Origin of the sequence: Pseudomonas sp. ZY71 (genome assembly GCF_036542145.1) — a bacterium.
GTDB lineage: Bacteria > Pseudomonadota > Gammaproteobacteria > Pseudomonadales > Pseudomonadaceae > Aquipseudomonas > Aquipseudomonas koreensis_A.
Genome location: NZ_CP144274.1, coordinates 4,930,533 through 4,986,907, shown reverse-complemented (window position 1 = coordinate 4,986,907; position 56,375 = coordinate 4,930,533). Strand labels below are relative to the sequence as shown.

General features: G+C 59.9%; 49 protein-coding genes, 6 tRNA genes and 2 pseudogenes (2 of these 57 cut by a window edge). 36 read left to right on the top strand and 21 right to left on the bottom strand.

Annotated elements, in window-relative coordinates; all coding sequences use genetic code 11:
- Both VY732_RS22105 and VY732_RS22100 read left to right on the top strand, forming a co-directional pair.
- Positions 1 to 453: the 3' portion of a TlpA disulfide reductase family protein gene (locus tag VY732_RS22105; RefSeq protein WP_322844454.1), read on the top strand. The gene continues 15 nt to the left of window position 1, outside the view; 453 of the gene's 468 nt are visible here — the last part of the coding sequence; its start codon lies off the left edge, out of view; it ends in the stop codon at positions 451 to 453.
- A gap of 319 nt (positions 454 to 772) precedes the next feature.
- Positions 773 to 1,956 (top strand): IS3 family transposase gene (locus VY732_RS22100; RefSeq protein ID WP_331691757.1). Its coding sequence is split into 2 segments (ribosomal slippage): positions 773 to 1,037 and positions 1,037 to 1,956, totalling 1,185 coding nucleotides; the frame shifts between segments, so codons are not numbered across the junction.
- A gap of 137 nt (positions 1,957 to 2,093) precedes the next feature.
- On the opposite strand, the gene VY732_RS22095 is transcribed toward VY732_RS22100, so the two are convergent.
- Both VY732_RS22095 and VY732_RS22090 read right to left on the bottom strand, forming a co-directional pair.
- A complete protein-coding gene (locus tag VY732_RS22095; RefSeq protein WP_123453349.1) occupies positions 2,094 to 2,498 on the bottom strand; it encodes an META domain-containing protein in 405 nt (134 codons plus the stop codon).
- The gene (locus VY732_RS22090; RefSeq protein ID WP_331691756.1) at positions 2,498 to 2,932 is read right to left on the bottom strand and encodes a hypothetical protein; all 435 of its coding nucleotides are present in this window, start codon (positions 2,930 to 2,932) and stop codon (positions 2,498 to 2,500) included. Before VY732_RS22090 ends, VY732_RS22095 begins: the two co-directional genes overlap by 1 nt.
- A 133-nt stretch (positions 2,933 to 3,065) precedes the next feature.
- Between VY732_RS22090 and VY732_RS22085 the strand changes: the two genes are divergently transcribed.
- Positions 3,066 to 3,518: a hypothetical protein gene (locus VY732_RS22085; RefSeq protein ID WP_331691755.1), complete on the top strand. Its 453-nt coding sequence runs from the start codon at positions 3,066 to 3,068 to the stop codon at positions 3,516 to 3,518.
- Between the two features lie 12 nt (positions 3,519 to 3,530).
- Here VY732_RS22085 and VY732_RS22080 read toward each other — a convergent pair whose 3' ends face one another.
- Positions 3,531 to 4,520: a 2-hydroxyacid dehydrogenase gene (locus tag VY732_RS22080; protein ID WP_123594398.1), complete on the bottom strand. Its 990-nt coding sequence runs from the start codon at positions 4,518 to 4,520 to the stop codon at positions 3,531 to 3,533.
- 82 nt (positions 4,521 to 4,602) lie between these two features.
- Positions 4,603 to 7,356 carry a response regulator gene (locus tag VY732_RS22075; RefSeq protein ID WP_331695886.1) on the bottom strand — a complete coding sequence of 918 codons (2,754 nt, stop codon included), beginning with the start codon at positions 7,354 to 7,356 and terminating at the stop codon, positions 4,603 to 4,605.
- Between the two features lie 219 nt (positions 7,357 to 7,575).
- Here VY732_RS22075 and VY732_RS22070 point away from each other — a divergent pair, with 219 nt between their 5' ends.
- The 7 genes from VY732_RS22070 (at position 7,576) to VY732_RS22040 (ending at position 16,310) form a co-directional block, all read left to right on the top strand.
- Positions 7,576 to 8,298: a response regulator transcription factor gene (locus VY732_RS22070; protein ID WP_331691754.1), complete on the top strand. Its 723-nt coding sequence runs from the start codon at positions 7,576 to 7,578 to the stop codon at positions 8,296 to 8,298.
- Entirely contained in the window at positions 8,285 to 9,709 is a 1,425-nt protein-coding gene (locus VY732_RS22065; protein ID WP_331691753.1) for a sensor histidine kinase, read from the top strand. Before VY732_RS22070 ends, VY732_RS22065 begins: the two co-directional genes overlap by 14 nt.
- A gap of 449 nt (positions 9,710 to 10,158) precedes the next feature.
- A complete protein-coding gene (gene cysM / locus VY732_RS22060) occupies positions 10,159 to 11,061 on the top strand; it encodes a cysteine synthase CysM (protein WP_331695885.1) in 903 nt (300 codons plus the stop codon).
- Complete coding sequence (gene rlmD / locus VY732_RS22055) at positions 11,061 to 12,437, top strand: 23S rRNA (uracil(1939)-C(5))-methyltransferase RlmD (protein ID WP_331691752.1); 1,377 nt, start codon at positions 11,061 to 11,063, stop codon at positions 12,435 to 12,437. Before cysM ends, rlmD begins: the two co-directional genes overlap by 1 nt.
- 101 nt (positions 12,438 to 12,538) lie before the next feature.
- Complete coding sequence (gene relA / locus VY732_RS22050) at positions 12,539 to 14,782, top strand: GTP diphosphokinase (RefSeq protein WP_077574114.1); 2,244 nt, start codon at positions 12,539 to 12,541, stop codon at positions 14,780 to 14,782.
- A gap of 126 nt (positions 14,783 to 14,908) precedes the next feature.
- On the top strand, positions 14,909 to 15,742 hold the full coding sequence (gene mazG / locus VY732_RS22045; RefSeq protein WP_077574146.1) for a nucleoside triphosphate pyrophosphohydrolase: 834 nt from the start codon (positions 14,909 to 14,911) through the stop codon (positions 15,740 to 15,742).
- A gap of 25 nt (positions 15,743 to 15,767) precedes the next feature.
- Positions 15,768 to 16,310: a DUF2058 domain-containing protein gene (locus VY732_RS22040; RefSeq protein ID WP_016987455.1), complete on the top strand. Its 543-nt coding sequence runs from the start codon at positions 15,768 to 15,770 to the stop codon at positions 16,308 to 16,310.
- A 70-nt stretch (positions 16,311 to 16,380) separates the two neighbouring features.
- Here VY732_RS22040 and VY732_RS22035 read toward each other — a convergent pair whose 3' ends face one another.
- The 6 genes from VY732_RS22035 to VY732_RS22010 form a co-directional block, all read right to left on the bottom strand.
- Positions 16,381 to 16,569 carry a hypothetical protein gene (locus tag VY732_RS22035; protein ID WP_077574113.1) on the bottom strand — a complete coding sequence of 63 codons (189 nt, stop codon included), beginning with the start codon at positions 16,567 to 16,569 and terminating at the stop codon, positions 16,381 to 16,383.
- 391 nt (positions 16,570 to 16,960) lie between these two features.
- Complete coding sequence (gene fabB, locus VY732_RS22030) at positions 16,961 to 18,181, bottom strand: beta-ketoacyl-ACP synthase I (protein ID WP_331691751.1); 1,221 nt, start codon at positions 18,179 to 18,181, stop codon at positions 16,961 to 16,963.
- 11 nt (positions 18,182 to 18,192) lie between these two features.
- Entirely contained in the window at positions 18,193 to 18,708 is a 516-nt protein-coding gene (gene fabA, locus VY732_RS22025; protein WP_003227150.1) for a 3-hydroxyacyl-[acyl-carrier-protein] dehydratase FabA, read from the bottom strand.
- A gap of 247 nt (positions 18,709 to 18,955) precedes the next feature.
- Positions 18,956 to 20,860: an ATP-binding protein gene (locus tag VY732_RS22020; protein ID WP_331691750.1), complete on the bottom strand. Its 1,905-nt coding sequence runs from the start codon at positions 20,858 to 20,860 to the stop codon at positions 18,956 to 18,958.
- A complete protein-coding gene (locus VY732_RS22015) occupies positions 20,857 to 21,789 on the bottom strand; it encodes an ABC transporter substrate-binding protein (protein WP_077574111.1) in 933 nt (310 codons plus the stop codon). Before VY732_RS22015 ends, VY732_RS22020 begins: the two co-directional genes overlap by 4 nt.
- A gap of 1 nt (position 21,790) precedes the next feature.
- Positions 21,791 to 23,914 (bottom strand): TonB-dependent receptor plug domain-containing protein, encoded by a 2,124-nt coding sequence (locus VY732_RS22010; RefSeq protein WP_331691749.1) that lies wholly within the window; start codon positions 23,912 to 23,914, stop codon positions 21,791 to 21,793.
- A gap of 196 nt (positions 23,915 to 24,110) precedes the next feature.
- Between VY732_RS22010 and VY732_RS22005 the strand changes: the two genes are divergently transcribed.
- The 9 genes from VY732_RS22005 (at position 24,111) to VY732_RS21965 (ending at position 32,283) form a co-directional block, all read left to right on the top strand.
- Entirely contained in the window at positions 24,111 to 25,136 is a 1,026-nt protein-coding gene (locus VY732_RS22005; protein ID WP_077574109.1) for an NAD(P)H-dependent glycerol-3-phosphate dehydrogenase, read from the top strand.
- A 33-nt stretch (positions 25,137 to 25,169) separates the two neighbouring features.
- A complete protein-coding gene (locus VY732_RS22000; RefSeq protein WP_008087808.1) occupies positions 25,170 to 25,517 on the top strand; it encodes a DUF4389 domain-containing protein in 348 nt (115 codons plus the stop codon).
- Entirely contained in the window at positions 25,514 to 25,966 is a 453-nt protein-coding gene (gene sixA, locus VY732_RS21995) for a phosphohistidine phosphatase SixA (RefSeq protein WP_007917466.1), read from the top strand. The genes VY732_RS22000 and sixA overlap by 4 nt, the downstream gene beginning before the upstream one ends.
- Before the next feature lie 210 nt (positions 25,967 to 26,176).
- Positions 26,177 to 27,832 carry an AMP-binding protein gene (locus VY732_RS21990; RefSeq protein WP_331691747.1) on the top strand — a complete coding sequence of 552 codons (1,656 nt, stop codon included), beginning with the start codon at positions 26,177 to 26,179 and terminating at the stop codon, positions 27,830 to 27,832.
- A 31-nt stretch (positions 27,833 to 27,863) separates the two neighbouring features.
- Positions 27,864 to 28,307 carry a hotdog fold thioesterase gene (locus tag VY732_RS21985; protein ID WP_077574107.1) on the top strand — a complete coding sequence of 148 codons (444 nt, stop codon included), beginning with the start codon at positions 27,864 to 27,866 and terminating at the stop codon, positions 28,305 to 28,307.
- A 275-nt stretch (positions 28,308 to 28,582) separates the two neighbouring features.
- Positions 28,583 to 29,389 (top strand): alpha/beta fold hydrolase, encoded by an 807-nt coding sequence (locus VY732_RS21980; RefSeq protein ID WP_137218864.1) that lies wholly within the window; start codon positions 28,583 to 28,585, stop codon positions 29,387 to 29,389.
- Positions 29,386 to 30,240 carry an alpha/beta hydrolase gene (locus VY732_RS21975; protein ID WP_077574105.1) on the top strand — a complete coding sequence of 285 codons (855 nt, stop codon included), beginning with the start codon at positions 29,386 to 29,388 and terminating at the stop codon, positions 30,238 to 30,240. The genes VY732_RS21980 and VY732_RS21975 overlap by 4 nt, the downstream gene beginning before the upstream one ends.
- Before the next feature lie 115 nt (positions 30,241 to 30,355).
- Entirely contained in the window at positions 30,356 to 31,162 is an 807-nt protein-coding gene (locus tag VY732_RS21970; protein WP_077574104.1) for a DUF4892 domain-containing protein, read from the top strand.
- A 68-nt stretch (positions 31,163 to 31,230) separates the two neighbouring features.
- A complete protein-coding gene (locus VY732_RS21965) occupies positions 31,231 to 32,283 on the top strand; it encodes an AI-2E family transporter (protein WP_212621291.1) in 1,053 nt (350 codons plus the stop codon).
- Between the two features lie 1,030 nt (positions 32,284 to 33,313).
- On the opposite strand, the gene xopAW is transcribed toward VY732_RS21965, so the two are convergent.
- From xopAW to VY732_RS21950, 3 genes are all read right to left on the bottom strand, one after another.
- Positions 33,314 to 34,165 carry a XopAW family type III secretion system calcium-binding effector gene (gene xopAW / locus VY732_RS21960; protein WP_331691746.1) on the bottom strand — a complete coding sequence of 284 codons (852 nt, stop codon included), beginning with the start codon at positions 34,163 to 34,165 and terminating at the stop codon, positions 33,314 to 33,316.
- A gap of 233 nt (positions 34,166 to 34,398) precedes the next feature.
- Positions 34,399 to 35,448: a sensor histidine kinase gene (locus VY732_RS21955; RefSeq protein WP_331691745.1), complete on the bottom strand. Its 1,050-nt coding sequence runs from the start codon at positions 35,446 to 35,448 to the stop codon at positions 34,399 to 34,401.
- Entirely contained in the window at positions 35,448 to 36,197 is a 750-nt protein-coding gene (locus VY732_RS21950; protein ID WP_442968549.1) for a response regulator, read from the bottom strand. Before VY732_RS21950 ends, VY732_RS21955 begins: the two co-directional genes overlap by 1 nt.
- Positions 36,198 to 36,493: 296 nt before the next feature.
- On the opposite strand from VY732_RS21950, the gene pyrF reads away from it, so the two are divergent.
- On the top strand, positions 36,494 to 37,192 hold the full coding sequence (pyrF, locus tag VY732_RS21945; protein ID WP_162483045.1) for an orotidine-5'-phosphate decarboxylase: 699 nt from the start codon (positions 36,494 to 36,496) through the stop codon (positions 37,190 to 37,192).
- 125 nt (positions 37,193 to 37,317) lie between these two features.
- Here the strand turns inward: pyrF and VY732_RS21940 are convergent.
- Positions 37,318 to 38,321: pseudogene (locus VY732_RS21940) on the bottom strand (NADP-dependent oxidoreductase).
- A 238-nt stretch (positions 38,322 to 38,559) separates the two neighbouring features.
- Between VY732_RS21940 and VY732_RS21935 the strand changes: the two are divergent.
- From VY732_RS21935 to VY732_RS30035, 4 genes and pseudogenes are all read left to right on the top strand, one after another.
- Positions 38,560 to 39,321, top strand: a complete 762-nt coding sequence (locus VY732_RS21935) for an SDR family oxidoreductase (RefSeq protein ID WP_016983635.1) — start codon at positions 38,560 to 38,562, stop codon at positions 39,319 to 39,321.
- 192 nt (positions 39,322 to 39,513) lie between these two features.
- Positions 39,514 to 40,914: an aminotransferase-like domain-containing protein gene (locus VY732_RS21930; protein WP_137218862.1), complete on the top strand. Its 1,401-nt coding sequence runs from the start codon at positions 39,514 to 39,516 to the stop codon at positions 40,912 to 40,914.
- A gap of 58 nt (positions 40,915 to 40,972) precedes the next feature.
- A pseudogene (locus VY732_RS30040) lies at positions 40,973 to 42,082 on the top strand (methyl-accepting chemotaxis protein); the annotation flags it as partial.
- A 27-nt stretch (positions 42,083 to 42,109) separates the two neighbouring features.
- Complete coding sequence (locus tag VY732_RS30035; RefSeq protein WP_419789279.1) at positions 42,110 to 42,991, top strand: methyl-accepting chemotaxis protein; 882 nt, start codon at positions 42,110 to 42,112, stop codon at positions 42,989 to 42,991.
- Positions 42,992 to 43,943: 952 nt separating this feature from the next.
- Here the strand turns inward: VY732_RS30035 and VY732_RS21920 are convergent.
- Positions 43,944 to 44,702 (bottom strand): hypothetical protein, encoded by a 759-nt coding sequence (locus tag VY732_RS21920; RefSeq protein WP_177412574.1) that lies wholly within the window; start codon positions 44,700 to 44,702, stop codon positions 43,944 to 43,946.
- Positions 44,703 to 45,086: 384 nt separating this feature from the next.
- On the opposite strand from VY732_RS21920, the gene VY732_RS21915 reads away from it, so the two are divergent.
- From VY732_RS21915 to VY732_RS21890, 6 genes are all read left to right on the top strand, one after another.
- A tRNA-Glu gene (locus tag VY732_RS21915) sits at positions 45,087 to 45,162 on the top strand.
- Positions 45,163 to 45,164: 2 nt separating this feature from the next.
- Positions 45,165 to 45,240 (top strand) — tRNA-Gly (locus VY732_RS21910).
- Between the two features lie 104 nt (positions 45,241 to 45,344).
- Positions 45,345 to 45,420, top strand: a tRNA-Glu gene (locus VY732_RS21905).
- A 3-nt stretch (positions 45,421 to 45,423) separates the two neighbouring features.
- Positions 45,424 to 45,499 (top strand) — tRNA-Gly (locus VY732_RS21900).
- Between the two features lie 57 nt (positions 45,500 to 45,556).
- Positions 45,557 to 45,632: transfer RNA gene (locus VY732_RS21895), tRNA-Glu, on the top strand.
- Between the two features lie 2 nt (positions 45,633 to 45,634).
- Positions 45,635 to 45,710: transfer RNA gene (locus VY732_RS21890), tRNA-Gly, on the top strand.
- Between the two features lie 128 nt (positions 45,711 to 45,838).
- On the opposite strand, the gene VY732_RS21885 is transcribed toward VY732_RS21890, so the two are convergent.
- The 3 genes from VY732_RS21885 to VY732_RS21875 form a co-directional block, all read right to left on the bottom strand.
- Positions 45,839 to 46,477, bottom strand: a complete 639-nt coding sequence (locus VY732_RS21885) for a LysE family translocator (protein ID WP_137218860.1) — start codon at positions 46,475 to 46,477, stop codon at positions 45,839 to 45,841.
- A 1-nt stretch (position 46,478) separates the two neighbouring features.
- Positions 46,479 to 47,249, bottom strand: coding sequence for a 2OG-Fe(II) oxygenase (locus VY732_RS21880; RefSeq protein WP_007908184.1), 771 nt, complete (start codon positions 47,247 to 47,249; stop codon positions 46,479 to 46,481).
- Between the two features lie 89 nt (positions 47,250 to 47,338).
- Entirely contained in the window at positions 47,339 to 47,965 is a 627-nt protein-coding gene (locus VY732_RS21875; protein WP_123594410.1) for an alanyl-tRNA editing protein, read from the bottom strand.
- A gap of 90 nt (positions 47,966 to 48,055) precedes the next feature.
- On the opposite strand from VY732_RS21875, the gene VY732_RS21870 reads away from it, so the two are divergent.
- Positions 48,056 to 49,054: a LysR family transcriptional regulator gene (locus VY732_RS21870; protein WP_077574093.1), complete on the top strand. Its 999-nt coding sequence runs from the start codon at positions 48,056 to 48,058 to the stop codon at positions 49,052 to 49,054.
- 62 nt (positions 49,055 to 49,116) lie between these two features.
- Here VY732_RS21870 and VY732_RS21865 read toward each other — a convergent pair whose 3' ends face one another.
- Positions 49,117 to 49,524, bottom strand: a complete 408-nt coding sequence (locus tag VY732_RS21865) for a PA2817 family protein (protein WP_039760212.1) — start codon at positions 49,522 to 49,524, stop codon at positions 49,117 to 49,119.
- 74 nt (positions 49,525 to 49,598) lie between these two features.
- Entirely contained in the window at positions 49,599 to 52,046 is a 2,448-nt protein-coding gene (locus VY732_RS21860) for an acyl-CoA dehydrogenase (RefSeq protein WP_331691742.1), read from the bottom strand.
- Between the two features lie 248 nt (positions 52,047 to 52,294).
- On the opposite strand from VY732_RS21860, the gene VY732_RS21855 reads away from it, so the two are divergent.
- The 4 genes from VY732_RS21855 (at position 52,295) to VY732_RS21840 (ending at position 55,453) form a co-directional block, all read left to right on the top strand.
- A complete protein-coding gene (locus VY732_RS21855; protein ID WP_077574091.1) occupies positions 52,295 to 52,954 on the top strand; it encodes a transglutaminase-like domain-containing protein in 660 nt (219 codons plus the stop codon).
- 43 nt (positions 52,955 to 52,997) lie between these two features.
- The gene (locus VY732_RS21850; protein WP_077574090.1) at positions 52,998 to 53,621 is read left to right on the top strand and encodes a glutathione S-transferase family protein; all 624 of its coding nucleotides are present in this window, start codon (positions 52,998 to 53,000) and stop codon (positions 53,619 to 53,621) included.
- Positions 53,622 to 53,744: 123 nt separating this feature from the next.
- Positions 53,745 to 54,677 carry an ABC transporter ATP-binding protein gene (locus tag VY732_RS21845; protein ID WP_077574089.1) on the top strand — a complete coding sequence of 311 codons (933 nt, stop codon included), beginning with the start codon at positions 53,745 to 53,747 and terminating at the stop codon, positions 54,675 to 54,677.
- A complete protein-coding gene (locus tag VY732_RS21840; RefSeq protein WP_008087860.1) occupies positions 54,674 to 55,453 on the top strand; it encodes an ABC transporter permease in 780 nt (259 codons plus the stop codon). The genes VY732_RS21845 and VY732_RS21840 overlap by 4 nt, the downstream gene beginning before the upstream one ends.
- Positions 55,454 to 55,595: 142 nt before the next feature.
- Here the strand turns inward: VY732_RS21840 and VY732_RS21835 are convergent, their stop codons facing one another.
- On the bottom strand, positions 55,596 to 56,114 hold the full coding sequence (locus VY732_RS21835) for a DUF2062 domain-containing protein (RefSeq protein ID WP_007908202.1): 519 nt from the start codon (positions 56,112 to 56,114) through the stop codon (positions 55,596 to 55,598).
- Between the two features lie 136 nt (positions 56,115 to 56,250).
- Here VY732_RS21835 and VY732_RS21830 point away from each other — a divergent pair, with 136 nt between their 5' ends.
- Positions 56,251 to 56,375, top strand: partial view of a DNA internalization-related competence protein ComEC/Rec2 gene (locus tag VY732_RS21830; protein WP_331691741.1) — the start only. It continues 2,110 nt past the right edge of the window; only the first 125 of its 2,235 coding nucleotides appear in the window; the start codon lies at positions 56,251 to 56,253; its stop codon lies off the right edge, out of view.

Genomic DNA, 56,375 nt, shown 5'->3' with positions numbered 1-56,375 from the left:
GCAGCGGCATTGACGGTAATCGGGGCGTTGATGCTGGGGGGCTGCGGCAATGATTACGGTATCGACCAGAACGGTCAGAAGGTCGCGTCGGAGCGTCTGGACAAACAATGGGTAGTGCTGAACTACTGGGCCGAATGGTGCGGCCCGTGCCGGACTGAAATCCCGGAACTCAACCATTTGGCTGATGAGCTCAAGAGCAAGAACGTTGGGGTGTTCGGGGTCAACTTCGACAATGTGCAGGGCGTGGAACTGAAAGACGCCAGCGAGAAGCTCGGCATCAAGTTCACCGTGCTAGCGCAGGATCCGGCGGAGTTGTTCGAGTTGCCACGCAGTGAGGCACTGCCGGTGACGTACATCATCGACAACAAGGGCAAGGTGCGTGAGCAGTTGATGGGGGAGCAGACGGCGGCGGGGGTGATGGCCAAGCTTGAGGCGTTGCAAGCGACCCAGTAACGTCAAAAGCCCCTCACCCCAGCCCTCTCCCGGAGGGAGAGGGGGCCGACCGAGGTGTCTGGCGAGTTACATCGACCTGAGAGATCGAGTCAATTGTAGATTCGCCAAAGCAAGATCAGGTCGATTATGGGGTCGCCAAAGCAAAATCCGGTCGATTGTGGATTCGGCATAGGCCTTTGAGGTCGGCGTAGCTCCCCAATATCCCCCCATCAGTTCCCTCTCCCCCTGGGAGAGGGCTAGGGTGAGGGCATTGGCTGCAGTGGTCTAATTTCCCCGGACACCCCGATAGGTGGAAAATACATCTATCGAGGAGTTATTCATGACTAAAAAACGCAGGGCATTCGACGACAGCTTCAAGCTGCAAGTCGTGAAGATGATCAAGGATCAGGGACTGACCGTTGTGCAGGTTTGCCAAGATCTGAACATTGGTGAGACAGCCGTTCGACGCTGGGTGCAGCAATACGAGGCAGAGCAACTGGGGCAGGCCGGAATCGGCAAGCCATTGACGGCGGAACAGCAGCGCATCCGGCAATTGGAACAAGAAAATCGGCAGCTCAAGATGGATAACGACATCTTAAAAAAGGCTACCGCCTTCTTTGCCCGCGAGCTGAAGTAAGGTATCGACTGGTTCGGCAGCTGCAACAGAAGGCTTACTCAGTGGCACATGTCTGTCGGTTGCTGAGCATTAGTCGTTCAGGCTTCTATGAGTCTCAGAAGCGTGCCGATGCGCCTGTGCGGCAGAGTTGTCCTGTTCTTGTGCAACTCAAGGCGTCTTTCGCCGAGAGTGGAGGCTGCTACGGCAGCCGCCCTTTGCGCGACGCTTTGCGCGGTAAAGGCATGCTTGTCGGGCTGTATAAAATCCGTCGATTGATGCGGGCTAACGGACTGCGTTCAGCCTGGAAGCGCAAGTTTGTACACACAACCGATAGTAATCATGACCTGCCGATTGCAGAGAATGTACTGAACAGAAAATTTGATCCAGTAGCGCCAAACAAGGCCTGGGTAGCCGACATCACCTATATCCGCACCCGCAGTGGCTGGTTGTATCTGGCCGTAGTATTGGACTTGTTCTCGCGCAAGATAGTGGGCTGGTCGATGGCTCCGAACATGCCGGCAGAGCTGGTGTGCACCGCGATGCAACTGGCTATCGCGCAGCGTCAACCGCCACCAGGCTTGATTGCCCACTCAGATCGGGGCAGTCAATACGCAAGTGCAACTTACAGAGAGTTACTGGCAAGAAACGACATGCAGCAGAGCATGAGCCGTAAAGGTAATTGCTGGGACAATGCGGTGATGGAACGCTTCTTCCTGAGTTTGAAAATGGAGCGGGTATGGCGACGTGACTACGCCAACCATGCTGAAGCGATCCGCGACATCACCGAGTACATCGTTGGGTTTTATAACAACGAACGGCTGCACTCGAAACTGGGATATCTGCCACCGACCGTCTATGAGCGGGCGATGGCGTCAGAACCACCTATCGAGGTGTCCGGAATTAGTTGACCACTGCAGGCCGACTCACCGACCTAAAAGACCCAGTCGATTATGGATTCGATGAAGACCTTTCAGGTCGGCGTAGCTCCCCAATATCCCCCAATCAGTCCCCTCTCCCTCTGGGAGAGGGTTAGGGTGAGGGCTTTTTAGCCTTCTTCCAGCCACCAACGCAACGGCTTACCTTCAGCCGGCCAGAAGCGCATCTGCTCGATCGGCGAGATGTCCCAGCGCTCGACATGTTCCAGCGCCTGCAGAAAGCGTTGTTCCTGTTCCATCAGCGCTGGTGCACAGAGCTTGCGGGTCTTGCCGATCTTGCCGAAGGTCAGCTTGTCACCGTCCAGCGTATACGGCGCGAACCAATGGTTGCAGCCACCGTTGCCGTAAGCGCGGCCATCATCGCCCAGGGTCACGGTCAGATGGCTGTAATCCATCAACGGCCGCTCGCCGATCCACTCCAGAATGTAGCTGCGGTTCTGTTGCAGTTGCACAGGCTCTGCCGCGCAACCCACCAGACCCACACCGACCATAGCGGTCAGGGCAAAGCGTTTCATCACGCAGGCTCCTGGCATTTCGGGCACAGGTGCTTGTCGCCAAAGGCTTTCCAGCCCAACTCGGCGATGCGCGCGGTGGCAGCCGGTTTCTCGGCGGCTTTGCCGAGTTTGGCGTCCACGGCGAATTCGAAACTCAGCTCTTTGGCGCAGCTGTCGCAGTTGACCTGCCAGGTGTGAATCGCCAGTTCGCCGAATACCGGGCCCGTGGTCATCGCGGTCCATTGGCCGGGCGGATTGATCAGGTGGCGGACGGTTTCAACGGTCAGGCGCATGGACAAGTCATTGCTGCCTTTGAGGGTGACCAACAGCGCGTCACCGATGCGAATCGAGCCACCATTGCCGGTGACCTGATAGCGGCCCGGAACAAGGGCGCGGCATTCGGTGAGGGTGTGTTGCGGGTTCATCAGGGTGTAGCGGAAATCGTGTTCGACCATGGGTCCTCCAAATATGCGCGACATGCTAGCACGGGCTTGATTGCAGAATGATGCGCGCGTGTGACCTTCGATCAGGTTCAATTGAGGCGACGCTCATGGCAAACTGCCGGCCTCGACTCTGAAGGAACGGAACATGGCGCTGATCGAATGTTATGAATGCAAGAAGAGCATCAGCTCCGAAGCCAACGCGTGCATTCATTGTGGGGCTCCAATGGCGGAGCAAGCAGTACACGCGCAGACCGCAGCCGCGCCAGTACAGGCTGCAACAATCTCGTTTGGCAGCCTGCCGCGTAACAAGGCTGTGCCCGAAGTCAGTGCTCCAGCGCCTGAACCGCAACCTTTACCGAAAGTCATGCCGGCCGCCGCGCGGCGTCGGCGCCAGCAGCCAACCGAGCAAACGGTTAACGAGCTGGCCAATGCCGACGGCAGTCGCCCGGTGGAAGGTTGGCTGAAGATCATGATCTTCCTGTTGCCGATGTTTTTCGTCTGGTTCCTGCTGCGCAACGGCCACTCGATGAAACAGCGCTTTTTTGGCTTCGCCTGGCTGGCGTTGCTGATTCTGGCGTCCTCGCTTTCACCTAAGTAAGCTGAAAAGCGCTCAGCCCTCGACCTGGTTCTGTGGCGTTCCCGCCGCCCAGGTCGCGATGTTGTGCAGGGTGGTTGCGGCAATCGCCCCCAGTGCTTCACGGGTCAAAAAGGCCTGATGCGCAGTAATGATCACGTTGGGAAAGGTCAGCAAGCGCGCCAGCACATCGTCCTGCAAGGGCAGGTCGGAACGATCCTCGAAAAACAGTTGCGCCTCTTCTTCATAGACATCCAGCCCCAGATAGCCGAGCTGGCCGTCCTTCAATGCATCGATCAGTGCCGGGGTGTCCACCAGTCCACCGCGACCGGTATTGATCAGCATGGCGCCGGCCTGCATGTGCGCCAGTGAATCGCGGTTGATCAGGTGTTTGCTCTGCTCGTTGAGCGGGCAGTGCAGGCTGATGATCCGCGACTGCGCGAGCAGTTCCGGCAGGCTCAGATAACGCGCACCCAACGCCAGAACATCCGGGTTCGGAAAGGGGTCGTAGGCGAGCAGCTCACAACCGAAGCCGTGCATGATTTTCGCGAAGGTCGCGCCGATCTGGCCGGTGCCGACAATTCCCACCGTTTTGCCGACCAGATCGAAACCGGTTAATCCATGCAGGCTGAAATCGCCTTCACGGGTGCGGTTGTAGGCGCGGTGCAGACGGCGGTTGAGGGCGAGGATCAGCGCCACGGCGTGTTCGGCCACCGCATGTGGCGAGTAGGCCGGCACGCGCACCACGGCCAGTCCGAGACGTTTCGCTGCGGCCAGATCGACATGGTTGTAACCCGCCGATCGCAGGGCAATCAGGCGTGTGCCGCCAGCGGCCAGACGCTCGAGCACCGGCGCGCTGAGGTCATCATTGATGAAGGCGCAGACCACTTCATGTTTGTCGGCCAGGGCCGCCGTATCGAGGCTGAGCCTTGCCGGTTGAAAGTGCAGCTCGATACCCGCCGGGCAATCGGCGGCGAGGAAGCTGTCGCGGTCATAGGTCTGGCTACTGAAAACGAGCGTGCGCATGAAATCCTCCTTGAGCATCGACACGGATTGAATCACCCGAACCCACTTTAGCGCTGCCGGTGTCGGCCGGCATTGCCGTGGATCAGGCGCTGATCTTCGCTTGCGCCGCCAGCCGGTTGATCGCGCGCTCCAGTTCTTCCAGCGCTGCTACGGCCTTCGGGTCGTCCTGCTTGAGCAGGGTTTCGCTGCGCTGACAGGCCGCGCGCAATTGCGGTACGCCGCAATAACGGGTGGCACCGTGCAGGCGATGGACGCGTTCGATCAAGGCGTTCTGGTCGCGGTTTTCGCACGCCGTACGAATGGCTTCGCGGTCGGCTTCCAGTGAGGCGAGCAGCATGGCCAGCATGTCCGCCGCCAGATCTGCCTTGCCGGCGGCCAGACGCAAACCTTCCTCGTGATCGAGCACTGGCAGTTCATTGTTGCCCGCCGTACTGTCGCTGATGCGCTCCGGTCCTTGATTGCGCAAGGCCAGGCCGGTCCATTTCAGCACCACTTGCGCCAGTTGCCGCTCGCTGATCGGTTTGGTCAGGTAGTCGTCCATGCCGCTTTGCAGCAGCGCGCGTTTTTCGTTGGCCATGGCGTGGGCGGTGAGCGCGACAATCGGCAGCGGCGTGCAATGCCGCTCGCTTTCCCACTGGCGAATGGTTTCGGTGCTTTGGCGGCCGTCCATGCCCGGCATCTGCACGTCCATCAGCACCAGATCGAAGGACTCGCTCTGCACCGCTTTGACCGCCGCGTAGCCGCTTTCCACCGCCAGTACCTTGGCGCCCATGTCTTCGAGCAAGGTTTGCACCAGCAGCAGGTTGGCCGGGTTGTCGTCGACACAGAGCACTTTCGGTGCCCGGCTCGACAGCGGTTCGCCCGGCTCATTGCGCGGCTGGCGCGGGTTGACCAGATCGGCCAAGGCGCGGCGCAATTTGCGTGTGCAGGCCGGTTTCGCTTGCAGTTGACTGTGTGGATTGGGCACCGACAAATGGAACAGCGTCTGTTCGGTGGTCGGGCACAGCACCAGCACTTTGCAGCCGAGGTGTTCGAGGTCCCAGATGTGCTGATTCAAACGCTCGGGCAGCATGTCGTTGCTGGTGATACCGATGACTGCCAGATCAATCGCCTGATCGGTCTGGTGGGCACCGGTGACACCATTGGTCAAGGTTTCGAGGGTGTTGAATGGCGTGACATCGAGGCCACAGTCTTCCAGTTGATGCTGCAAGGCCTGCCGCGCCAGTTCGTGACTCTCCAGCACCGCGACGCGGCGCCCGAGCAACGGCGCAGCCGGCAAGTCTTCGGCATCGTCGCGGGTCTTGGGCAGGCTCAGGCTGATCCAGAATTCCGAGCCTTCGCCCGGGGTACTGTCGACGCCGATTTCGCCGCCCATCTGTTCGATCAAGCGTTTGGAAATCACCAGCCCCAGACCGGTGCCACCCGGTTGCCGCGACAGCGAGTTGTCGGCCTGACTGAACGCCTGGAACAACGCGCGCACGTCCTGGTTCGACAAACCGATGCCGGTGTCCTGAATGCTGATACGCAGTTGCACGCTGTCTTCTTGTTCATCTTCAAGCATCGCTCGGGCGACGATGGTGCCTTCGCGGGTGAACTTGATCGCGTTACTCACCAGGTTGGTGAGGATCTGCTTCAGACGCAGCGGGTCACCGACCAGCGACAGCGGCGTGTCGCGATAGACCAGACTGACCAGCTCCAGCTGTTTGGCGTGCGCGGCCGGGGCGAGGATGGTCAGAGTGTCCTGCAGCAGGTCGCGCAGGTTGAACGGAATATGGTCGAGCACCAGTTTGCCGGCTTCGATTTTCGAGAAGTCGAGGATCTCGTTGATGATCCCCAGCAGGCTGTCGGCGGATTTTTCGATGGTGCCCAGATAGTCGAGCTGACGCGGGGTCAGTTCGCTTTTCTGCAACAGATGGGGGAAACCGAGAATGCCGTTGAGCGGCGTGCGGATCTCGTGACTCATGTTGGCGAGGAATTCGGATTTGATCCGACTGGCTTCCAGCGCCTCTTTGCGCGCCAGGTCCAGTTCAATGTTCTGGATCTCGATGGTTTCCAGGTTCTGGCGCACGTCTTCGGTGGCCTGATCGACACTGTGTTGCAGTTCTTCGCGGGCATTTTGCAGGGTGCCGGCCATGCGGTTGATGCCCGACGCCAGCTCATCCAGTTCCTGACTGCCGAGCGGCGGTAAACGCGTTTCCAGATGGCCGTCCTTGAGCTGCGCGACGGCTTGTTTGATCTGACTCAGCGGGCGGTTGATGGTGCGGCCCATGCGCAATGCCAAGAGCGCCGCGCCCGCCAGACCGGCGGCAATCAGCAGCAGGCTGGCAAACAAGCTGCGATAACCGCGCAGCAGCATGCCGTTGTGCGACAGTTCCAATTCGACCCAGCCGAGCAAACGCTCGGACTCTTGCGGGATCAGTTCGCCAGCGAGATTGCGATGCTTGCCGAATACCGGCATCAGATAACGCGTCGCGTCATTGCCGCTGCGCCGTTGCAAATGCGCGCTGTCGCCGCTCGGCGCCTGATTGAGCATGGTCGGGCCGGCGTGGGCCAGCGGTGAGCGGTCCGGGGCGAGGAAGGTCACCGCGCGCACATCCGGTTGTTCAAGGGACTGCGTGGCAATGCGCTCCAGCAGATCGCTGTTGCCGTGACCCATGGCGGGGGCCACCAGCGGCGCCAGTTGCTCGGCGATCATCTCGCCGCGCTGCATCAATTGGCTCTGCAAGTCGGACTGCTGCGTCCAGGTGAAATAACCACCCAGCACCAGCGCCATCAGGCTGGTCGGCAACAAGGTCAGCAACAACACGCGACCTTTGATTCCCAGTTTCTTGAGCACGCCTATCTCCTGCATCCCGCTGATCTGTTGACTCATGCGTGCATCCGGCACGCGGCATGGGCGCAGTGTAGCGATTTGCTCGCAGGCAATCTCCGGAAAAATGCTGTCAGGGTGGGTCAGGGCGCCGGTGCTCGTTTGTCAGAAAGGGCAGCCTTGTGTTGCCCGTTGCCCGGCAATCTTGAATAATCGCGCTCAACTGAGAATTACTTGCAGATACTCATGACTCCTGTTTCCGTCGGCCAGCCACGCATTCTTTCCATCGAAGACGACCCGGTTCTCGGCGCCTATGTTCACGAACATCTGGGCCGCAGCGGCTTTCAGGTGACCTGGTGCCAGAATGGCCAGGAGGGCCTGAGCATCGCCACACGCCAGCCGTTCGACGTGGTGCTGATGGATATCCTGTTGCCAGGCATGGACGGCTTGCAGGTGTTGACGCAATTGCGCCAGAGCCATTCGACGCCGGTGCTGCTGATGTCGGCCCTCGGTGCCGAGGCGGATCGCATCAGCGGTTTCCGTCTGGGCGCCGATGACTATTTACCCAAGCCGTTCAGCATGGCCGAGTTGCATGTGCGCATCGAAGCGATCCTGCGTCGGGTTGCGCTGGATCGGCGCCCGGCCGCGCCTGCGATGCTCGTAGCCGCCGGTACGCTGAGGTTCGATGACGAACAGTGCGATGTGTTTTTCCGCGAGCAACCCGCCGGGCTGACCCGCAGCGAATTCCGCTTGCTGGAAACCCTCAACCGCAATGATGAGGAAGTGCTGAGCAAAGCCTTCCTTTATCAGCACGTGTTGCAACGCGGCTACGCGGCGCACGATCGCAGCCTCGACATGCACATCAGTCAGATTCGCCGCAAACTCAAAGCCATCGGCTACACCGAGCGTGAAGTGCGTACCGTGTGGGGCAAGGGTTACGTTTTGAGCGCTGCTGATGAAACGCTCTGAACTGCCGGGTCGGCATTCGTTGTTCTGGAAACTGGCGTTTCTGCTGGTCGCATTTTGTCTGCTGATGATCTGGCTGAGCTGGTCGTGGGGTCGTTATATGGAGGAGCGCAACCAGTTCCTCTCCGACGAGGCACGCGGCACGCTCAGCCGTTATGCCGCGCAAGCGGAACAGGCGTGGCAGCACGGCGGCCGCAGCGGGGTCGATGACTGGTTGCAGAGCATGGAGTTGCGTGAAGCCAGCTGGGTCGGCGTCATCGGCGGCAACTTGCAGTCGCTGAGCAGCGATCCGCTGAATGAACAGGAAATCCAGCACCTGACGTTCTTGCGCGGTCTCGACTGGCCGATCCACAAACAGAACCGGCCGTGGCTGCGCATTCCTTTCCCCAAAGAGCCGTCTGCCGGCAGCCTGGTGATCGAATTGCCCGAACGATTTGTTCCGGGCAAGTACCGGGTGTTCTGGCGCGTCATCACCAACGGCGTGATTCCCGGGCTGTTCACGTTATTGCTGTGCGTCGGTCTGTACCGATTGTTGGTCGTGCCACTGAACAACCTGCGCGAACAGGCCAACGCCTGGCGCGCCGATCAATTGAATGTGCGGCTGTCGAGCGGCATCACCCAGCGCCCGGATGAACTTGGCGAGCTGGCGCGAGCGTTCGACTCGATGTCCGAGCGCCTGCAATCGACCGTGGCTCTGCAACAGCAATTGCTGCGTGATCTGTCCCACGAGTTGCGCACGCCGCTGAGCCGCTTGCGCGTGGCCAGCGAAAGTGAACAAGGCCTGGTGCAACTGCGCGAGCGCATCGGTCGCGAAGTCGACGGTATGCAAAGACTGGTCGAAGACACCTTGCAACTGGCCTGGCTCGATACCGACCGCACGCCGCTGCCCGAGGAAGCGATCCAGATTCAGGCCCTGTGGGAAATGCTCACGGACAACGCCTGTTATGAAAGCGGCTGGCCGAGCCTGCAATTGCAGTGTTCGGTCGAGGCGTCGTGCTGGGTGCGTGGCAACCTGAATACGCTGGCGCAGGCGCTGGAGAACATTCTGCGTAACGCGATTCGGCATTCGCCGGCGGGTGGGATCGTGCGGCTTGATGGGCGGCGCGATGGCGATTACTGGCATCTGTGGCTGGAAGATCAGGGCGGCGGGGTGGCGGAAGGGGATCTGGAGCGGATCTTCTCGCCGTTCACCCGGCTGGATGGCTCGCGGCCCGGAGACGGTGGATTCGGCTTGGGGCTGAGCATCGCGCGCAATGCCGTGCAGCGTCAGGGCGGAAGTATTTGGGCGGAGAACAGCGGGGCGGGGTTGCGGTTGAATTTGCGGTTGCTGGCGGATGACGGTGTTGCGCCGACTGACGCTATCGCGAGCAGGCTCACTCCCACATTGGAACTCGGTTCGCCGCAGATTGTGTGATCAACAGTTAATAGGGTCATCACTGCTGACACTATTCTGCGAATGACACTACTCCCTGTGGGAGCGAGCCTGCTCGCGAAGAGTCTCTGCGCATCACCACCAATGAAAATGGCTCAACACAAAAGTCGCACCACTGGTGCGACTTTTATCGCTTACTCCCATCCATAGGGAGTGTGTTTTACCCGCAGATTGTTTGAGCAATACAAGACAGTGTCAGCACTGCTGACATTATTAATAGAGCAACACGGGTCACTGTGGGAGCTGGCTTGCCAGCGATGAGGCCATTTGCATCACCGCAAAAAAAGATGACCCAGCGTAAAAGTCTCACCAGTGGTGAGACTATTGCTGCTTATTCCCATAAACCATAAGCACCGCACTTTGCGTGATATGGCCTGCGCAGGTTTGCCGGTATGATAGGCGCCCCCGCACGTCTGGATTGCGAATACGCCATGACCTTGCAGTACCCAACCATCGCCGATTGCGTCGGCAACACTCCGCTGGTGCGTTTGCAGCGCCTGCCCGGTGCCACCAGCAACACCCTTTTGCTCAAGCTCGAAGGGAATAACCCGGCGGGTTCGGTCAAGGACCGTCCGGCGTTGTCGATGATCACTCGCGCCGAGTTGCGCGGGCAGATCCACGCCGGCGATACGCTGATCGAAGCAACCTCGGGTAACACCGGGATCGCGCTGGCCATGGCCGCTGCGATCAAGGGTTACAAGATGATCCTGATCATGCCGGACAACTCCAGCGCCGAGCGCAAAGCGGCAATGACCGCGTACGGTGCCGAGCTGATTCTGGTCAGCCAGGAAGACGGCATGGAAGGCGCCCGCGATCTGGCGCAGCGTATGGAAGCCGAAGGCCGTGGCAAGGTGCTCGATCAGTTCGCCAACGGCGATAATCCTGAAGCGCACTACACCACCACCGGCCCGGAAATCTGGCGTCAGACCCAGGGCACCATCACCCATTTCGTCAGTTCGATGGGCACCACCGGTACCATCATGGGCGTGTCGCGCTACTTGAAAGAGCAGAGCGACAGCGTGCAGATCGTCGGTCTGCAGCCGATGGAAGGCTCGGCCATTCCCGGCATCCGCCGCTGGCCGCAGGAATACCTGCCGAAGATCTATCAGGCTGACCGCGTTGACCGCATCGTCGACATGGCGCAAAGCGAGGCCGAAGACGTCACCCGGCGTCTGGCCCGCGAGGAAGGCATCTTCTGCGGCGTGTCCTCAGGCGGTGCGGTGGCAGCGATGCTGCGCCTGTCCAAAGAAGTTGAAAACGCGGTGATCGTCGCGATCATCTGCGACCGTGGCGACCGTTATCTGTCGACCGGCATTTTCGACGCGCCCAACTGATGGCCAAGCACGAGAGAGGCCTGCGCTTCCAGCCCACGGGGGGCAGCAAGGCCGCGCAAATTCCGACCGGTAAAAAGCAGCGCTTGAGCATCGAGCGCCTGGCCAATGACGGTCGCGGTATCGCGTTTTTCGAAGGCAAAACCTGGTTCGTCCTCGGCGCGCTTGCCGGTGAAGAGGTCGAAGCGCGGGTGCTCGGCGCCCACGGCAAAGTGGTCGAGGCGCGCACCGAGCGCGTGTTCAAGGCCAGCGAATTGCGTCGCCCGGCACCGTGCCAGCACGCCGGCCGTTGCGGCGGTTGCAGCGTTCAACATTTGCCTCACAGCGAACAGCTTGCCCTGAAACAGCGCATGCTCGCCGAGCAATTGTCGCGCGTTGCCGGTGTCGAACCTGAAGAATGGGCAGCACCGCTGACCGGTCCCGAATTCGGCTATCGCCGTCGCGCCCGGATCGCGGTGCGCTGGGACATGAAGGCGAAGAAACTCGAAGTCGGTTTCCGTGCCGCTGGCAGTCAGGACATCGTCGCGATCAGCGAATGCCCGGTGCTGGTACAGCCCTTGCAACCGATCATGACCCGTTTGCCGGAGATGCTTCGTCGCTTGAGCAAACCGCAAGCGCTGGGTCACGTCGAGTTGTTCAGTGGTTCGTCGCTGGCGGTATTGCTGCGGCACATGGCGCCGTTGTCCGAAGCGGATCTGAACATCCTCAAGGACTTCTGCCAGTTCCATCAAGCGCAATTGTGGCTGCATGGCGAAGGCGAGCCGCAACCGGTCGATGCCAGTCAGTCGCTGGGCTATCGCCTGGAACAGTGGGATCTGGATCTGGCGTACCGGCCGGGCGACTTTATCCAGGTCAACGCCGGCGTCAACGAAGCGATGGTGGTGCAGGCGCTGGACTGGTTGAAACCTGGCAGCGACGAGCGCGTGCTGGATCTGTTCTGCGGCCTGGGTAACTTTGCTTTGCCGCTGGCCAAAGCCGTGCGCGAAGTGGTGGCAGTTGAAGGCGTGCAGACCATGGTCGATCGCGCCGAAGCCAACGCCGCTAGTAACAATTTGCATAACACAAAGTTTTTTCAAGCCGATTTATCCCAGCCTTTGACCGATGCCCAGTGGATCGGAAACGGCTTTTCTGCGGTACTCTTGGACCCACCGCGTGACGGTGCTTTCGAGGTGGTTCGCAAGCTGGCGACCCTGGGTGCCAAACGGTTGGTGTATGTGTCGTGCAACCCTGCAACTCTGGCGCGCGACACGGTCGAATTGATCAAGCAGGGCTACCGGTTAAAACGTGCCGGGATTCTCGATATGTTTCCTCAGACGGCACATGTCGAGGCCATGGCGTTATTTGAAGCGAGCCAGGATGGCTCGTCTGAATCCGTCTGATCTGTCCGCGCAGCGCTCGCTTTAGCCCCGCGAGCGCAAACGGACAATAAGGATCAGCGATTTGACGCATTGAATCTGCGTCGTAGGGAAGGTAAAGCAAGATGGTACAGGTGAGAGCACACCAGCCGATCAACACTGACGGCAGTATCAATCTCGAGGCTTGGCTCGATCACGCGGTCAGTGTCGATCTGGCACTGGATCGCGAAGCCTTGAAGGAAGCCTGCGAGTTCGCTCGCGAGGCCGAACAACAGTCCAATGCCAGGAAGAATCTGTGGGCCGAAGGCTCCGGCAGTTTCAGTACGGGCCTGGAAATCGCCGAGATTCTCGCCGACCTCAAGCTCGATCAGGATTCGCTGGTCGCAGCGGTCCTGTATCGCGGCGTGCGCGAAGGCCAGATCGAACTCGCGGCCGTCGGCCAGCGCTTCGGCCCGGTGGTGGCCAAACTGATCGACGGCGTGCAGCGCATGGCGGCCATCAGCGCCAGTCTCAGTCCGCGTCAGTCGATGGTCATGGGCACGCAAGGGCAGGTGGAAAACCTGCGCAAAATGCTCGTCGCCATGGTCGATGACGTTCGCGTTGCGCTGATCAAACTGGCCGAACGTACCTGCGCCATTCGCGCGGTGAAAACCGCCGACGACGAAAAGCGTAACCGTGTCGCTCGCGAAGTCTTCGACATCTATGCGCCGCTCGCGCACCGCCTCGGCATCGGCCATATCAAATGGGAACTGGAGGACTTGTCCTTCCGTTATCTCGAGCCGGATCAATACAAGCAGATCGCCAAGTTGCTCCACGAGCGACGGCTTGATCGCGAGCGTTTCATCGCCGACGTGATGACCCAGCTCAAGGATGAATTGCAGGCCACCGGCGTCGATGCCGACATCAGCGGCCGGGCCAAACACATCTATTCGATCTGGCGCAAAATGCAGCGCAAGGGTCTGGAATTCAGCCAGATCTACGACGTGCGTGCGGTGCGTGTGCTGGTCCCGGAAATGCGTGACTGCTACACCGCGCTGGGTATTGTCCACACCTTGTGGCGGCACATCCCGAAAGAATTCGACGACTACATCGCCAACCCGAAAGAGAACGGCTACCGCTCGTTGCACACGGCGGTAATCGGCCCTGAGGGTAAAGTACTCGAGGTGCAGATTCGTACGCACTCGATGCACGAAGAAGCCGAACTCGGCGTCTGCGCGCACTGGCGCTACAAGGGCACCGACGTCAAATCCGGCTCGAACCACTACGAAGAGAAAATCTCCTGGCTGCGTCAGGTGCTCGAGTGGCACGAAGAGCTGGGCGATATCGGTGGTCTGGCGGAACAGTTGCGTGTCGATATCGAGCCGGACCGGGTGTACATCTTCACTCCGGACGGTCACGCCATCGACTTGCCGAAAGGCGCGACGCCGCTGGACTTCGCCTACCGCGTGCACACCGAAATCGGTCACAACTGCCGTGGCGCGAAGATCAACGGGCGCATCGTGCCGCTCAACTACAGCCTGCAGACCGGTGAGCAGGTCGAGATCATTACCAGCAAGCACGGCACGCCGAGCCGCGACTGGCTGAACTCCAACCTCGGTTACGTCACCACCTCGCGGGCGCGGGCGAAGATCGTTCACTGGTTCAAATTGCAGGCGCGCGACCAGAACGTTGCCGCCGGTAAAACCCTGATCGAACGCGAACTGACGCGCCTCGGTCTGCCGGCGGTGGACTTCGACAAGCTGGCCGACAAGGCCAACATGAAAACCGCCGAAGACATGTTCGCCGCCCTCGGTGCTGGCGATTTGCGTCTGGCGCAACTGGTCAACCTCGCGCAGCAACTGGTCGAGCCGGAGCGCGGCAACGAACAGCTGGAACTGATTCCGCGCAAAGCCACCGGTTACAAACCGGGCAAGCGTGGCGACATTCAGATCCAGGGCGTCGGCAACCTGATGACGCAGATGGCCGGCTGCTGCCAGCCGCTGCCGGGCGATGCGATTGTCGGCTACATCACTCAGGGCCGTGGCGTGAGCATTCACCGTCAGGACTGTGCCTCGGTGCTGCAACTGGGCGGGCGCGAGCCAGAGCGGATCATCCAGGTCAGCTGGGGCCCGGTGCCGGTGCTCACCTATCCGGTCGACATCGTCATCCGCGCCTACGACCGCTCCGGTCTGCTGCGTGATGTCTCGCAGGTATTGCTCAACGAGCGCATCAACGTGCTGGCGGTCAACACCCGCTCGAACAAAGAGGACAACACCGCGTTGATGTCGCTGACCATCGAGATCCCGGGTCTGGATGCGCTGGGTCGCTTGCTCGGGCGGATTTCGCAGTTGCCGAATATCATCGAAACGCGGCGTAACCGTACGCCCTGAAGATGACCAATGTAGGAGTGAGCCTGCTCGCGATGAGGGAGTGTCAGTCAACATTAATGGTGGCTGATACACCGCGATCGCGAGCAGGCTCACTCCTACAGGATTTTGTGGTGAGACAGCTAAATGATGTACAGCCTTGAAGACCTGCTCCACCTCATGAGCCGTCTGCGCGATCCGCAGTACGGTTGCCCATGGGACATCAAGCAAACCTACGCGACCATCGTTCCGCACACCCTCGAAGAAGCCTACGAAGTCGCCGATGCCATCGAGCGCGGCGACTTTGATCACTTGCAGGGCGAGTTGGGCGATCTGCTGTTCCAGGTGGTGTATTACAGCCAGTTGGCCAAGGAAGAAGGGCGTTTCGAATTTGCCGGGGTGATCGACAGCATTACCCGCAAGCTGATCCGTCGTCATCCCCACGTGTTTCCGACTGGTGATCTGTACGCGCCGCTGGATGTTCCGCGCTTGAGCGAGGAACAGGTCAAGCAACGCTGGGAAGAGATTAAAGCCGAAGAGCGCGCCGAGAAATCCGCCGCGCCCGAGCAACTGTCACTGCTCGACGATGTGCCGGCGACGTTGCCGGCATTGTCGCGTTCGGCCAAGTTGCAGAAGCGCGCAGGCCAGGTCGGTTTCGACTGGCCAGACGCCTTGCCGGTGCTCGACAAGGTGCGCGAAGAGCTCGATGAAGTCCTCGAAGCCATGTCGGAAAACGATCCCGTTGCCGTGGCCGACGAGATCGGTGACCTGCTGTTTTCCGTGGTCAATCTGGCCCGGCATCTGAAGGTCGATCCGGAAACTGCACTGCGTGGCGCCAACGGCAAGTTTGAAAGACGTTTCCGATTTATCGAACAGGCATTGCGCGACACCCACCGTCCCATAGAAGATTGCACCCTCGAAGAGTTGGACGCCCTGTGGGGTGAAGCCAAACGTCAGGAAAAGAATGTGCCCGGCTGCGGCTGAGCAACTGCCCAAGTGAGTAAGTCCCATGAGTATTTCCCTTCGCGACCAGTTGCTCAAAGCAGGCCTGGTCAACCAAAAGCAGGCCAAGCAGGTCAGCAAGGACAAGCAGAAGCAGCAGCGTCTGGCGCATAAAGGCCAGATCGAACTGGATGACTCGCAGCAGCGCGCCGCCCAGGAAGCCATGGCCGAGAAGGTCAAGCGCGACCAGGAGCTGAACCGCCAGCAGAAAGAGAAAGCCGAGGCCAAGGCGCGTGCGGCGCAGGTCAAGCAGTTGATCGAAGTCTCGCGTCTGCCGAAGCTGACCACCGAGGACTACTACAACTTCGTCGACGACAAGAAGGTCAAGCGTATCTCGGTCAACACGCTGATGCGCAACAAGCTCAGCAGCGGTTCGCTGGCGATCGTCCACCATGCCGGCGGCTACGAAGTGATCCCGCGTGAAGCGGCCCTGAAGATCCAGGAGCGCGACCCGCAGCGCATCGTCCAGCTCAACGTGCAGACTGAAGAGGTCAGCACCGAGGACGATCCGTACGCGGCGTATCAGATCCCTGATGATCTGATGTGGTAAATCGATAAAGCTGTAACAACGACAAACCCCGCTCATGGCGGGGTTTGTCGTTTTCAATGCTGTGGTTGAATCAGGAGGAGCGGGTTTCGCGTTGTTGCTCTTGCACTTCGAGTTCGGCCTTGTAGTTGTGGGCATCGATCTCGTTGTGGAACATGCCAACCAGCAAGTCTTGTTGATGCACATCCCAGATGCGGATACCGGCGGCTACGCCTTCGTGGGACATGTGTGAATCGTCGCGTTCAGTTACTTTTACAGTCATCTGCTAGCTCCAAATCTCAAGTTATCTGCAGCAAGGCGTGTGCAGGACTCTGTTATAGAATTTGTTAGCCTGCTAAGTAAACGGCTGATTTGCGCAAGGTGTTGTTGCGTTTTTTGCAACAGTGCTGCAGCCCGCGAAATCCGCGACATTCGGTCGCAGGGCGGTAAGTTTCATGACAGAAGTTTCATTTTTAGAACACCGTAGCCCCCTGTAGGAGTGAGCCTGCTCGCGATGACGGAGTGTCAGTCACCGACGCTGTTGGCTGATCCACCGCTATCGCGAGCAGGCTCACTCCTACAGGGGATTTGTGTCGGCCATGAGTTTTCTACAGACGAAAAAAAACGCCCCGAACCAGTCGGGGCGTTTTCATGTGTGGCTCAAGCGGGGGGAATTACTTGCCTTCCCAGCGCTTCAGTACCAGCGTGGCGTTGGTGCCGCCGAAGCCGAAGCTGTTGCTCATCACGGTGTTGATGGTGGCGTTTTCGCGGGTCTTGGTCAGCACCGGCAGATCGGCCACTTCCGGGTCCAGCTCGTCGATGTTGGCGGAACCGGCAATGAAGTTGCCTTCCATCATCAGCATGCAGTAGATCGCTTCGTGAACGCCGGCGGCGCCCAGGGAGTGACCGGACAGGCTCTTGGTCGAGCTGATTGCTGGTGCCTTTTCGCCGAACACTTCACGCACACCCTTCATTTCCGCGACGTCGCCGACCGGAGTCGAGGTGCCGTGGGTGTTCAGGTAGTCGATCGGGGTATCAACGGTGGACATCGCCATCTGCATGCAGCGGATTGCGCCTTCGCCACTCGGGGCAACCATGTCGTAGCCGTCGGACGTTGCGCCGTAGCCAACGATTTCCGCGTAGATCTTGGCGCCACGGGCCAGAGCGTGCTCCAGCTCTTCAACCACGACCATGCCGCCACCGCCAGCGATGACGAAACCGTCACGGTCGGCGTCGTAGGCACGGGAAGCTTGTTCCGGGGTGTCGTTACGCTTGCTGGACAGAGCGCCCATGGCGTCGAACAGGAACGACTGGCTCCAGTGCTCTTCTTCACCGCCACCGGCGAAAACGATGTCCTGCTTGCCCATCTGGATCTGTTCCATGGCGGTACCGATGCAGTGAGCACTGGTGGCGCAGGCAGAAGCGATGGAGTAGTTCAGGCCCTTGATCTTGAATGGCGTGGCCAGGCAAGCGGAAACGGTGCTGCTCATGGTCCGCGTTACGCGGTATGGGCCAACGCGCTTCACGCCTTTCTCGCGCAGGATGTCCAGCGCTTCCATCTGGTTCAGCGTGGAAGCACCACCGGAGCCAGCCACCAGGCCGGTACGCGGGTTGGACACTTGCTCTTCGGTCAGGCCGGAGTCAGCAATGGCGTCTTTCATGGCCAGGTAGGCGTAAGCCGCTGCGTGGCCGACGAAGCGATAGATCTTGCGATCGATCAGTTCTTCAAGGTTGAGGTCAATGGAGCCGGAAACCTGGCTACGCAGACCCATTTCGGCATATTCCGGGTTGAACCGGATGCCAGGGCGGCTTGCACGCAGGTTAGCGGAGACGGTCTCTTTGTCATTGCCCAGGCACGAAACGATGCCCAGACCAGTGATAACGACGCGGCGCATGCGAATAACCCTTAGAAGTTGTCAGTGGAGGTGAACACGCCGACGCGAAGGCCTTCGGCGGTGTAGATTTCGCGACCGTCGACAGTCACCGAACCATCGGCAATGGCCAGGTTCAGCTTGCCCTTGAGGACGCGTTTGATATGAATGTTGTAGGTGACTTTCTTGGCGGTCGGCAGCACCTGACCGAAGAACTTCACTTCGCCCGAACCCAGCGCACGGCCACGGCCCGGCAGGCCTTGCCAGCCCAGGAAGAAACCGACCAGTTGCCACATGGCATCCAGACCCAGGCAGCCCGGCATTACCGGATCGCCTTCGAAGTGGCACGCGAAGAACCACAGGTCAGGGTTGATATCCAGTTCGGCGACCAATTCACCTTTGCCGTACTTGCCACCTTCTTCGCTGATCAGGGTGATGCGATCGACCATCAGCATGTTCGGGGCGGGCAGTTGCGCGTTACCTGGGCCGAACAGCTCACCGCGACTGCAGCGCAGCAGATCTTCCCGAGTAAAGGCGTTTTGTTTGGTCATGCGAGCTCCTCAATAATCCCATGCGGCAGGTGGGGCAAATCTTCCCGACCGTTCGAAGCGTTCATGCCTCGAACCGGCAGCCTACTCATAGACTATTGCGTTGTGGTGAAAGTCACAGCACCAAGGACATGAATGTACACTTGTGCACTGAAATTTTTATTCAAGCCCCTTTTGAGGCTCGTTCGGGTGCCTAAGACTGCCGCACTTTCGCTTTTCACGCCAGTCGCAGATGGTCGAAAGGCCCACACTACGACACCCAGCGCTGCAGAATCTGCTGCAGATCATTACGTTTGAACGGCTTCGCCAGATAATCGTTCATGCCCGCCGACAGACAGGTCTCGCGGTCGCCCTGCAAGGCGTTGGCGGTCAGCGCAATGATCGGCACCTCACTGCGTCCGGGCAGCAGCCGGATCTGCCGGGTAGCCTCGTAGCCATCGATGATCGGCAACCGGCAATCCATCAGAATCACTTCAAAGTCGCTGCCCTCGGCACTGCGCACGGCCTGCGCGCCATCGGTGGCGACACTGACAGTAAAGCCCAGACTGCGCAGCATCGCTTCGATAACTGTCTGGTTCACCGGATTGTCTTCGACCAGCAAGACATTGCGCCCTTCACCGTGCTCTTTGCCGTTAAGTGCACGCGGCGCGGCCAGTGGCGGCAGCGCCTGCTTATAGAGTGCCAGCGGAATTTCCAGGGTGAACACCGAACCGCGACCTTCCTCGCTCTGCGCGCGCAAGGTGCCGCCCATGCGTTCGGCCAGCGTACGGGCAATCGGCAGACCGAGACCGGTGCCGCCGTAACGCCGTGAAATCGAACTGTCGGCCTGCTGGAAGGCGTTGAACATCAACTCCAGACTTTCAGAAGAAATACCGATGCCGCTGTCGCGCACCGAGCAGGTGAACCACAGCAATTCGTGATCCAGCGACTGCCACTGCGCCTCGATGCTGACCCGACCTTGCTCGGTGAATTTCAGCGCATTGCCAACCAGGTTGACCAGAATCTGCCGGATCCGCGTCGGATCGCCCTGTACCTGCAAACCGCGCATGTCATCCGGGATGCGCAGATTCAGCGCCAGCCCTCGCTGCACCGCGCTGTGCTGGAACGACTGGGCGCAGGCGCCGATCAGTTCGGCGAGGTTGAACGGGATGTGCTCCAGTTCCAGCTCCGAACGCTCGATGCGCGAGAAGTCGAGAATATCGTTGATGACTTTCAGCAGGTGTTCGGTGGACTCCGAGGCGAGGGCGGCGTATTCGACCTGCTCCTCGGTCATCTCGGTGGTCTCCAGCAATTGCAACATGCCCAGCACACCGTTCATGGGCGTGCGCAGTTCGTGGCTCATCATCGCCAGAAAGTCGGATTTGGCGTTGTTGGCCTTCTCCGCCTCTTCACGGGTCTGGATCAGTTGCGCCATGGCTTGATGCTGCTCGCGGCTGGCCTGTTCCAGCGCCTGGGCGAGGTTGTTGATGTGCTGCGACAGCGCGCCCAGTTCGGTGTCATCGACGATCGGCAGCGGGGTTTTATAGTCGCCGTCCTGAATGGCCTTGACCGCATCACCGATATTGCGGATCGGCTGCGACAGGCTACCGGCCAGACGCCGCGCCAGGACAAAGGTAAACAGCAGGGCGAACAGCGCGAGAATCCCGGCCTTGAACAGGATTTCCTGCTGGCGCTGGCTGAAGGCATCGTTGGACAGGCCGACAATCACCCGGCCCAGATAGTCCTCGCTGGCTCCGCCATTGCTGACCTTGCCGTCCTGAAAGAAATCATTGTGCAGGGCGATTCGCTGCAAGCGTACCGGTGCCTGGAACACTTCGACCTGATGCGGTCGACCGTGCGCCGCCGCGGGTTGTTCGACGTACACCAGAATCCGGTTGGCGCTGTCCTGGACTTCGAGAAAACGTACGTTGGGCGTGGCCAGTGTGGCTTTGAGCAGGCTTTCCAGCACTTCGTTGTTGCCGGAAATCACCCCGTATTCGGTGGCGGGTGCCAGTTGGTTGGCGATCAGTTGGCCGGTGTGATTCAGCTCCTGGCGCAAATCCTGAATGCGCACGAAGGTGAAGAAGCTGATCAACAGCAGGGTCAGCAACAACGCCGGGCCGAGGCTGATCAACTGGGTGCGGGTATTGATGTCCCAACGGCGACGGAAACTCATGGGCGGTGTTCTCCTTCAGCCAGCGCGCTGGCGACAGACGCTTCATTCAGCGGCTCGATACCGAGTGAACGAGCGACCTGCGCATTACTTGAGACTTTAAAACGTGCGGGGTAGAGCGTCCGCGGCCAACTGGCCGAGGGTTGGTCGAGCAATTGATCGAGCATCGCCAGCCAGTCGTTCTGATCGCTGTACGTGCTGGCCAGGCTGCCGGCGCGGACGAAAGCAATGTTGGGACCGACCAGCGCGACTTGCCGTGAGTAGCTGCTGAGCAGCAGGTTCTTCGCGGTTTTCGGGTTGTACAGATCGGGATCGTCGAGCCCCAGCAGTACGTCGCTGTTTTTCAGCACGGTTTGCAAAGGGCGGCTGTCGTGGGTGTTGTCCCAGCGCTCGCTGACGATTTGCAGGTTCAGCGGCGCGGCGGCGAGATTCAGTTCCTTGAGGAGGAATTCGCTGTGCTCATCGAACAACACGCCGATCCGCCGGGCCTGGGGCAGAATGCGCCGGATCAACTGCAACTGGCGGCTCAGCGGCGGATCACTCCACAGCAAACTCAGGTGTGCCGGTTGCGTGCTGCCGAGACGCTGGCGAGCCTGCAAGCGACTGATGCGCAGCACCAGCGTCGCCGGGCCTTGGGTTTCTTGCAGACGCCAGTCGAGGCTCGGCAGATCGAGCAGAATCAGGCGCAGACTGGCGGGCAGTTTGCCCGGTGCCGGCAGACTGGCCAGTGGCTGGAAGCGCACGTTGTCGGTCGGGCGCAATTCGCTGAGCGCCTGGACGAACGCTTGCACGCCGGGGCTTTCCTCGGCGCCGGTCAACAGAATATCGGCAGCCTGCACCGCCACGCCGTGCAGCCAAGCGGTCAGAAACAGACACACCCCGGCCAGCCAGTGGCCAAAGGTTGGCATCTTCCGTGACGGCCCGTAGCGCATCCTAGAACTCCAGCTCGGCGCTGAAATACATCACTCGACGTTCGTCGTAGTTATTGTCGACGAAGGTGGTCGGCTCATGGTCTAGACGCTGTTGCAGCACGCCAGCCAGTTGTAACTGCGCTTTGCCCAGCGCGATGCGTTTGGCGATGCGCGTGTCGACCCGCTCGAAGCGGTAACCGTTGAGTGCATTGTCGCCGTAATAGAAGAGGGCGCTGTTCCAGCCGTGGCCCCAGTCGCGCAGCCAACCGGCCGAACCGCTGTTACGCGAAGTGAACTGCTGATCCAGTGGGTTACTCGCCTCGGCATCGACAAAGGCGTAGGTGAAGCGCAAGCGGTCGGCCAGGCTCACGCGCCAGTCGAGCTGGGTTTCCGTGCCGCGAAAACGCGAGCTGTTGGCGTTGCTGGCGATGTACTGGTTGTTACGCAGCGGCTCGCTGATCATCCCGGTGATCTCGTCGTAGAACAGCTTCACATCCACAGCCAGACCCAACTCGGCGAAATAGCCGTTGTAGCCCAGTTCCCGTGAACGCATGTGCTCCTGATCGAGATCGCCCGGCCCCCGCGTCTTGACGAAGTAGCGCGCCGAAGACTGGCCGTAGGCGGAAGGGTGCAGGTTGCTGACCTGATAGCTCCAGTTGACGTTGTTCTCGAACATGTCCGGCGAGCGGATTGCTTCCGAGTACACCGCACGCAGGCCATGGCGCGGGTTGATCAGGTAATTGACGGCAAATCGCGGGGTCAGCGAACTGCCGATCAGTTGCGTGTTTTCAAACATCGCACCGCCCTGCAACAACCAGTGTTCCGTGGCACGCCATTCCAGTTGGCCGAACGCGCGCCACGTGGTGTCGTCCAGCGTGCCATTGAAGTAGGTTTCGGAGTCGGCGCGGTCGTAACGATAGTTCATGCCGCTGACCAGGCGCAGGCTGTCGGACAGGCTGAGGGTGTCTTGCAATTCGAGGTCGTAGCGCGATTCCCGGGCGCTCTGGTCGATGTCGCCGCACAGGGTTCGGCTGGCGCCGTTACGCCATTGCTCGAGCACCTGATTGGCCAGGGCCATTTCCTGCGGCGTACCAGGCGCAGCGCCGGGGCCGGTGAACCGGGTGATGTTGCGCGCCAGACGTTCGGTGTAATTCGGGTTGAGCTGCCACAGTTGCGTCAGCTCGGGGCTGAATGACACCTCGGCATCGCAGGCGCGCCAGGTTTGCTGGCGATCCCAGTGTTGCGCAGAGCCTTGTATATAAAGGCTGTGTTCCGGGTTGATGTCGAGGTTCCAGCGCACCGAACCGGCGTAATCCTTGGCCACCACGTCGGAATTATTCCCGGCGGCGGTAATCCCGGAGAACACCGGGCGGTAGGTGTACGGTCGCTGGTTGGTCCCATCCTTGGCGTTGACCTGCCAGTCGAGGCTCTGGTTATCGCTGAGGGTGTGGCTGACCGCAAGACTGAAACGGTTCAAGCGGCGGCTGTCACGGTAATCGGCACCACTGCGATCGCTGTCGAAGCCATCGTCTTCCTGGCCAGACAACGACAGGCGCAAATCACCGCCATTCCAACCGGTGCCCTGGCTGGCATAAAAGTCATTGATGCCGCGCTGGCCACGGGTGTACTTCAGGCGTGTGCCGTGGCTGTCCGCCGGGTGGCGGGTGATGATGTTGACCACTGCCATCAACGCGTTGGCACCGTAACTGACGGTGTTGGGGCCGCGAAACACTTCGATGCGCTCGATGTCTTCCATGGCCACCGGAATATCGCTCCAGTCCACCGTAGACAAACCGGCGCGGTACACCGAGCGGCCGTCGATCAGCACTTGCATGCGCCGCGCTTCGCTGGCGTTGGTGCCGTGGTAATTGACCGCTGCCTGATTGCCATTGATGTTGCCGACCATCATCCCCGGTACCAGCCGCAGCAGTTCGCTGATGTCGCGGGCACCGCTGGCGTTGATCAGTTCGCTGTCGAGTACGGTCATGCTCCCCGGCACCTCCGCCGGCGTCTGTTTCAGGCGCGTGGCCGTCAGCACCTGCGGCAGCGCTTCGCTGTCGACAAACAGATCGTCCGCCTGCAAAACCGGGCTGAACAGCAGCGCCAGCAACAGAGACGAACGCGGAGGAAGAGAACCGACGGACACGACACAGCCTTGAAAGCAAAGAATTGGCGCGCATGTTAACCGAGGGCAGCGACTTTTCCAGTCACGTTGCAGGCATTTTCCTAGGTTTTATCGGTCTTCTTCCTACAAGTGTCGGTAATTGTTGCGGGGGCTGGCCGCGACCGGGTCGCCCCGTATAATGCCGGCATCGCCACTGGTATGGATTAACGGATTGCATATGACTGAACAGCGCCCGATTGCGGTCCTGGGAGGCGGAAGTTTTGGTACCGCCGTGGCCAATCTACTGGCCGAGAACGGCCATCAAGTCCGGCAGTGGATGCGTGACCCCGAGCAGGCCGAGGCCATCCGGGTCAATCGCGAAAACCCGCGTTACCTCAAAGGCATCAAGATTCTGCCGGGGGTGACCGCTGTCACCGACCTGCAGGAAACCCTCGACGCCTGTGATTTGTGCTTTGTCGCGCTGCCGTCCAGCGCGTTGCGCACAGTGCTCGCCGCCCACGCCGAGCGCCTGAGCGGCAAGATGCTGGTCAGCCTGACCAAAGGCATCGAAGCGCAGACCTTCAAACTGATGAGCCAGATTCTCGAAGAGATCGCCCCGAATGCGCGCATCGGCGTGTTGTCCGGGCCGAACCTGGCGCGGGAAATTGCCGAGCACGCACTGACGGCCACCGTGGTCGCCAGCGAAGACGAAGAGCTGTGCAAAGCCGTGCAAGCCGCGCTGCACGGTCGTACATTCCGCGTTTACGCCAGCGCCGACCGTTTCGGTGTCGAACTGGGCGGGGCGTTGAAGAACGTTTACGCAATCATCGCCGGCATGGCGGTGGCACTGGAGATGGGCGAGAACACCAAGAGCATGCTGATCACTCGCGCCCTCGCCGAGATGACGCGCTTTGCGGTGAATCAGGGCGCTAATCCCATGACCTTCCTCGGTCTGGCCGGTGTCGGCGATCTGATCGTGACTTGTTCGTCGCCGAAGAGTCGCAACTATCAGGTCGGTTTTGCGCTGGGTCAGGGCTTGAGCCTCGACGAAGCGGTGTCGCGCCTCGGTGAAGTCGCCGAAGGGGTCAACACCTTGAAGGTGCTCAAGGCCAAGTCGCAGGAAGTCGGCGTCTATATGCCGCTGGTCGCCGGGCTGCATGCGATCCTCTTTGAAGGACGCACGCTGGAGCAGGTGATCGGTCTACTGATGCGGGCCGAGCCGAAAACCGACGTCGATTTTATTTCCACCAGCGGTTTCAACTGAATCCAGCTTTTATCTACGGACAGGAAGCAAGCCATGAACGATCCGAAAACCGAAGCCAAGTACGAGTCCATCCTCCTGCGCGTGTTGTGGATGATCGTCTATGTGCTGGTCTGGCAAGTGGCGCAGTTCATCCTCGGCGCGGTGGTGCTGGTGCAATTGATCTATCGTTTGATCTATGGCGCCCCGAGCGCCAGCCTGATGAATTTCGGCGACAGCCTGAGCCAGTTTCTGGCGCAGATCGGCCGTTTCGGCAGTTTCCACAGCGACCAGAAACCGTGGCCGTTCGCCGACTGGCCAACGCCGCGTACCCCGGAAGGTGAAGCGCCGCACGCCGTTGCCCCGGCGCCACATCCGGTTCGAGATGAGGAACCCAAGCTATGAAACTCTGGGTATTGCGTCACGGTGAAGCCGTGCCTTATGGCTCGTGCCCCGACTCCGAACGGGAACTGACCGAGCACGGTCGCAAAGAGGCCTTGAGCAGCGCCGCCCGGTTGATCGGCCAGCCGCTGACGGCAATCTACGCCAGCCCTTATCTGCGTGCGCAGCAAACCGCGCAGATTGTTCGCGAAGCGCTGGGTTTCGAGCCGGAGATTCGCACGGTCGAGTGGCTGACGCCGGAGGTTGATCCGGACAAGGTTACCGATCAACTGGTGTCGGTGAGCAATGTGCTGCTGGTCAGCCACAACCCGTTGGTGGGCAATCTGCTGAGCTATCTGCAGCATGGCGCCGGGTATCCGCCGGAGAAAGTCAGTACTGCCGGGTTGGCTGAGCTGGAGAGCCCAGAGTTGCTGATCGGTTCGATGACCCTCAACAGCCTCAAACATCCCTGAAGTTGTAAACACCGACCCCTGTAGGAGCGAGCCTGCTCGCGATAGCGGTATATCAGTCGCTATTTATGTCGACTGACAACCCGCTATCGCGAGCAGGCGAAGGCCTACAGGTACCGCGTACACCATGAAATTATTTGTGTGAATTTTCCAACCAAGCACTTGCTTGGTTGACTACGCTTGCTCCAGACCCGAAAAACAGGAGCGAGTCGCATGTCTGCCGCCTTCCGTTTGCCGCTGGACGTGTTCTACGAACGTGAAGCCCGGCACCCGCGCCAGCGCTTCCTCGTGCAGCCCATTGGCGGCGGCCAGGTCGAAACCCTGAGCTGGGCCGACGTCGGCCATCAGGCTCGCTGCGCCGCGCACTGGTTGCGTGCTCGCGAGTTGCCGCAAGGCAGTCACATCGCCCTGATCTCGAAAAACTGCGCGCACTGGATCATCGCCGACCTGGCGATCTGGATGGCCGGGCACGTCTCCGTCCCGTTGTATCCCAACCTCACCGCCGACTCCGTCGCGCAAGTACTCAATCACTCGGAAAGCGTCCTGGCCTTCATTGGCAAACTCGACGATTGGCCGGGCATGGCCAAAGGCGTGCCGGCGGATCTGCCGACCATCAGCCTGCCACTGCACCCGCCCGGGGATTTCGATTTCAGCTGGGCGGACTTGCAGCGCAGCTCACCGATTCAGGACGATCCACGTCCGGCGGCCGAGCAACTGGCGACGATCATCTACACCTCCGGCACCACTGGCCTGCCCAAAGGGGTGATGCACAGTTTTGCCAATCTCGGTTTCGCTACCACGCGCGGCACCCAACTGTTCGGGCTTAACGAGAGCGACCGGCTGCTGTCGTACTTGCCGCTGTGCCACGTCGCCGAGCGCATGTTCGTTGAATTGGCGTCGATCTATACCGGGCAAACCGTGTTCTTTGCCGAGAGCCTCGAGACGTTCATTACCGATCTGCAGCGTGCAAGGCCAACCGCAATGTTCGGCGTGCCGCGCATCTGGACCAAATTTCAGATGGGCGTGTATAGCAAGATCCCGGCGCAGCGTCTGGAGTTTCTTCTCGGTCTGCCGTTCATTGGCAAACGTGTCGGGCACAACGTGCTGGCGGGGCTGGGGCTGGATGCCTTGCGTGTCGCGCTGTCCGGCGCCGCACCGGTGCCGCAGACATTGCTCGCCTGGTATCGGAAACTCGGCCTCGATGTGCTGGAGGTCTACGGCATGACCGAGGGCTGCGGTTATTCGCACATCTGCCTGCCGGGGCAATACAAGCAGGGCTGGATCGGCAAACCGTGCCCCGATGTCGAAGTGCGTATCGATGAGTCGGGCGAAGTGCAAGTGCGCAGTCAGGCAAACATGCTCGGCTATTTCAAGGAGCCGCAGAAGACCGCCGAGACCCTGACTGAGGACGGCTTTCTGCGCACCGGAGACAAGGGCGAGCAGGATGCTGAAGGGCGCCTGCGCCTGACTGGCCGACTCAAGGAAATCTTCAAGACCAGCAAGGGCAAATACGTTGCTCCGGCACCGATCGAAAATCGCCTGGCGGTGCATTCACGCATCGAGCAGGTGTGCGTGGTGGGTGACGGGTTAAGTGCGCCGTTGGGTTTGTGTGTGCTGTCGAGCGTCAATCAGGAGGAGGGCCGGGCGAGTCTGCATTCGAGTCTGGAAAAACTCCTGGAGGAGGTCAACGCCGTGCTCGACAAGCACGAACGCCTGCGCCGGTTGGTGGTGGTCAAGGACAGTTGGGCGGTGGAGAACGGCTTCCTCACGCCGACCTTGAAGATCAAACGCAACGTCATCGAAGACACCTATGGCGCGCGTTTCGAAGAATGGAGCGAGCGCAGCGAGGCGGTGCTGTGGCAGGATTGAGCGACCACTACAACAACAAAGGAAGTCTGCGATGAGCCTGTGGCGTACCACTCCGAACATCGAGCAGTTGAACGCAATCCAGAAGAACACCATCGGCGAAGTGCTGGACATCCGCTTCGAAGCGTTCGATGAAGAATCGCTGACCGCGAGCATGGTCATCGACCATCGCACCCACCAGCCCTACGGTTTGCTGCATGGCGGCGCGTCGGTGGTACTGGCGGAGTCCGTCGGTTCGATGGCCAGTTACCTGTGCATCGATGCCAGCAAGTTCTACTGCGTGGGGCTTGAGATCAACGCCAACCACTTGCGCGGCTTGCGCAGTGGCCGGGTGACGGCGGTGGCCAAGCCGATTCACATTGGCCGTACGACCCATGTGTGGGATATCCGTCTGACCAGCGATGAAGGCAAGGCCAGTTGTGTGTCGCGCCTGACCATGGCGGTTGTGCCGTTGGGTGAGCAGCCACCCTCACCCTAACCCTCTCCCAGAGGGAGAGGGGACTGACCGGGCTGGATGTTCGAGTTGCGCCGACCTGAGTTATCGAGCCGAACTCAGGTTTTGAAACTCATGCAAATCTGCTCCCTTTCCCCCTCGCCCCCTTGGGGGAGAGGGCTGGGGTGAGGGGGTAGCGATCCGACTGACTCACCATAGCCCTGAGCGGACTGTCATCATTCCTGGCAGTTACGGTCATTGCTGCCGGACTCGGTCTTGCGGACAATCAACGCACGTTTCCCGCTCATGGATTTGCCCGTATGTCGCAACCAATCTTTTTCGCCCACGCCAACGGGTTCCCCTCGGGCACCTATGGCAAGTTGTTCGCGGCGCTGGCGCCCGAGTATCGGGTTGCGCATCTGGAGCAGCATGCCCATGACCCGCGTTTCCCGGCAGATGACAACTGGTACAACCTCGTCGACGAGCTGATCCACCATTTGCAGCAGCAGGATCAACCGGTGTGGGGCGTCGGTCATTCTTTCGGCGGCGTGCTGCACCTGCATGCAGCTTTGCGTTGCCCGGAGCTGTATCGCGGCGTGGTGATGCTTGATTCGCCGGTGCTGACCCGCACCGATCAGTGGGTGATCCGTGCCGCCAAGCGTTTTGGCTTCATCGACAGACTGACCCCGGCCGGCCGCACCCTCGGCCGGCGTGAAGAATTCGCCGATCTCGACAGTGCGCGCAGCTACTTTGCCGGTAAAACACTGTTTCGCGGTTTCGATCCGGAATGCTTCGATGCCTACCTGCAACACGGTTTGCACCAGGTCGGTGACAAACTGCGTCTGCGCTTCGATCCGGCGACCGAAATCAGCATCTATCGCGGCGTGCCCCACACCAGCCCCGGTCGCACCCGACAATTGCAGGTGCCGCTGGCGGTGGTGCGCGGGCACACGAGTCGTGTGGTCATGCGTCATCACACCCGTTTCGTTTCGCGTCTGGCCCAAGGCGAGGCACTGAGCATGCCCGGTGGCCACATGTTTCCGCTTGAGCGACCGCAGGACACCGCACGGTTGTTGAAGAATCTGTTTACCCGTTGGCAAAACCGTCAGGACAAGGATTGCGCATGAGCCCGACTTTCGAAGAAGTGCGCCTGAGCCTGCCGCATATCGAACTGGCCGCGCATTTGTTCGGGCCCGAGGACGGTGTGCCGGTGATCGCGCTGCATGGCTGGCTCGACAACGCCAACAGCTTTGCCCGTTTGGCGCCGAAGCTCAAAGGCTTGCGCATCATCGCGTTGGACATGGCCGGGCACGGGCATTCCGGGCATCGGCCGAACGGTGCCGGGTATGCCCTGTGGGACTACGCCCATGACGTACTACAAGTCGCCGAGCAACTGGGCTGGAAGCGGTTCGGCCTGCTCGGGCATTCGATGGGCGCCATTGTCTCGATGGTGTTGGCGGGTTCGTTACCGGAACGCATCAGCCATCTGGCGCTGATTGACGGAGTGATTCCTCCTACAGATAAAGGCGAAAACGCCGCCGAACGTATGGGCATGGCCCTGCAAGCGCAACTGGATCTGCGCGAGAAACGCAAACCGGTCTACAACACCCTCGACCGCGCCATCGAAGCGCGGATGAAAGGTCTGGTGGCGGTCAGTCGTGAGGCGGCTGAACTGTTGGCTCAGCGCGGTCTGATGCCAGTGCCCGGCGGCTACACCTGGCGCACCGACAATCGCTTGACCCTGCCGTCGCCGCTGCGCCTGACCGAGGAACAGGCAATGGCTTTCGCGCTGCGGGTCAGTTGTCCTACGCATCTGGTGGTCGCGGCTGACGGTATGCTGGCGAAACATCCCGAGTTGCTGGAGCGTCTACCCTTTAGTCGGGAACAGTTGGCGGGCGGGCACCATTTGCACCTGAACGATGAAGCCGGGGCCGACCTTGTCGCAGACTGTTTCAATCGCTTCTTCGCCATTCCTTGACTTGCTGCGGGCAACTGTCGAGGCTGGTCGGGTTGAAATGGGAGACAACCACGATGGATTTCTACACCGCTGCGACCTCGAATTACCCAGTCATGCCGATCCGATGAGCCTGACTATGCGGTCACTCAGTCTGTTGGCACTGTGCTGTTTCAGTACCGTTTCGTTCGCCGCCGATGTGCCGGGCAGTCAGGATCTGCAGATCGTGCCGCGTCTGGCCGATGCACAGATCGTCGACTATCGCCCTCCGGTTGAACTGGAGCGGATCTATCCGCTGGGTTCGATCCGCAAGATCAGCGGGCAACTGCGTTTCGACGGCCAGGTCACCGCCCGTGGCCAGACCACTTCGGTGACCTACGAGTTGCCACCCGAACACTCCGCCAACGAAGCCTTTACCGCTGCTCGCGAAGCCCTGCAAAAACAGGACGCCGAATTGCTGTTCTGGTGCCAGGCACGGGATTGCGGCGAAAGCAGCCTGTGGGCCAACGAAGTGTTCGGTAACGCCAAACTGTATGGCGCCGACGAGCAACAGGCCTACCTGCTATTGAGGTTGGCCGCACCGCGGGACAACACGCTGGTGGCGCTTTACAGCATCACCCGCGGCAATCGCAAAGCCTATCTGCATGTCGAACAGTTCGAGGCGGTAGCACCGTTGGGTGAGCTGTTGCCGACCTCGGCGACCCTGTTGCGTCAACTGAAAAGCACCGGTGAGCTGGATTTTCCTGATCGCGTGGATGAGCCGGATGACACCTGGCTACGCCTGATTTCCCGTGGCCTTAATCTCGACACGACGTTGCGCGTTACGGTATCCGGGCCCAAGGCCGAGGCCTGGCGCCAGGCGCTGATCAATCAGGGCGTGCGGGCGGCACGCATGGAAACCGGCAGTGTCGAAGGCTCTGGCCTGCGCATCGATCTGTTGCGTTAAGCTGTTTCGGCGAGCACGCGCGGCGTGTTCGCCTACTCTTTGCCTGACTGACTTTTTCGAGACCTCACATGCTCAATAATGATCGCCTGCTGGTGCAGATCCTGCTGCTGGTGTTGTTTGGTGCCAGCCTGTGGGTGATGGCGCCGTTCTGGTCGGCGCTGTTCTGGGGCGCGGTACTGGCGTTTGCCAGCTGGCCGCTGATGCGCCTGTTGACCCGCTGGCTCAATGGCCGTGAGTCGCTGGCTGCAGGGATTCTGACGCTGGGCTGGATGTTGCTCGTGGCCGCGCCGCTGGTGTGGCTGGGGTTCAACGTGGGGGATCATGTGCGTGATGCCACGGCGTTCATCAAGGATGTGCAGGTCGATGGTCTGCCGGAAGCGCCGGTGTGGCTGGGGACTGTACCGTTTGCAGGCGAGCGCCTGGTCGGGCTGTGGAACAGCATCGATCAGCAGGGCGCCGCACTGATGGTGTCGATCAAACCTTATCTGGGACAGGTCGGTAACTGGCTGCTGGCGCGGAGTGCGCAGATCGGCGGCGGGATTCTCGAGCTGACGTTGAGCATTGTCTTTGTGTTCTTTTTCTACCGTGACGGGCCTCGGCTGGCGGCGTTTGTGCACAGTCTGCTGGAGCGCTTGATCGGGGATCGTGCCGGGTATTACATCGAGTTGGTGGCGGGTACGGTGCAGCGGGTGGTCAACGGGGTGATCGGCACGGCGGCGGCGCAGGCGGTTCTGGCGTTGATCGGGTTCTTGATTGCCGGGGTACCGGGGGCGTTGGTGCTGGGGATTGTCACCTTCCTGTTGAGTCTGATTCCGATGGGGCCGCCCTTGGTGTGGGTGCCGGCGACGGCCTGGCTGGCGTGGAAGGGTGAGTATGGGATGGCGGTGTTTCTCGGGATCTGGGGGACGTTCATCATCAGTGGCGTGGACAACGTGCTCAAGCCGTATCTGATCAGCCGCGGCGGGAATTTGCCGTTGGTGATTGTGTTGCTTGGGGTGTTTGGCGGGTTGATTGCGTTTGGGTTTATCGGGTTGTTTATCGGGCCTACGTTGTTGGCGGTGGCTTATAGTTTGTTGACGGATTGGAGCAAGAGTCAGGGGCGGGTTGAGGAGCGGCGCTAGCGGGTTTGGGTTTGGGTTTGGGTTTGGGTTTGGGGTTGGGTGAATATCCGTTGCTGCGGTAACGGCGGCTTAGGGTTCCGCCCTTACGGCGGGTCACTTTTTCCAGACGCCGAAAAAGTAACCAAAAAGGCTTGCTCCTGCGTGCGGCCCGCTCGCTGGGGCTCGGGGTTCCTTCGCTGCGGGATCGATCCGGGCGCAGCGCCTACGGTTTGCTTCGCTGCACCTCCTCTCGCTGTGTTTGGCTGCGCCAAACGGTCGCTGCGCTCCCACGCCCGGATCAATCCCTCCACTCAGCCTTCCGACGTCGCCCGTGGATCAAGATCAAGAGCTGCAGCCGAGCTAACGCTCATCCTGTGAGTGGTGAAAAGCACGGGTGTTCGGCTTTGGGTTTGTGGTGGATTTGCCCCTCACCCCAGCCCTCTCCCGAGGGAGAGGGAGCCGATTTGTGGGCTTTTCAAGTTCTGAGTTCAACTCGGTATTTCACGTCGCCGTATCTCTCGCAATCACCTCGGTCAGTCCCCTCTCCCTCCGGGAGAGGGTTAGGGTGAGGGGCTTTTGATCTGTTTCAGAATCTGAGTTCGACTCGGTATTTCACGTCGCTGTATCTCTCCCAAACACCTCAATCAGTCCCCTCTCCCTCCGGGAGAGGGTTAGGGTGAGGGGCTTTTGATCTGTTTCAGAATCTGAGTTCGACTCGGTATTTCATGTCGCTGTAGCTCTCCCAAACACCTCAATCAGTCCCCTCTCCCTCCGGGAGAGGGTTAGGGTGAGGGGCTTTTGATCTGTTTCAGAATCTGAGTTCGACTCGGTATTTCACGTCGCTGTATCTCTCCCAAACACCTCAATCAGTCCCCTCTCCCTCCGGGAGAGGGTTAGGGTGAGGGGCTTTTGATCTGTTTCAGAATCTGAGTTCGACTCGGTATTTCATGTCGCTGTAGCTCTCCCAAACACCTCAATCAGTCCCCTCTCCCTCCGGGAGAGGGTTAGGGTGAGGGGCTTTTGATTGTCCGCGGCAAATAATGTCGTCGACTCAAGTCGCCACATTCAAATACTTGCCCACTGACGCCGTCTTCTCCAGCGAGTACTGTTTGCTCAAATTGGCAATCATGCGGTTCAGCGCTTCAGTGGTGCTCTGGGTCGAAGCGGTCTGTTCTTCGTCAGGTCGTTCACGGCCAGCCTGTAACGCCGCTTTAAGCTCATCACTGCTCACGCCGCCACTGCTGTCGCTATCGAGCACCTTGAGCAGCGCGGCGCTGGTGTCGGTGCTGGTCGATGAGGTGCTGTTGCTGGTTTGTAATGCGCTGCTGAGTTCTGTCGCGGTCACGCTGCCGTCGCCATCGGCGTCGAGTCGGCTGAACAGTTCGTCGCTGCTGATTTGCGGGGGAGGTGGCGGTGGCGGGGTCAGGCTGGCGGTGAGTTCGTCCTGGCTGACGGTGCCGTCCTTGTTCTTGTCGAGGGCGGAGAAGAGTTCGTTGCTGTCGGCAGTGCTGCCGGCGCTGGTCAGGCCGCTGCTCAGTTCGTCGCTGCTGATGGCGCCGTCGCCATCGCTGTCGAGGGCGCTGATCAGGGCGTCGGCTAGGTCGGTGTCTGGTGCTTGATCGTGTGGTGGCGGGGGTGGCGCCATGGCGGTCATTTCTTCGGCGCTGAGGCTGCCGCTGTCATCGCTGTCCAGATCGCCGAACTGCTTGCTCAGGTTGACCAGCAGGCCGTCGTCGGATTTCTGCGACAGGGCACTTTTCAGTTCGTCCTGGTCCACCGCGCCGTCGCCGTTGCTGTCGAGTTTGGCGAACAGTTCTTTTTGCAGTTGCTGGCTGCGGGCGTTTTGCGTGGAGGTGCTGCTGGTGCTGGTATAGCTCGTGTAATTGCTGACGCTACCGATCATCGGACTCACTCCCTGGAATGGAAAACCGGTGGGTGTACCGGCTTATGCAGCGTCAGGGCGCAAGTTGTCGGGGGTATGTGGGGTTTGTACCGATGGGTACACAGACTGAAATTTCACCTCCACCCCCCTGTAGGAGTGAGCCTGCTCGCGATAGCGGTGTGTCAGTCAAAGCAACTCTCACAGATAAACCGCTATCGCGAGCAGGCTCACTCCTACAAGGGGATGTGTGTTTCTCAGGGGCGCGGCAGGCGGATGATGGCCGTGAGGCCGCCGCCCGGGGTTTCTTCGAGGTTGAGCTGGCCACCCAAGCGTTGCGCCGCCTCGCGAGCAATGGTCATCCCTAGCCCCACACCGCCGGAGTTGCGATTGCGCGAGCCTTCCAAGCGATAAAAAGGCTCAAACACCGCTTCACGCTTGTCTTCGGCAATCCCCGGGCCGTGGTCGATCACGCGGATCAGCAGTTGTTCGCGCTGATCCTGCAACTCGATGCATGCCTGGCCGGCATAACGCAGGGCATTGTCCATGAGGTTGTTGATGCACGAACGCAGCGCCATCGGCTGCACCGGCAACGGTGTGCAATGGCCGCTGACCTGTACGTCGGCACCTTGGTCCTGAGCGTTTTCGCACAGTGACTCGACCAGCGCCTGCACATCCATCAATTGCAACGCTTCACTGGTGCGCTGTTCGTGCAGGTAGGTGAGCGTGGCGTCGAGCATGCCGATCATGTCGTCGAGATCCTGACGCATCTGGCCTTGCAGCTTTTCGTCGCTGATGTTTTCCAGGCGCAGTTTCAGCCGAGACAGCGGCGTGCGCAGGTCGTGGGATACGGCACCGAGCATGCGTGCGCGCTGCTGCACCTGTTCGCGAATGCGCCGTTGCATCAGGTTGAAGGTGTGCGCCGCTTGCCGGGCTTCGCGCGGGCCGGACTCGTCGAGCGGCGGGCTGTCGAGGTCTTCGCTGAGGCGTTCGGCGGCGTCGCTCAGGCGCTGGATCGGGCGACTGAGCAATTTGGCGCCGTACCACGCCGCGATCATCAGCGTGATGAACTGGAAGGTCAGCGGCACCACCGGCCCACCGAACCATGGGCGCGGGGGCCGTGGCGGGTAGCGCGGGTCCTGCGCCATCGGTTGGCCGTCGGCGCTCTGGGAGAACTCCGGAGGTGGCGGAGGCGGAGGCGGGCCATAGAGGCGGAACCAGGTGAAAGCCAGCAGGTGCGCGAGGACGATCGCCACGAACAGCACGCCAAACAGGCGGCCGAACAGCGTGTCGAAGCGCGCCCGCATCAGCCGATGTCTCGCGCGTCGAACAGGTAACCTTCACCGCGCACGGTTTTGATCAGCTGTGGGGCTTTCGGGTCGTCACCGAGTTTCTGCCGCAGGCGCGATACCAGCAAGTCGATGCTGCGGTCGAACGCTTCGATCGAACGACCCCGGGCCGCGTCGAGCAATTGTTCGCGGCTGAGCACTCGGCGCGGACGTTCGATAAACACCCACAGCAGACGGAATTCGGCGTTGGACAGCGGCACCACCAGACCATCGTCGGCGATCAATTGGCGCAGGACGCTGTTCAGGCGCCAGTTGTCGAAACGAATGTTGGCCCGTTGCTCGGTACGGTCGTCACGCACCCGGCGCAGGATGGTCTGAATGCGCGCGACCAGTTCGCGTGGCTCGAACGGTTTGGCCATGTAGTCATCAGCGCCCAATTCCAGGCCGATGATGCGGTCGGTCGGTTCGCAGCGGGCGGTGAGCATCAGGATCGGGATGTCCGATTCGGCGCGCAGCCAGCGGCACAGCGACAAGCCGTCTTCGCCGGGCAGCATCAGATCCAGCACGACGACGTCGAAATGCTCGGCGAGCAGCGCCTGACGCATCGCCGCACCGTCGGTGACGCCACTGGCGTGGATATTGAAACGGGCGAGGTAATCGATCATCAGCTCGCGGATCGGCACGTCATCGTCGACGATCAGCGCACGAATGCTCCAGCGCTTGTCGTCTTTAGGCTCATCCGTCGCGGTCATTTGGATGTTGTGCATGAGGCTGTTCATCTGCCAGTAGGCCGCCAACCACAAAAGATGGGCTGCGAGGTGGTGGTTTCAGCATAGGCGTCCGGCCGTGAGGCGGGAAGTGCTGATGTAAGGACGTGTTGCGGCTGGCGAGGCTAGCGCGGGTGCTTGTTGCTGGCATGTCGGTTGTGTATCGGAGTCGACACAATAGCAGCGAGCGCTATGCTGATCACGGTCGGCGCGACGATTTACCGATCATCGGGTGCCGCGCCGCCGCCGGTTCCGCTACAATGCGCGCCGATTTCGACCTGCCTGAGAGCCCATTCATGTCCGCCTGCCAGACTCCTATCATCGTCGCCCTGGATTTCCCCACCCGTGACGCCGCACTGAAGCTGGCCGACCAGTTGGACCCGAAACTGTGCCGGGTCAAAGTGGGCAAGGAACTGTTCACCAGTTGCGCCGCAGAAATTGTCGGCACCCTGCGGGACAAGGGTTTTGAAGTATTCCTCGACCTGAAATTCCACGACATTCCCAACACCACCGCGATGGCCGTGAAAGCCGCTGCCGAGATGGGCGTGTGGATGGTCAACGTGCATTGTTCCGGCGGCATGCGCATGATGGCTGCTTGCCGTGAAGAGCTGGACAAGCGCAGCGGCCCACAGCCGTTGCTGATCGGCGTGACCGTGCTGACCAGCATGGAGCGCGAAGACCTCGCCGGTATCGGTCTGGATATCGAGCCGCAAGAGCAAGTGCTGCGTCTGGCTGCGCTGGCCGAGAAGGCTGGCATGGACGGTCTGGTGTGCTCGGCGCTGGAAGCCACGGCACTGAAAACCGCACATCCGTCGCTGCAACTGGTGACCCCGGGGATTCGTCCGGCCGGCAGCGCGCAGGACGATCAGCGCCGCATTCTGACCCCGCGTCAGGCGCTGGATGCCGGTTCCGATTATCTGGTGATTGGCCGTCCGATCAGCCAGGCGGCGGATCCGGCGCAGGCGCTGGCTTCGGTTGTCGCCGAAATCGCCTGATCAGGCACCGCAAAACTCTGTAGGAGTGAGCCTGCTCGCGATAGCGGTGTGTCAAACAACGTTAATGTTGACTGACACACCGCTATCGCGAGCAGGCTCACTCCTACATTTGTTTTGTGGTGATTTTAGATTTTCAGTACCAACTTGCCAAATTCTCACCGCTGAACAGTTTCATCAGCGTCTCCGGAAAGGTCTCCAGGCCTTCGACGATATCTTCCTTGCTCTTGAGCTGTCCCTTGGCCATCCACCCGGCCATTTCCTGCGCCGCACTGGCGTATTGCGCGGCATAGTCCATCACCACAAAACCTTCCATGCGCGCGCGATTGACCAGCAGCGACAGGTAGTTGGCCGGGCCTTTGACCGCTTCCTTGTTGTTGTACTGGCTGATCGCGCCGCAGATCACCACGCGCGCCTTCATGTTCAAACGGCTGAGCACGGCATCAAGGATGTCACCGCCAACGTTGTCGAAATACACGTCGACGCCTTTCGGGCATTCGCGTTTGAGCCCGGCTACGACATCTTCGGACTTGTAGTCGATGGCACCGTCAAAGCCCAATTCGTCGATGAGGAATTTGCACTTGTCGGCGCCACCGGCAATGCCAACCACACGGCAACCTTTGATCTTGGCAATCTGCCCGGCAATGCTGCCCACTGCACCCGCAGCGCCGGACAACACTACGGTGTCACCGGCCTTCGGTGCGCCGACATCGAGCAGGGCGAAGTAGGCGGTCATGCCGGTCATGCCCAACGCTGACAAATACACCGGCAACGGCGCCAGTTTCGGATCGACTTTGTAGAAACCTCTTGGCTCGCCGAGGAAGTAATCCTGCACGCCAATGGCACCGTTGACGTAATCCCCGACCGCAAAGCCCGGATTGTTCGAAGCGATGACTTTACCTACGCCCAGCGCGCGCATGACTTCACCGATACCCACCGGCGGAATGTAGGACTTGCCTTCGTTCATCCAGCCACGCATGGCCGGGTCGAGAGACAGGTATTCGTTCTTGACCAGAATCTGGCCCGCCGCTGGTTCGCCGACCGGTACTTCCTGATAGGTGAAGGTCTCGCGGGTAGCCGCACCCACCGGGCGTTTGGCGAGCAGGAACTGGCGATTGGTCTGGTTGGTCATGGCAGGCACTCGAACGGAATGAAGCCTTGTTGATAGACCCTCGACAGCATTGGCGCAAGGTCGGCTGATGCGGCGAATGCACGCCGATCCAGTGCAGTGATGATCACCGGACAGGTTTTATCACTGCAACGCATGGGCACCTAAACAGCCATTGGATAGTGCTGACGCTCGGCAGACCTCAATGGCTATGCTGCCACTCTACAAATCCCCCTGCATCCATCCCTTCGAGGACATAACAATGAGCATGACGTTTTCCGGTCAGGTTGCCGTAGTTACCGGCGCGGCCAACGGCATCGGCCGTGCGACCGCGCAGGCGTTCGCCGCCGAAGGCCTGAAAGTGGTGGTCGCCGACCTGGACGCGGCAGGGGGCGAGGGCACGGTGGCGCTGATTCGTACCGCCGGAGGCGAAGCGACCTTCGTGCGCTGCAACGTTACCGTCGAAAGCGAAGTGAAAAATCTGATGGACGAGGTCATCAACACCTACGGCCGTCTCGACTATGCCTTCAACAATGCCGGCATCGAAATCGAAAAAGGCAAACTGGCCGACGGCTCGATGGATGAGTTCGACGCGATCATGGGTGTCAACGTCAAAGGCGTCTGGCTGTGCATGAAGTATCAACTGCCACTGTTGCTGGCGCAGGGCGGCGGGGCGATCGTCAATACCGCCTCGGTAGCCGGGTTGGGCGCGGCGCCGAAGATGAGCATCTACGCGGCGTCGAAGCACGCGGTGATCGGTTTGACCAAATCGGCAGCCATCGAATACGCCAAGAAGAAAATCCGCGTCAACGCGGTGTGCCCGGCGGTGATCGATACCGACATGTTCCGCCGCGCTTATGAGGCCGACCCGAAGAAAGGCGAGTTCGCCAATGCCATGCACCCGGTCGGTCGCATTGGCAAAGTCGAGGAAATTGCCAGTGCCGTGTTGTACCTGTGCAGCGACGGTGCCGCATTTACCACCGGCCACTCGCTGGCAGTGGACGGCGGCGTCACCGCATTCTGAATAAAGCGCCAGAAAAAACCGCCCGCATTCATTGCGGGCTTTTTTTGTGGGGCACGGTCAGTTCCGTGAAGTCCCTTAAACAATGTGTATCAAACGGTTAGAACGGTCGCTTTTGGCGGCGTTGTCGCACAGCCTGTCCGGCGCGGCTGTGATTTACTGCCGCCAGCAAAACGGACAGGAGTTTGCTTGCTCATGGAATTGAGAATTGATCGACAGGCAATGGTGCCGGTCGTGCAGCAGATTGTTGACGGACTGACCGAGTGGATCCTGCAAAGTGGCGTACCGCCGGCCACCCGTTTGCCCTCCGTGCGGCAAATTGCCCGGGGCAACCTGCTCAGCCAGTCGTGTGTGGTCGAGGCGTGTGAACGGCTGGTATCGCAGGGCATTCTGAGCTCATGCCAAGGCACCGGGTTCAGTGTCGCCGCCTCGCCATCGACACTCGGTGCAGAGGATGAATTGGCGCCATTCGAAGGCCGGTTTGCCTGGTGCGATGCAGTCTGCGAGGCCGCAGGTGGCTTGAATCTTGGTGCCGGCGGACTGCCGCAAAGCTGGCGCGAGCCTGATGACCTCAGTTATGCCCTGCGCGAGGTGGCGCGCACCGACATGGCCAGCCTGTTCAACTACAGCACGCCCCTGGGTCTTCCAGCGTTGCGCGAGCAAATTGCCAAACGCCTGAAGCTGTTCAGTATCGAGGCCCGCAGTTCGCAGCTGCTGAGTACCGGCGGCGCCAGCCATGCGCTGGATCTGATTGTGCGCACCTTGTTCAAGGCCGGAGACTGCGTGGTGGTCGAAACGCCGGGGTACGCGCCGCTGTTTGATCTGCTGCGCCTGCATGGCGTGCGTATGCTTGAGGTGAGCCGAACCCCGAACGGGCCGGATATCGAAGCGCTGGAGACTTTGCTGCAACAGTTTCGGCCCGGTGCGTTGTTCATCAACAGTCATCATCACAACCCTACAGGCAGTTGCCTGTCGCCGAGCGTGGCGCAACGCATCCTGCAACTGAGCAAAGCCTACGATCTGCGTGTGATCGAAGATGACGTCTACGCGGACTTGCACACCGGTAACGGTACGCGACTGGCGGCGCTGGACGATGATGGGCGAGTCATCTACGTGGGCAGTTTTTCCAAGACGCTGAGCAGTTCCTTGCGAGTCGGGTTCGTCTTCGCCGACAGCGACATTGTCAGGCGGCTGGCGCAGGTCAAAATGATCAGCGGGCTGGGGGTGTCGAGGTTTTCCGAGGCCGTGTTGGCCAGCCTGATGGTCAGTGGCGCTTACCGCAAACTGGTGCAACGCCAGCGTCAACGGCTGAATGCCGATCGCGCGGCCGCGTTGCAGGCGCTGGAGGACGCCGATTGGGAGGTTTTCGGCAAGCCTGCGGGTGGCTTGTTCATCTGGGCGCGCTCGCGCATGAGCGATCAGATTCGGGTGCGCCGGCAGGCTCAACGCTACGGTGTGTTGCTGTCAGCGCCTGATACCTTCAGCCCCAGTGGCGAGTCGAGCGATTGGCTGCGCATCAACGTCGCCTACGCGTGTGATCCACGCGCCCGGCAGTTTTTTCGCCACACCGGTTCGGATCGACCTCAAACGTTCTGAAAACGACGCAGGCGTAGCTTTTTGCCATTATTCCGACGCCAGAGACTTGTGCCGGTGGATGGCCGTTGCGACTCTTCGCTCTACTGACAATGGCAGGGGACTACGCGCAATGATTTCGGCCATGCAAGGACGTTTTGCCAACCTCGGTATGGCAAAAAAACTGGGTATCGGGTTTGTGCTGGTTTTGCTCCTCACGGCGCTGGTGGCAGCTATTGGCGTCTGGTCCCTGCAAACCATCAGTCAGCGTTTCGACGGGCTGAAACAGATGTCTTCGCTCAACAGCAGCCTGCTCAAAGTGCGCCTGCTCGAGCAGGAGTATGCCTTGCGAGGCGATCCGAAAACGGCCGATGCCTTGCGTAAGGGCGTCGACGGACTGGTTGCTCTGGCTGATCAGCTCAAGGCGCAGTCGGTGGCCAATGTGCCGGTCATGAACGATGTGCAGCAGTCGCTCGGCGCTTATCGCAAAGCGTTCGACGAGTTTGTCTCGTTGACTCAGGCCAAGGATCTTGCGCTGGAAATGGCCAGTTGGTCGGTGTCCAGTGTGGCCAACAACCTCGACGTGTTGCAGGCCGGGCTTGCCGACGACGGTGCTTATACCTTGAAGGACACCGAGGGCAAGGACGGTGCGCAGTTCATTGAGCAGGCCGGTCAGGTCAGTCAGGTGTCGCGGTTGATGCTGCAAGCGATGAACGAAGCGCGGATTCGCCTCGATCAAAGCCGCAAGGGCGATGCCGACAGTGCTGGCAAGGGCAATATCGAGCAGGCCGCACAGGCTCAGGCCCAGGCCGAAGAACTTAAAACTACGGTCAAGGATGAGGGTTACCTGACTGTACTCAATGAGGTGTCCGGGCATATCGCCGGTTTCAACGACAAACTGGCCGAGTACACCGGTTTGCTCGCCCAGGAAAAAACCGTCTACGAGCAATTGCACCAGCGCGCCAACGAGGTGGTCGAGCGGGTGAATCAGGCTTATGTTGCTGAAGATGGCGCGATGCAGGCGGAACTGAAGAAAAACTCGCTGTTGATCATTGGTTCATCGGCGTTGGCTTTGCTCGTCGGGTTGCTCGCTGCGTGGCTGATCACCCGACTGATCGTCGCGCCATTGCGCAGCGTGATTCAGGTTGCCCAGCAGATTGCCGCCGGCGACTTGAGTGCGACCGTTGAGGTGACCCGGCGCGACGAGATCGGTCAGTTGATGCTGGCGATGCAACAGATGGGCGCGGGTCTGAGCACCATCGTCAGCGGTTTGCAGGCGGGGATCGAGCGACTGGCCAGTTCGGCGCAATCGTTGTCGGCGGTCACCGAGCAGACCAACCTTGAGGTCAGCAGCCAGAAGGAAGAAACCGAGCAGGTCGCCACGGCAATGAACCAGATGACCGCCACCGTGCATGACGTCGCGCGCAATGCCGAAGAGGCGGCGCTGGCCGCGCAGACGGCGGATGACAAGGTCGAGAGTGGTCAGCAGGTGGTGCGCCAGAGCATGGCGCGCATCGAGCAGTTGGCTGATTCGGCGACGTCGGCCAGTTCGAGCATCGAAAGCCTCAGTGCTGAAATCCAGAATATCGGCACGGTGCTGGGAGTGATCAAGAGTGTCGCCGAACAGACCAATCTATTGGCGTTGAATGCTGCGATCGAGGCGGCGCGGGCCGGGGAGCAGGGCAGGGGCTTTGCGGTGGTGGCCGATGAGGTGCGTGCGCTGGCTCGACGCACGCAACAATCGACTGAGGAAATTGAACGGCTGGTCAGTGCGTTGCGCTCGGCGGCGCATTCGTCGGTGCAGCAGATTCAGAGCAGTGGGGAGTTGGTGAAGCTGGCGGTCAGTGATGCGTTGCAGACTGAGAGTGCGCTGGGGAGTATTGCGGCGGCGGTGTCGTTGATTCAGCAGATGAATCAGCAGATTGCGGCTGCGGCCGAGGAGCAGAGTTCGGTGGCGGAGGAGATCAACCGCAGTGTGACGAGTATTCGTGCGAGTGCGGATCAGTCGTCGATCGCGATGCGTGGGAATGCGGCTTCGAGTGTTGAGTTGGCGCAGTTGGGGAGTGAGTTGCGTGGGATGGTTGGGCATTTTCGGCTTTGACGCTTGGCGGCCTTTGGGCCGGCCATGCTCTTGGGGTTTGGGTGTATATCCGTTTTTTCGAGTGCTGCTGCTGGCGGTTCCGCTCTTACAGCGGGTCACTTTTGGCAAACGCCCCAAAAGTAACCAAAAGGTCTGCGCCCTGACGTTCGGCCCGCTCGCTGGGGCTCGGGGTTCCTTCGCTCCGGGATCGATCCGGGGGCATCGCCTACGGTTTGCTTCGCTGCACCTCCTCTCGATGTGTTCGACTTCGTCGAACGGTCGCTGCGCTCCCACCCCCGGATCAATCCCTCCACTCAGCCTGCCGACGGGCCTTAAGATCAAGAGCTGCAGCCGAGCTAACGCTCATCCTGTTGAGTGGTGAGAAGCGGAAGCGGTTGTGAGGTGGGCGTTGCTTTTGCTTTTCAGTGGGAGCGAGCCTGCTCGCGAAGGCGGCCTGACAGCCGACCAATCCTCTATCGGATGTACTCAGCCCCAATGTAGGAGTGAGCCTGCTCGCGAAGGCGGCCTGACAGCCGACCAATCCTCTGTCAGATGTACTCAGCCCCCTTGTGGGAGCGAGCCTGCTCGCGAAAGCGGCCTGACAGCCGACCAATCCTCTATCGGATGTACTCAGTCCCAATGTAGGAGTGAGCCTGCTCGCGATCGCGGTCTGACAGCCAACCCATCTCTGTCAGATGTGCTCAATCCCCTTTGTGGGAGCGAGCCTGCTCGCGAAAGCGGCCTGACAACCGACCAATCCTCTATCGGATGTACTCAGTCCCAATGTAGGAGTGAGCCTGCTCGCGATCGCGGTCTGACAGCCAACCAATCCTCTATCGGATGTACTCAGTCCCAATGTGGGAGCGAGCCTGCTCGCGAAAGCGGCCTCACATTCACCGGTTTTCTATCAGGTTCACTCCCGCGAGCCCACAAAAAAGCCACCTCTCGGTGGCTTCTTTTTCAACATTTGCAATCAGTCGTAAATCACTTTCTTCTTCCAGTCGGCATCGGCCTCGGCATCTTTGAGGCCGGCGGTCAGTTGGTTCTCTTCACCTTCAACCGGTGCAATTTTGTCCATGACCTGGGCGTTGGCGCGGGCCAGTAGTTTTTCCAGGTATTGCAGTTGTTCTGCGTACATCTGCGGATCCTGCTGTTTGCGCAGGTATTGCACGCCGCGTTCGAAGGCGAGGCGGGCCTGGCCTGGCTGGTTTTGTTGCAGGGACTGTTGGCCGAGGTTGTTGAAGAACTCGATGTGCAGCAGCACCAGAATGTGGCGGACTTCGCGGATCCAGTGTTTGGCTTCGTTCGGCGGCAGGAAGCCGTCGTGGGCGGCGCGGGTGATCTGGCCGTGGAGGGCTTCGAGCAGGAAGCGTACGTCTTTGGCTTTGGCTTCGGTCAGGATCGGTGCCGGTGGGTTGTTGACCGGGATCGATTCACCTTGGGCGACGAGGGCGCTCAGTTCGGTGATGCGCGCTTTGGTGGTGGCGCTGGTTTTTTCCAGGTTCAGCAGGCGCTGGCAGACGTTCAGTTCCAGACGGGTCAGCAGCAGCTTGAGGGCCGGGGTCATGAACTGGCCCGGGAAGGTTTCGGTCAGTTCGCCGCAGCGGCGCAGGCGGTCGTTGAGTTCGACCTTGGTGCGGGCCTTCTCCAGTTTGTTGTTTTCCACCACATGGTTCATGTAGCCAATGGCGATCAGAATTGCGATCCCGGCTATGACAAGCAGGGTGATCATGAGTGGTGTCACCGGTAAGACCTCTTTATAGGGTTCGCATGCGAGTGTAGTGGCTGGGCATTTAACCGCCTAGCGCCGCTCGACGAGTTGGATCGGCAGGTTCAATCTGTATCGGCCGCACGCTGCTTATATGAATGCTGGCGCTGCGGGTGCAGATTGCCATCACTGTGCGGTGGACTATAACGTCTTGGCGAGTGGCAGAATATAGGCGTCAATCGTCGGGCGACGGAAAAGCCCGGTTGTCGCCGTAAAGCAGGTCGAAGTCATTGATTTAAATAAATTTATATCAAGGGGTTGACGACCTCTCAATCCATCCATAGAATGCGCGCCACTTGCAGCGTAAAGCACACAGCGAAGCGCGGCAGGGAGTGAATGTTGTAGTGTGTCCCCTTCGTCTAGTGGCCTAGGACACCGCCCTTTCACGGCGGTAACAGGGGTTCGAGTCCCCTAGGGGACGCCAATGCGGGAATAGCTCAGTTGGTAGAGCACGACCTTGCCAAGGTCGGGGTCGCGAGTTCGAGTCTCGTTTCCCGCTCCAATTTTAAACAGTAGTGCTTTCGGGCGGTGCTGAGTGAAACCAGAACCAAGTCTTCGGGCAAGGATCTGGACACCGAAACACACACCATGTGTTCCGGGTAGCGTGTCCCCTTCGTCTAGTGGCCTAGGACACCGCCCTTTCACGGCGGTAACAGGGGTTCGAGTCCCCTAGGGGACGCCATTTGCGGGAATAGCTCAGTTGGTAGAGCACGACCTTGCCAAGGTCGGGGTCGCGAGTTCGAGTCTCGTTTCCCGCTCCAAATTCTAAAGACGCCGCTCAGTGAGCGGCGTTTTTATTAGTGAAAGTTGTAGCCTGTGTCCCCTTCGTCTAGTGGCCTAGGACACCGCCCTTTCACGGCGGTAACAGGGGTTCGAGTCCCCTAGGGGACGCCATTGCGGGAATAGCTCAGTTGGTAGAGCACGACCTTGCCAAGGTCGGGGTCGCGAGTTCGAGTCTCGTTTCCCGCTCCATATTCACAAAAACGCCGCTCAACAGAGCGGCGTTTTTGTATGCGCGTGATTTGTGTTTGTGCCATCAGGTCATGAAGAAAAAGGCCCGTCGAAGCGATTCGATGGGCCTTTTTGCGTTTTCCGTCTGTTTACCAGGACAGCATCAAGCGCCCGGCAAACAGAATCAGCACCACGCCCATGGTGCGTTCGAACCAATGTCCCATGCGCATGAACAGCACTCGAACCCGACTGCTCGAGAAAAACAGCGCGACCACGACAAACCACAGCGCATTCACAAAACACATCCACAGTCCGTAAAAGGCCTGGATTTGCAGTGGCGTGCTGGCGCTGATGATCGTGGTGAAAATAGCCAGGAAAAACAGTGTGGCCTTGGGATTGGTCGCGTTGGTCAGAAACCCGGTGCTGAAGGCTTTGAACAGGGTTTGTTCGACCACCGGCTCCTCGCTGGTTTTCTCACCTTCAATGGCCGATTTGGGTTTGCTGCGCAACAGGCTGACACCCAAATACAGGATGTAAGCACCGCCAATCACTTTGGCCACGGTCAGCAACCATGGGGTGGTATGCATCAATGCGCCCACACCGAGCAGCGTGTACAGCACGTGTACGGAAATCCCCGCGCCAATACCCAGCGCCGTGCAAATCCCCACCAGTCGGCCGAATCGAACGCTTTGGCGAATGGTGACCGCGAAGTCGGGGCCGGGAGCCACCACGGCCAGAAAGTGAATGGTTGCCAGCGCCAGAAACTCGCCCAGATAATTCGAATACATCTCAGCTCCAGTAGGTCAGGGGTGAAGCATTGCCGCGATAGCCGACAAAAAAGGAAAGACTCAAACGCGGATCGGCCACGCCCGGGGTCACCGAGTGCATGCGCCGCGAATTGAACATGATGAAATCGCCGGGTTGCGGTCGGACTTCGAGGGCGGGCGGGCCGAGCAGCGCCGGTTCAATGCCGTAGCTGTCGCCACGCATCTCGTCGAATTGATCCGGGCTGATGTCGTCGTCCCACATCTGCAGCGCGCCGCCCTCGGTCGGCATGTTCAGATAGACGTTGCAAGCGAACTGCGCCTCCAGGCTGCGGGCCTGGAAGCTGTCCGGGGCGTCTTTGGCGAAGATGTCGTGGTGGGCGAGGAAGCACACGCCCGGTTTCACCACTCGCGAAAGGCCGACATACATTTTCCGCCCATAGAGGTTTTCCAGGTGCGCACCGGCCGGCCAGGACTCGTCGAGCATGCAGCGCAAGGTGTCGATCGGTGAAGAGTAGGGCGCGCAACGATTGCGCAGTTCGGCGATGTTGCTGGTGGCGCGTTCGAAGTAGTCCTCGATCAGCAGCGGCTGGTTTTCCGCCTCGTAAAAGGCCATGCCGATGCGGCCGATACTCGGTGCGTTGATGTAACCCTCAAAGCCTGGGGCGAGAATCTTGTCGCCAATCTGAATGGCCAGCGGCTCCGGCAAAAAGCCTTTGACGCGGATGGCGAGGACTTCTTCGTTGGCCAGTTTTTTTATGCACGTCTCATCGAGACGCTCGACGTCTAGCATCATTTTTTTTAGGTCCATCTATCGATAGTCTACGGAAGCTGCGAGTGCAGTTCCCCGGCGTCGGACGCTGCGTGAGGCAACGTCCGGAATGCTCAATCCACGCTGTAGTGGACGGACAACGTGCCTTTCTTCTGCGAAAGGGACGCGATCGTGACTGTGCCCAGATCCTTCAGGCTACGTACATGGGTGCCGCCGCAGCCATAAGCCGGGAGTTCACCGAAACCGATCTCCCGCGCACCTTCGCGCAGCGAGGTCAGGCGGGGTAGATCGTGCTCGATCCACTGGCCGATGCCGCACTGAACGGTCTCGGCGTCGACTTCCTGCGCGGCATCACCGGGTTTGAATTGCACGCGACCTTCATCCGGCCAGTGGTGGGCCTTGATCGGCATCCAGCCCATGGCCTGAACGAAATGCCCGATCAAGTGGCCGGCTGAATGCATGCGCGTATTGAACCGGCGACGCTCTTCGTCAACGCGAATACAGGTCATGCCGAGCTTTACCGGTCGGTCGACAAAATGAATGATCCGCTCCGGCTCCTGCACTACACGCAGTACCTGGCTTTCGCCGATCCAGCCGGTATCACATGGCTGACCGCCGCCTTGCGGATGAAACAGTGTGGCGCGCAATACCACGGCGAATTCGTGCTCTTGGGGCGTGCAGTCGAGGACTTCCACATTGGCCTTGAGGTCATCACTATGGAAAAAGAGGCGAAGCGTCATATTCCATGCCCTTATTAAAGTTTCTGTTTTTATTATATGAATCGTGCAATAACGTGATAATCCGTTCAAACATCAAAGGACTTGTGCGCTGTGAGCATCAATCTGCCGCTACCGCTGCTCGGTGAAATGGCGATTTTCGTCAAGGTTGTGGAGACCGGCAGCTTCTCTGAAGCCGCTCGGCAACTGGGCTCATCGCCGTCAGCTGTGAGCCGTAGTATTTCGCGGCTGGAAAAAGCCTTGGCCACGCGGTTGTTGCAGCGCACCACGCGCAAGCTGCGCTTGAGTGACGGCGGCGAAGAGGTCTTCAAGCGTTGTCAGGAAATGGTCAGCGCGGCGAAATCGGTGATGGAAATCAGCGGCCAGTTCACCCATGAAGCGGAAGGACTGGTGCGGGTCAGCGTACCGAAAGCCGTAGGGCGCTTCGTGATTCATCCGCACATGCCCGAGTTTCTGCGACGCTATCCCAAGGTCGATGTCGAGTTGCTGCTGGAAGATCGCCAGGTCGATTTGATCGACGACCATGTCGATCTGGCGATTCGCATCACCGATCGACCACCGGCCGGGCTGGTCGGGCGGCAATTACTGACCATCGACCACTTGCTCTGTGCCACGCCGCAATACCTGGCTGAGCACGGCACACCGACCCACCCCCATGATTTGCTCAATCACAGTTGTATCTATCTGGGTGAAACCCCCAGTGATGCACGCTGGAAATTCAAGAAAGGCAGCAAGGCAGTCACGGTGGGTGTGCGTGGTCGCTATGCCGCCAATCACACGGGCGTGCGCTTGGGCGCGGTGTTGCAGCACATCGGCATTGGCAGCCTGCCGTATTTCACTGCCCGTTATGCACTTGAGCAGAAGTTGATTGTGCAGGTGCTGCCGGACTGGACCTTCCTGGCGTCCTACCATGGCGGACTGTGGTTGCTGCATTCGCCGACGCGCTATCTGCCTCCCAAGTTGCGGGTGTTTATCGACTATCTGGTGGAGTGTCTGCAGAAAGAGCCGACCTTGAGCAAGCCGGGCAAGTCAGGTGGTGCGAGTAACGCAGCCATGGCGTATGAATTACCGGAAAGCGAAGGGCTGCTCTAACGCCAATGCAAAAAAATGCCCGCATGGACAACCATGCGGGCGTTTTCATAACGGCGCGAAAATCAGTGCTTGCTGTCCTGAGCGGACATCGCGAGCAGCTGTTTTTCCTGATTCCAGTCGAACGGCTCGTCGTTCTGTTCAGCTTCGTAACGGCGTTCTTCCAGCGCCTGATACAGGTCGATCTCTTCATCGGACAGGTAGTGCAGGCAGTCACCGGCGAAGAACCACAGCAGATCGCGCGGGATCAGGTGGGCGATTTGCGGGTAACGGCTAATCACTTGAGTCAGGATGTCCTGGCCCAGGTACTGGCTTTCGATCGGGTCGATCGGCAGCGATGCCAGCAGTTCGTCGAAGCGCTCCAGGAACAGGGCATGGCTTTCTTCGGGAACCTGTTCGGCCTCACCTACGGCGACCAGGATACTGCGCAGGTGGTCGAGCAAAACAAGATGATCGGCAACGACGTTGGACACGAGATAAGTCCTCAAGAGCAAAACGGGCGCGGGAGTATAAAGCTCCTGCGCCCTCTTGGACATGGTTGTCAGGATCAGCGGACTTTGCCCTCTGCCAGCGTCAACTCCTCTTTGTCGAAATCATCGACATCGATCACCTTGCGTCGCGCCGCTTCGGCATCGCGCAGACTCTGTGCTTCCACCGGTTGCAATACTCCAGCTTCAAGCGCGGCATCGATGGCGTGTTCGCCTGCGGCCGGTTTGACCTGACCGCTTTTCAGCGACGTGTGCAGTTTTTTGTGCAACGGCTGCGCGGCGTTCAGCAAATCGCTGGCATGTTGCAATGCCCCGACCGCATCGTCTGCAGACTGCGGGCGATAGCAACCGGCAAGCAGCTCTTCCAGTGCCGGATCGCCTTTGGCACGACCGATTACGCCAGCCACTTCGGCACCGAGTTTGTCCGACGGGCCTTTGTGACGACGACCAAACGGGAAGACGATGGCGCGCAACAGACAGCCAAACACTTTGTTCGGGAAGTTGCGCAGCAATTCATCCAGCGCCCGTTCCGATTGGCCGAGGCTTTCTTCCATCGCCCAACGGAACAGCGGTTCCATGTACGCCGGCGAATCCAGATCGTGATAGCGCTTGAGCGCGGCTGAGGCCAGATACAGGTTGCTCAACACGTCACCCAAACGTGCCGACAGACGTTCGCGACGCTTCAGTTCGCCACCCAGCAACATCATGCTGAAGTCGGCGAGCATGGCGAACGCTGCCGCCTGACGGTTGAGTGCGCGGAAGTAACCCTGACTGATCTTGTCGCCCGGCGCATGTTCGAAGTGACCGAAGCCGAGGTTCAGTACCAGCGTGCTGGCGGCATTGCTCACGGCGAAACCAATGTGTTTGAGCAGCAGGCCATCGAAATCTTTCAGCGCCTGATCCTTGTCTTCGCGACCGGCCAGTGCCATTTCCTTCAGTACAAACGGATGGCAGCGAATCGCGCCCTGACCGAAGATCATCAAGTTGCGCGAGAGGATATTCGCGCCTTCCACGGTGATGAAGATCGGCGCACCGTTCCAGCTGCGCCCCAGGTAGTTGTTCGGCCCCATGATGATCGCCTTGCCGCCGTGCACGTCCATGGCGTGGCTGATGCACTCGCGGCCGCGTTCGGTGAGGTGATACTTGAGGATCGCCGAGAGCACCGACGGTTTCTCGCCCAGATCCACCGCGTTAGCTGTGAGCATGCGCGCCGCGTCCATCATCCACGCGTTGCCGCCGATGCGCGCCATGGCTTCCTGAATACCTTCGAAGGCCGACAGCGGCACATTGAACTGCTCGCGAATCTGCGCGTATTGCCCGGTGACCAGACTGGTGAACTTGGCTGCGCCAGTGCCGACTGCCGGCAACGAAATCGAACGGCCGACCGACAGGCAGTTCATCAGCATCATCCAGCCCTTGCCGAGCATCTCCTGACCGCCGATGAGATAGTCCAGCGGGATAAACACGTCCTTGCCGGAGTTCGGACCGTTCATGAACGCTGCGCCCAATGGCAGGTGACGACGACCGATTTCCACACCGGCGGTGTCGGTCGGAATCAGCGCGAGACTGATACCCAAGTCTTCCTTGTCGCCCAGCAGATGTTCCGGGTCGTAAGCCTTGAAAGCCAGACCGAGCAGGGTAGCGACCGGGCCGAGGGTGATGTAGCGTTTTTCCCAGTTCAGGCGCAGGCCGACGACTTCCTGACCTTCCCACTGACCTTTGCAGATGATCCCGGTGTCGGGCATCGCACCGGCATCGGAACCCGCAAGCGGTCCGGTGAGGGCGAAGCACGGGATGTCATCGCCACGGGCCAGACGTGGCAGGTAGTGATTGCGTTGTTCGTCGGTGCCGTAGTGCAGCAGCAGTTCGGCCGGGCCGAGGGAGTTCGGCACCATCACGGTGGAGGCGAGGTCACCGCTACGGGTAGCGAGTTTCATCGCCACCTGCGAGTGGGCGTAAGCCGAGAAGCCTTTGCCGCCGAACTCTTTCGGGATGATCAGGGCGAAGAAACCGTGTTCCTTGATATGTGCCCAGGCTTCGGCCGGCAGGTCCATCGACTGGCCGATCTGCCAGTCAGTGACCATCGCGCAAAGTTCTTCGGTCGGGCCGTCGATGAACGCCTGTTCTTCTTCGCTCAATTGCGCCTTGGGATAGGCCAGCAGTTTGTCCCAGTCCGGACGGCCGCTGAACAGCTCGCCATCCCACCAGACGGTACCGGCGTCGATCGCGTCGCGTTCGGTCTGCGACATCGGCGGCAGGGTTTTCTGGAACCAGTTGAACAGCGGCGCCGTGAAATGCTTGCGGCGCAGGTCAGGCAGCAGCAACGGTGCGGCGACCACCGCCAGCACGACCCAGAACACCAGCAGCAGCCAGCCCGGTGCATGACTGAAAATACCCATCGCCAGCAGGTAGACGGCAACAATGCCCAAGGCCGGCAGAGGGGAAATACGTCGGTGGGCGAGATACGCCACACCAACGATCAAAACCAGTATCCACAACAACAGCATATTCAGTCCTCCGTGAACCAAGGCAAATCGACCCTCCAGAGCTTAGACGGCATCTGTAAAACCGGGTGGTCAGACCAAGGTGATTGAAATCGTGGGAAACCCCGGATGGTTTTCGTAGGTTCGGTGGGCAACGCGCGTGGGAAATCGTTCGCTGATTCCGCGTCTTTGCGTCCAAGTTTGGCCGAAACGTCGTTATCTCTGTGCTGAAGCTGTCGCTAGACTCGGGGCTCACCCAGGAGATTGTCGTCATGCACGAATATCTGAGCCCCGGCCGCTTCATCGATAGTGACCACCCGGCAGTGGTGGAGTTCGCCGAACAACACCGGGGTGCCAGCCGCGATCCGCTCGAGCAGGCGATCAGTCTTTATTACGCCGTGCGTGAGGCGGTGCGCTACAACCCGTACACCTTCAGTCGTGATCCGCAGACCCTGTGCGGCAGTTATGCGCTGGCGACGGGGGAGAGTTATTGCGTGCCCAAAGCCACACTGCTAGCCGGTTGTGCACGGCATTGCGCGATCCCGGCGCGCATTGGTCTGGCCGATGTGCGCAATCACCTGTCGACCCCGCGCCTGCTTGAACTGCTGAAGAGCGACATGTTCGCCATGCACGGTTACACCGAGCTGTTCCTCAATGGACGCTGGGTCAAAGCCACGCCGGCGTTCAACCAGAAGCTCTGCGAGTTGTTCAACGTCGCGCCGCTGGAATTCGACGGCATCAACGACAGCGTTTTTCATCCGTTCAACCGTGACGGGGCGCAGTTGATGGAGTATCTGGTCGATCACGGTCAATTCGCCGATGTCCCGGAAACATTCTTTTTCGAACATCTGCAAAAGTGCTATCCGCATCTGTTCACTGATCTGCAGCCGCAACTGCTGGGCGATATGCAGAGTGATTTGAGCCGTCCCTGATCCGGCGTATGCTGCCTGCCCACTCATTTGAAAAGAGGCGGTCATGCTGAAGATCTGGGGACGGAAAAACTCATCGAATGTCAGGAAGCCGTTGTGGGCTGCCGAGGAACTCGGTCTGGCTTACGAGGCGATTGATGCCGGTGGCGCATTCGGCGTGGTCGACACGCCCGAGTACCGGGCGATGAACCCGAACGGCCGGGTGCCGGTGATCGAAGACGACGGTTTCGTGTTGTGGGAATCCAACGCCATCGTCCGCTATCTGCTGGCCAGACATGCGCCCGACAGCCACTGGTATTCGGCGAATCCGCAAACCCGCGCCGTCGCTGACAAGTGGATGGACTGGACCACCTCGAGTTTTGCCGGTCCCTTCCGCACGGTGTTCTGGGGCGTGTTGCGCACGCCAGCGGACAAGCAGGACTGGACGGCAATCAATGCAGCGATCAAGGAATGCAATGAGTTGCTGAGCATGGCCGACAGTGCCTTGGCCAGTCAGCCTTACCTTTCCGGAAAAGACATCGGCATGGGTGATATCCCGCTCGGCAGTTTCATTTATGCCTGGTTCGAGATGCCCATCGAACGCGCGCCGCAAGCGCATCTGCAAGCCTGGTACGAGCGCCTGAAGCAGCGTCCGGCCTACCAGAAAGCCGTCATGACCGCGTTGACTTAATACCTACTATCGACACACTTGACTGTACTTGTACGGCGGCGGCAAGCACCATTGCGCACTTGCGCTGCGGTTCGATCCTTCGCCGCCGTCTCCTTTTTCCCTTCAATGGTGCGTAAATCAGATATGAGTTCCGCTCTGTCCATCCGGCAGCTAACCAAAACCTACGGCAACGGGTTCCAGGCCTTGAGTGGTATCGATCTGGACGTCGCCGAAGGTGACTTTTTCGCCTTGCTCGGCCCCAACGGTGCCGGCAAATCCACGACCATCGGCATTCTATCGACCCTGGTCAACAAGACCAGCGGCACGGTGAATATCTTCGGCCATGACCTGGACAAGAATCCTGCGCAGCTCAAGCGCTCGATCGGCGTGGTGCCCCAGGAATTCAACTTCAACCAGTTTGAAAAGACCTTCGACATCGTCGTGACCCAGGCCGGTTACTACGGCATTCCAGCGAAAATCGCCAAGGAACGCGCCGAGCAATATCTGACCCAGTTGGGCCTGTGGGACAAGCGCGACGTGCCGTCACGTTCGTTGTCCGGCGGCATGAAGCGGCGCTTGATGATCGCTCGTGCGCTGGTGCATGAACCACGTCTGCTGATCCTCGATGAGCCGACCGCAGGCGTCGATATCGAGCTGCGCCGTTCGATGTGGACGTTCCTCACCGAACTGAACCAGAAAGGCATCACCATCATCCTCACCACGCACTATCTGGAAGAGGCTGAGCAGTTGTGCCGCAACATCGGCATCATCGACCACGGCACAATCGTCGAGAACACCAGCATGAAACAATTGCTGGGCCAGTTGCACGTGGAAACTTTCCTGCTCGACCTGAAAAACGACTTGCACACCGCGCCGCAATTGCTCGGCTATCCAGCCCGGTTGATCGACGCTCACACCCTGGAAGTCCAGGTCGACAAGTCCATGGGCATCACGGCGTTGTTCACCCAGTTGGCGCAGCAGAACATCGAAGTGCTGAGCCTGCGTAACAAAACCAATCGCCTCGAGGAGCTGTTCGTGTCCCTGGTGGAGAAAAATCTGTCGAAGGTGGCGGTATGAGTTCCGAATTCCGTCCCAACCTCGTCGCACTGCAGACCATCGTTTACCGCGAGGTCAAACGCTTCACGCGGATCTGGCCGCAAACGCTGCTGCCGCCGGCGATCACCATGGTTCTGTACTTCGTGATCTTCGGCAATCTGATCGGTCGGCAGATCGGTGACATGGGTGGCTTCACCTACATGGAATACATCGTGCCGGGGCTGATCATGATGTCGGTGATCACCAACTCCTACGGCAACGTGGTCTCGAGTTTCTTCGGCAGCAAGTTCCAGCGCTCCATCGAAGAGCTGATGGTGTCGCCGGTGTCGCCGCACACGATTCTGATCGGCTTCACCATTGGCGGCGTGCTGCGTGGCCTGATGGTCGGCGTGATCGTGACGATTCTGTCGCTGTTCTTCACCCATTTGCAGGTGCATCACCTCGGTGTGACCATTCTGGTGGTGGTGCTGACGGCGACGATCTTCTCGCTGCTGGGCTTCATCAACGCGGTGTTTGCGCGCAACTTCGATGATATTTCGATTATCCCGACCTTTGTGCTGACGCCGCTGACTTACCTGGGTGGGGTGTTTTACTCGATCACCTTGCTGCCGCCGTTCTGGCAGACCGTGTCGCTGGCCAACCCGGTGCTGCACATGGTCAACGCCTTCCGTTACGGCATTCTCGGTGTGTCGGATATCAAGATCGGTATCGCGATCACTTTTATGCTGGTGGCGACGGTGGTGTTGTATCTCGGTTGTGCACGGTTGCTGGTGAGTGGGCGCGGGATGCGTACCTGACTCCAGACCGAGCCGTGGCCATCGCGAGCAGGCTCACTCCTACAGGGGAACGCATTCCAATGTAGGAGTGAGCCTGCTCGCGATGGGGCAATACAGACGCCACAAATCAAAACGGCCTCCCACTGCGGAGGCCGTTTTGCATTCAGCGCATGCGACTTTTCTTGCGCCGCGCCCATTGCCGCGCGACCCACCAGCGCCAGTACATCATCACCAGGCAATAGGCGAGGGCGCCGAGCACCAACCCCACCACCACCGAGCCGAGCAAGAACGGCTGCCACAACGTCGACAACTCGCCGCTGATCCACTCCCAGGTCAACTCGTCCGGAAGATGCCGGGCAGGCACGTCCATCAAAAACGCCCCGGCCTGATACGTGCAGAAGAATACCGCCGGCATGGTGATCGGATTGGTCAGCCACACCAGGCTGACGGCAATCGGCATGTTCCCCCGCACCATGACGGCGAGTGCGGCGGCCACCAGCATCTGCGCCGGAATCGGCAGGAACGCAGCAAACAGGCCGACCGCCATCGCCCGGGCGACCGAGTGGCGATTGAGGTGCCAGAGGTTCGGGTCATGCAGCAACTTGCCGAGAAAGCGTAAGGATTTGTGTTCCCTGATGCTCGTCGGATCGGGCATGTAACGTTTGAATAAGCGCCGGGGCATAAGGCTTCTCGGTCGGTTAAGGCGGCAAGTATGTCTGGATTCTACGAAGCGCCCATTCAGACTTTGTGACAATTGTTGACGACGCCTGTGCCCGACACCCGCTATGCCTAAGTGCGGGACTCTCAAGGACGGGCTTATGCGCACAGGGATGATGGCGCTTGCAGTCGGTCTGCTCGCCGCGGTTTTTATGCCGGCATTACCGCCGGTCTGGTTGCTGCTGTTGCTGCCGGTGGCGGCTTTGATGCTGCTGCCGTTTCGCAG

What these genes read in the sequence shown, in the direction of transcription:
- VY732_RS21955 (WP_331691745.1), bottom strand. Translation starts at nt 35,448, where the DNA reads ATGCGGGCGCGCTTCGACACGCTGTTCGGCCGCCTGTTTGGCGTGCTG.
- fabA (WP_003227150.1), bottom strand. Translation starts at nt 18,708, where the DNA reads ATGACCAAACAAAACGCCTTTACTCGGGAAGATCTGCTGCGCTGCAGT.
- relA (WP_077574114.1), top strand. Translation starts at nt 12,539, where the DNA reads ATGGTACAGGTGAGAGCACACCAGCCGATCAACACTGACGGCAGTATC.
- VY732_RS22070 (WP_331691754.1), top strand. Translation starts at nt 7,576, where the DNA reads ATGACTCCTGTTTCCGTCGGCCAGCCACGCATTCTTTCCATCGAAGAC.
- VY732_RS21855 (WP_077574091.1), top strand. Translation starts at nt 52,295, where the DNA reads ATGCACGAATATCTGAGCCCCGGCCGCTTCATCGATAGTGACCACCCG.
- VY732_RS21880 (WP_007908184.1), bottom strand. Translation starts at nt 47,249, where the DNA reads ATGATGCTAGACGTCGAGCGTCTCGATGAGACGTGCATAAAAAAACTG.
- VY732_RS21845 (WP_077574089.1), top strand. Translation starts at nt 53,745, where the DNA reads ATGAGTTCCGCTCTGTCCATCCGGCAGCTAACCAAAACCTACGGCAAC.
- sixA (WP_007917466.1), top strand. Translation starts at nt 25,514, where the DNA reads ATGAAACTCTGGGTATTGCGTCACGGTGAAGCCGTGCCTTATGGCTCG.
- VY732_RS22040 (WP_016987455.1), top strand. Translation starts at nt 15,768, where the DNA reads ATGAGTATTTCCCTTCGCGACCAGTTGCTCAAAGCAGGCCTGGTCAAC.
- VY732_RS21985 (WP_077574107.1), top strand. Translation starts at nt 27,864, where the DNA reads ATGAGCCTGTGGCGTACCACTCCGAACATCGAGCAGTTGAACGCAATC.
- cysM (WP_331695885.1), top strand. Translation starts at nt 10,159, where the DNA reads ATGACCTTGCAGTACCCAACCATCGCCGATTGCGTCGGCAACACTCCG.
- rlmD (WP_331691752.1), top strand. Translation starts at nt 11,061, where the DNA reads ATGGCCAAGCACGAGAGAGGCCTGCGCTTCCAGCCCACGGGGGGCAGC.
- VY732_RS22085 (WP_331691755.1), top strand. Translation starts at nt 3,066, where the DNA reads ATGGCGCTGATCGAATGTTATGAATGCAAGAAGAGCATCAGCTCCGAA.
- VY732_RS21835 (WP_007908202.1), bottom strand. Translation starts at nt 56,114, where the DNA reads ATGCCCCGGCGCTTATTCAAACGTTACATGCCCGATCCGACGAGCATC.
- VY732_RS22035 (WP_077574113.1), bottom strand. Translation starts at nt 16,569, where the DNA reads ATGACTGTAAAAGTAACTGAACGCGACGATTCACACATGTCCCACGAA.
- fabB (WP_331691751.1), bottom strand. Translation starts at nt 18,181, where the DNA reads ATGCGCCGCGTCGTTATCACTGGTCTGGGCATCGTTTCGTGCCTGGGC.
- VY732_RS21970 (WP_077574104.1), top strand. Translation starts at nt 30,356, where the DNA reads ATGCGGTCACTCAGTCTGTTGGCACTGTGCTGTTTCAGTACCGTTTCG.
- VY732_RS21920 (WP_177412574.1), bottom strand. Translation starts at nt 44,702, where the DNA reads ATGATCACCCTGCTTGTCATAGCCGGGATCGCAATTCTGATCGCCATT.
- VY732_RS22000 (WP_008087808.1), top strand. Translation starts at nt 25,170, where the DNA reads ATGAACGATCCGAAAACCGAAGCCAAGTACGAGTCCATCCTCCTGCGC.
- VY732_RS21850 (WP_077574090.1), top strand. Translation starts at nt 52,998, where the DNA reads ATGCTGAAGATCTGGGGACGGAAAAACTCATCGAATGTCAGGAAGCCG.
- VY732_RS22065 (WP_331691753.1), top strand. Translation starts at nt 8,285, where the DNA reads ATGAAACGCTCTGAACTGCCGGGTCGGCATTCGTTGTTCTGGAAACTG.
- VY732_RS21885 (WP_137218860.1), bottom strand. Translation starts at nt 46,477, where the DNA reads ATGTATTCGAATTATCTGGGCGAGTTTCTGGCGCTGGCAACCATTCAC.
- VY732_RS21990 (WP_331691747.1), top strand. Translation starts at nt 26,177, where the DNA reads ATGTCTGCCGCCTTCCGTTTGCCGCTGGACGTGTTCTACGAACGTGAA.
- VY732_RS22095 (WP_123453349.1), bottom strand. Translation starts at nt 2,498, where the DNA reads ATGAAACGCTTTGCCCTGACCGCTATGGTCGGTGTGGGTCTGGTGGGT.
- VY732_RS22090 (WP_331691756.1), bottom strand. Translation starts at nt 2,932, where the DNA reads ATGGTCGAACACGATTTCCGCTACACCCTGATGAACCCGCAACACACC.
- VY732_RS21935 (WP_016983635.1), top strand. Translation starts at nt 38,560, where the DNA reads ATGAGCATGACGTTTTCCGGTCAGGTTGCCGTAGTTACCGGCGCGGCC.
- VY732_RS21950 (WP_442968549.1), bottom strand. Translation starts at nt 36,197, where the DNA reads ATGCACAACATCCAAATGACCGCGACGGATGAGCCTAAAGACGACAAG.
- pyrF (WP_162483045.1), top strand. Translation starts at nt 36,494, where the DNA reads ATGTCCGCCTGCCAGACTCCTATCATCGTCGCCCTGGATTTCCCCACC.
- VY732_RS22080 (WP_123594398.1), bottom strand. Translation starts at nt 4,520, where the DNA reads ATGCGCACGCTCGTTTTCAGTAGCCAGACCTATGACCGCGACAGCTTC.
- VY732_RS22020 (WP_331691750.1), bottom strand. Translation starts at nt 20,860, where the DNA reads ATGAGTTTCCGTCGCCGTTGGGACATCAATACCCGCACCCAGTTGATC.
- VY732_RS21980 (WP_137218864.1), top strand. Translation starts at nt 28,583, where the DNA reads ATGTCGCAACCAATCTTTTTCGCCCACGCCAACGGGTTCCCCTCGGGC.
- VY732_RS21860 (WP_331691742.1), bottom strand. Translation starts at nt 52,046, where the DNA reads ATGCTGTTGTTGTGGATACTGGTTTTGATCGTTGGTGTGGCGTATCTC.
- VY732_RS21975 (WP_077574105.1), top strand. Translation starts at nt 29,386, where the DNA reads ATGAGCCCGACTTTCGAAGAAGTGCGCCTGAGCCTGCCGCATATCGAA.
- VY732_RS21875 (WP_123594410.1), bottom strand. Translation starts at nt 47,965, where the DNA reads ATGACGCTTCGCCTCTTTTTCCATAGTGATGACCTCAAGGCCAATGTG.
- VY732_RS30035 (WP_419789279.1), top strand. Translation starts at nt 42,110, where the DNA reads ATGCTGGCGATGCAACAGATGGGCGCGGGTCTGAGCACCATCGTCAGC.
- VY732_RS21930 (WP_137218862.1), top strand. Translation starts at nt 39,514, where the DNA reads ATGGAATTGAGAATTGATCGACAGGCAATGGTGCCGGTCGTGCAGCAG.
- xopAW (WP_331691746.1), bottom strand. Translation starts at nt 34,165, where the DNA reads ATGATCGGTAGCGTCAGCAATTACACGAGCTATACCAGCACCAGCAGC.
- mazG (WP_077574146.1), top strand. Translation starts at nt 14,909, where the DNA reads ATGTACAGCCTTGAAGACCTGCTCCACCTCATGAGCCGTCTGCGCGAT.
- VY732_RS21965 (WP_212621291.1), top strand. Translation starts at nt 31,231, where the DNA reads ATGCTCAATAATGATCGCCTGCTGGTGCAGATCCTGCTGCTGGTGTTG.
- VY732_RS21840 (WP_008087860.1), top strand. Translation starts at nt 54,674, where the DNA reads ATGAGTTCCGAATTCCGTCCCAACCTCGTCGCACTGCAGACCATCGTT.
- VY732_RS22015 (WP_077574111.1), bottom strand. Translation starts at nt 21,789, where the DNA reads ATGCGCTACGGGCCGTCACGGAAGATGCCAACCTTTGGCCACTGGCTG.
- VY732_RS22005 (WP_077574109.1), top strand. Translation starts at nt 24,111, where the DNA reads ATGACTGAACAGCGCCCGATTGCGGTCCTGGGAGGCGGAAGTTTTGGT.